Genomic DNA, 57,671 nt, shown 5'->3' with positions numbered 1-57,671 from the left:
TACGGGCGTAATGCCCAGCATGGAAGCAATATATTTATCAGGTACCCGGTTTACCAGGTCAAAACGTTCTGTCAGCAGGGCACGGTAACGCTCCTCCGGAGATAACGTTACAAAGGATTCCATCATCTTCAGGGATTCAGATAACATGCGCATCAGGAAAAAATTCCGCAAAGGCTCATATTCAGGATGTGTTTTTAAGATGTTTTCCAGTACATCATAATCCATTTCCAACAGGGTGGTGGGTTCCAGCGCGCGGTAAATGAAGCGGGAGGGCTGCCGGTTTATAATGGTGTCGTGTGAGGCAATGAACTGATGTTCCCAGCGTAGAAACAACGTAGCTTCGTCACCGTTATCCTTGATGATATATGCCCGCATGATGCCTTGTTCAATGTATGCAAGGCGTCTTTCTGTATCTCCTTCGCGGATGTATATCTCATTGGCCTCCAGCTTTACCATCCGGGTCATGGCAAATAATGCGGTAGTGTCAGCAGGCAATACCCCTGATAACTCAAATAATAGCTGTTGCAAGGTTGTTTTTGATGTACTCATATAACTTGACTGCCGGAATAACCAGTTGCTAATGTAAGTTTAATTCCCCGAAACTGCTGCCTGGTATGTTTTTACGGGTATATTTTTGGGAGATGGTAATTGCCCTGAATAATCCTGAAAAATCGATTATATTAACAGTCTGTTTTAAAATAAAATTCCATGTTAAAAAATAAAGCGGCACTCGCTTTCCTGCTATTATTGGCGGCACTCTCCGGGCATGCCCAACAAATCGTTACTACCATCCAGTTGAATCAGTCAGGGTTTTATCCTTATGCACCGAAAGTGGCGGTGGTGACGGCGCCTGTTTCGAACCCCCATTTTTATATTATTAAGGAACGGGATACTGTTTTCCGGGGTATGTTAAGTGAAGAGAAAACGTCTGCCTGGTCTGCCACCAAAACAAGGATCGCCGACTTTTCAGCGTTGACCACACCCGGAAGCTATCGCATATTCGTATCCGGTGTACGACCGGTGAATTCCACCTCTCCGGGAGATTCCCGGAGTTTTATTATTGGCAACGAAATACATCATGCTGTTGGCGTGGCCAGTCTGAAAGGATATTATTATCAACGTTCCGACATGCCACTGGAGGAGCGTTTCGCCGGCAAATGGCATCGGCCGGCCGGGCATCCGGATACGTTGGTGCTGGTGCATGCCGGCGCCGCCAGCCCATCACGCCCGGAAGGCACCGTGATAGCCACGCCGGGTGGCTGGTATGATGCCGGAGATTATAACAAATACATCGTTAATTCCGGTATCACCATGGGGACACTGCTCTCCGCGTATGAAGATTTCCCCGATTACTTTAAACAGCTGAAAACGAATATCCCGGAAAGCACGGATGCCATACCGGATATCCTGAATGAGGTGATGTACAATCTCCGCTGGATGCTGACCATGCAGGACCCTGCCGATGGCGGGGTATATAACAAATGCACCAATGCCGTCTTTGATGGCATGGTGATGCCGGGTGTTACCAAAGCCCCGCGCTATGTGGTGGCAAAAGGCACCGCCGCCACGCTGGACTTTGCAGCCGTGGCAGCACAGGCCGCACGGGTATTGAAACCATTCACCCCGCAGCTGGCTGATAGTTGCAGCAAGGCCGCGGCCAAAGCATGGGGCTGGGCCAAACAGTTCCCCGCGCTGCCATATGACCAGGATAAGCTCAATAAAATATATGCACCGGCCGTGACCACAGGTCCTTATGGGGATAGATATTTTAGCGATGAATGGTTATGGGCGGCAGCAGAGCTATATCTCACCATCCGCGATCCTCAATACTTTGAAGTGATACAACAGCACATGAGCGATAAAATAAAATTGCCCGACTGGGCAGACGTAGCCATGCTGGGGTATTATTCTTTTCTACGTAGTAAAGATTTGCCAGCCAATACCAATGCCACAGTAACGCTCATGCGTACACGTGTATTGGAGCTGGCCAAAACTTATATAGAAAAGGCCGGCAGCAGTGCTTTCCGGACGGTGATGGGGCAAACTGCCCACGACTTTATATGGGGCAGTAATTCTGTGGCGGCCAACGAAGGCGTTCTGTTGCTAAATGCGTATAGGCTTACCCGTGACAGGAAGTATATAGATGGTGCACTGACTAACCTGGATTATTTACTGGGCCGTAATGCTACCCACTATTCTTTTTTAACCGGAACGGGTACACAGTCGCCTATGCATCCGCACCATCGCCCTTCCGTAGCAGATGGAATAACAGACCCGGTACCTGGTTTGCTCGTAGCAGGACCTAATCCGGGTATGCAGGATAAAGTCCGGTACGAATTTACAGCGCCGGAAACCGCTTATATTGATCACGACCAGGCCTATGCATCCAACGAAATTGCGATCAACTGGAATGCCCCCATGGTGTACCTGGTCAATGCCATAGAAGCATTAAAGCTTCCCGCCGGATATGTCCGTAAACGTTGATGACCGGTTCATATTGTAAAAAAAATAGTTACAGCGCGGGGTGTTATCTTCCCAGTCAGTGCCGGTTGAGGTGGTGATACCCGTTGCCGGCAAAATTGTATTGCCATATTCCGGGAATTGATGCTTAAATTACAGCACTATAAACCGATGCTTAGATGAAACCTGGAAAAATAATCCCCGCCGCTATCACCATCTTCGGCGCTAAAGGGGATCTGACAAAAAGAAAACTGATTCCGGCTCTTTATAATTTGTATACAGACAAGCACCTTCCGCCTGTATTTACCATCTATTGTGTGGACTTCCTGGCAGAAGATGAAGCCGCCTTTAAACTTGACCTGCTGGCAGGTATCAACGAGTTTAGCAGGAACGGAAAGGCCGATGAAAAGGAATGGGAAGGATTTGCTGAAAACATTTATTATCTGCAGGGCGATTTCCTGAAAACCGAAACCTACACCGGCCTGAAAGGAAAGCTGGATGCTTTTGACAAAAAGCAGAAAAAGAACGGTACCCGGATCTTTTATTTCGCTGTGGCGCCCCGCTTTATCGAAATCATCGCAGATGGCTTATATAAACATACCCTCTGCAACCGCGATGACCTCGACCGCATCGTAGTAGAAAAGCCTTTCGGTACCGACCTGGATACCGCCAAAAAACTCAATCGCTTTTTAACGAAACGGTTTGCGGAAAAACAGATCTATCGCATAGATCATTACCTGGGTAAAGAAGCGGTACAGAATATCATGGCGTTCCGCTTTGCCAACTATGTATTTGAACCACTATGGAATAAAAAATATATTGATCATATACAGATCAGTGTGGCAGAAGAAGTAGGCGTAGGCAAACGCGGTGGTTATTATGACGGCGCCGGCGCTTTACGCGATATGGTGCAGAATCACTTGCTGCAATTAATGTGTATCGTAGCTATGGACTCCCCGGAATTCTATAAATCAGAACTGATCCGTGACGCCAAAGTAAAAGTGTTGAAAGCCATCCGTCCATACACGCCGGCACAGGTGCTTAAAAACGTGATCCGCGGACAGTATACCGCCGGTAACGTACATGGAACCCCACGCCTGCCTTATCGCAAAGAAGAGCATGTACAATCTGCCTCCAATACAGAAACCTTTGTAGCCGCACGTCTGTTTATAGACAACGACAGATGGAAAGGAGTACCATTCTTTTTACGTACGGGTAAATCCATGCCGGTACAGTCATCCGTCATAGTAGTACAGTTTAAAGATTCTCCTCATAAAATTTTTAAAGATGACCTCACACCAAACAGGCTTATCATCAGTATCCAACCTGAACTGGAAATAAGTTTGTTGTTTGAAAGTAAAGTTCCCGGTTTAAAAATGAAACTGAAACCGGTGGAAATGGACTTCACTTACCAGGAATCTTACACCGAAACAATTCCCGAAGCATACGAAGCATTGTTGCTGGACGTGTTGGACGGTAACCCTACTTTGTTCATGCGTGCCGACCAGGTAGAAGCTGCCTGGAAAGTAGTGATGCCGATTGTAGATACCTGGAAGAAGTATCCCGCAAAAGAACTGCATTTGTATAAAGCAGGTACCTGGGGACCTACCGCTGCCACGGCTTTACTGAAGCCATATGCAAAAGATTGGTTCCGGTTGTCTGCAAGGGAAGAAAGCATAAAGTAAACACATGAATCAGGTTGATTGACAGTGTGTTACGAGGGAATTGGAATGATTATAAAGCTCATAGTGCGGTGAAAGAGTAGTAGGAGTGTAGTAAGAGTGTAGTAAAAGAGTAATGTAACAGTAATAAGAGTACGGTGGAACAGTAATAGAAGTATAGTGGGAATGTAATAGATAGACGAGTCCTAAGTACCAGAGAAGTATACGAGAAGTAGTAATGAAGTACGAAAAAAGCCGTTTCCATATCGGAAACGGCTTTTTTCGTTTATGAACTTCCGTATTTACGGAGTATACGTTACACTGCTGCCATACAGTATATTGGATACGCCGGAGAAATAGGTATGCTTGTCTGTACTGGTGAGGTTATACCATAAGTACACGCCATAGCCATTGTTCTTTGTTTGGGTAGCCAGGGAGTTGGCAGTACTTTGACTGGTACTCTGTATATCTACTGCAGCAGGAGCTAATTGACTCTTCGCCAGCCCTGCTACATTGGGCACAGAATAAGAGCCGTAAATAGCATTCCAGCTGTAGTTAACAAAATCACCTACTTTTTTACCTCCCCATGATAAGCGGGAAGCAGCCGGGCCATAGTAGTAGAAAGAGATGATTTTGGAAGGCATTATTTTCCGCAGTTCATCTACCAGCATTACGAAAGAACTGTCGTTGGGCTGTGTGGTGCCGTTGCTGCCGTAATCGGCATACTCATCATCAAAATCAATTCCATCCAGACCATAATACGTCACCGTGTCGCTGAGCTGTTGTGMAAAAGCATGGGCAGAAGTTCTGCTGGTAAAATTGCAGAAGCCGGCGCCCTGGTGATTGCCAAGAATAGACAGCAATACTTTCATGCCTTTGTTTTGTAACGGCACTATTTGCGTCGCCTTATTAGCCAGCACATTAGACACATTGGGATTGTTGTATAACACCGCCTTATGGGTGGTGGTATTGTAATTAATGTTGGCGGCAAAGATGATCGCAATATCAAACAGTTGTTGCCCACCGGTCGTTAAGGTGTATTTGCCGGTGTTCAGTAAACTGTTACTGTTTACTTCTACATAGCAAACAGACTTGCCACCGGCTTTGGTGACAGATTCTGTGCCGACTTTTCTGCCGTCATTTTTTGCATCAGCAGGGGCGACACTTTTTTGATTTTCTTTCTTACAGGCAACTGCGAAGAGTAGGGTTACAGCAGTGGCGGTACCTGCGGCTATCAGCCGCCAGGAGTGGAATTTTGTTTTCATAACAACATTTTAGATGTTTAAATAATCCGGGTTCAGTTTTGGTTATGGGTTTCCAGGCTAACGGGTCTAACGACAGATATGTTGGAGACTATGCTCAGGCTAACGTTGAATGATATATAACCGGTGGCTGACGAAGTAGCCAGCCACCGGGGAATTTGGTATTATTTTATTTGCCGGTATCCCACCAGAGACGGGTACCGCCATTATCTCCACCGCCTCCCAGCAGTTGCACACCTTTTGCTACGGTGCCGGGATTGGTGTTGTATTCATTTTGTGGATAAGGCAATCTCCTGATTTGTACATCCGAAGAAATGGTACCACCACTATTGTTATGAATCACCTTGAATAATTTAGGATAACCTGTCCGGCGGAATTCGGTCCAGGCTTCCTGTCCTTCCGGGAACATGGCCAGCCATTTCTGCGTGGCGATGCGTTCACGTTGTATGTTCTCACTTACACCATTATTCCATTTGATAGTGATGACAGATGGATTGACAATGGTATCTCCTACCTTTTTGGGATCGACAGAAGGAGCAGGTCGGCTGCTATCATTGTTAAGATAACCTGCCGGGTCCACTTTCCACTGTGCCATAGACATATTCACACCTTGTTCATACAATTGTTGGGCTGTTCCGCCGGCATTGGCCCAGCTGTTAAGCGCGGCTTCTGCCCGCAGGAAATATACTTCCGCGGCAGTCATTAACTGTACCGGTGTTTTTAAATTAAAAGATGGTGTGGCTCCATCATTGGTATTAATAGAAGAGTAGCCAACATAATCTTTTTTATCGTTAGCGCCGGTAATGCTGCCCATGCGGATACCAATGTACCGTGGTGGGAAAGCAGGATCGGTTGATTTATCCATATACTTGCCAACACGCGGATCGTTGAAGCCGGTCAGGAAGCATTGCAGGGTGGCGCTCACACGGGTGTCTGCCCAGTTCTGGGCAACAAATACCAGTGGATTGGTGAAATCGCCGGTCACCTTTACAGTCATGTTATCTGCATTATCTGCCAGCACGCCGCCATTCGCAGGGTCCAGCGCTTTTTCACCTTCTGTTTTTGCCGTTGTTTTATCAACATTGGAGATATGCATGGCCAGACGCAAACGAAGTGAATTGGCAAACCGCAGCCATTGTGTAAAGTTGCCGCCGTATACCAGGTCGAAGCTTCCAAAATTAAATGGCAGTGTAGTACCGCTGCTGATCTGGGTGCGCAATGCTTTGCTGGCACTATCCAGTTCCAGGAAGAAACGTTTGTAAATATCCTGTTGGCTGTCGTAAGCAGCAGTACCGGACTCACCGGCATGGCTATACGGAATAGGACCATAGATATCTGTTACCCGGCTCATACCTGTCACCTGTACAATTTGCGCTACTGCCCATACCGCCGGGTAAGTTTTTTCAATACCTGTTTTCCGGAGTCGGGCAATAGGTGACATGATATTCAGATAACCTACTTTATAAGCTTCTTCATTCCAGCCACTCACCAGCCCGTAGTTCATATTGGTATTGCCACCAAAAGGATTGGGCGACATTAAATAACCGGAGAAACAGTCTGCATTCAGGTTTTGCTGCACCTGGTAAGAGTTCGGATCTCCACCACCGGAGAAATTGTAAATAGACATCTGGGCAGACTTCAGATATAAGCCCAGGTTGTTAAAATCCGCGGCCAGTTGATCTTCCGTTATACCGGTATTGTTGGTATTGTATCTTTCAAAGTTTTTTGTACATGCACTCAGGCCAGCCACCAGCAATGCTACTGCTACCCATAAACGGGATTTGTAGCCATGCATTTTATTTGGAAATTTCATCTTTTGTCAGTTTTTGCGTGAATGATTTTAGAAAGAAGCATTTAATGTAAGACCATAACTACGGGTAGCTGGCAACATAAACACATCTACCCCCCCCAGTCCGTTTGCAGTAGACATGGTTTGCTCAGGATCAAATGGCGCTTTCTTGGAGAAATAAAACAGGTTACGACCAGTCAGTGAAAACTTCAGTGTTTTCAGGAATGAGTTGGCTACCGGTACGGTATAGCCCAATGATGCTTCTCTTAATCTTACGGTAGTAGCACTGTATAAATATTCTGCTGAAACACCTTCTCTGCCACCAACAACAGAATACCAGTCCTGTGCTTTCACGGTGGTCACTGCTTTACCCGTCGGATCTACTCCATTCACCTGAACGCCGCCGTTATCACGTGCGTCACCACTAACTTTTGAAACGCCATAGTAGTCCATCATCGCCTGGGTAACTGACATCACTTTACCACCAAATTTACCATCGATCAGGAATGACAAAGTGAAATTGTTAAACACAAAATTGTTATTCCATCCTAACTGCCATTTGGTATTGGCATTGCCCAGATACACCATATCTCCGCCCTGCTTAATAGGCTTGCCGCTTGCATCAATCATCACACGACCCTGGTCATCATGCTTCAACACAGTTCCGTAAATATCACCAAAGGAACCACCTACTTTAAATTGGGAAGCATAGTTAGCACCGGAAGCACCGCTTAAAGTGAAACGGTCTGACAATGGCGACAATTCTATGATTTTATTGTCATTGGTAGCAAAGTTGATTCCTGTGTTCCATTGCAGTTTGGTATGACGTAATACATCATAACGTAATACTGCTTCCACACCCTGGTTTTGTATGTTACCTGCATTAATAAAATAGGTATCAAAGAAGGTAGCAGTCGGTGATTTAATTTGCAGGGTTTGATTGGTTGTATTCGTTTTATAGTAGGTGAGATCTATACTCAGCCTGCTGTCAAAAAAGCGCCATTCAGTACCTAATTCCAGTGATTTTGTTTTTTCCGGTTTCAGGGAACGGAAAGGCTCCGCTATACTAACAATGGGAGTACCACCGGTCCCCAATGTATTAGGTGCAGGGTTACTCTGGTAAACTAAAGGGGAATTACCCACTATCGCGTAGGAGCCACGTATTTTGGCATAGGTAATCTGCTCCGGTAACTTTACCAGTTGACTCAGCAATACATTCAAACCCGCAGAAGGATAGAAGTAAGACATCTGTGGTGTAAACGCCAGGTTGGAGGCCCAGTCGTTACGCGCAGTCAGATCCAGGAATAACCACTCTTTATAGGAGATGTTGGCGCTGGCAAAAACAGATTGCCATTGTCCGTGATTTTCCAGTTGCGTGCCGGAATTACGGCCATTGAGGGTTTTAATATTCTGAACAGTGAAAACATTTGGTATATATAAACCATCCTGTCCTGAGTTCAGGAAAACACCAGTAGTCTTTACATCGCGGATACTACCACCTACAACGCCTGTAATTTTGAAATCGTTTACTGGAATGTTGAAGTTGGCGATCAGATCACCATATTGCTGCGTGGTAGTGCTGTTGTTGTAATTATACAAACCATTCGCCGGCGCTACCGCTTTTTGTGAACTGGCATATATCTTCTGCTCGTATACATCGGCGATCCGGTCGATACTTCCTCTTGCCTGTACATTCAACCAGGAATTGATATCGTATTTCAGATTAGCATTCGCCAGTATCCTGTTGCGGGTAAGACTGTTGGTATTGCGGTTAAGGATCCACCACGGATTCTGTTGCACATCTTCGTCAAAAGGCCAGTTCTGTACATTCAGAAAGTTCCTGGAAGGATCTGGTTTTTCAAACTGGTCTTTGTATGGTCTGATATCCTGGCCGCGTGGGAAAAGATATAAACCGGTGAGAGGATTGTAGTACAAACCGGAAAGCGGTGTATTATCAATCTTCTGCGTCATATAATTTATATCTGCAGAAGCAGTCAGTTTATCATTCAGGAAATGCCCTGTTTCTTTGAAATCCAGGTTATGACGTCCCAGTTTATTACCCGCTTCAATACCTTTGGCAGATGTGTTGGCGTAAGAGAAATAAGTTTGCATTTTCTCGGAACCGGAAGACAAGCTGATGGCGTTGGTAAAGTTGGTGCCATTTTGGAAAAAGGGAGAGAGGTTATTGGGAGCACTGGTAATCTTGTTTCCCCAGCTTTGTGCAGCTCCCTGACTGGTGGCACCGTAATGGTCCTGGAATTCCGGTTTGTACGCTGCCTGCGTGATATTGAAACCGGAAGAGAAATTAATCAGGGTGCGACCTGCTTTACCACTTTTAGTAGTAACAATGATCACACCATTGGCGCCCTGGCTGCCATACAGTGCTGCGGCGGAAGCACCTTTCAACACGGAAATATTTTCAATGTCTTCCGGGTTTAGATTGGATATCGGATCGCCGCCATCGTAGGCCAGGTTACCACCATATACGCTGGTAGGCTGATTGGTAAGGGTATTGTTCATGGGCACCCCATCAATGACATACAATGCCTGGTTGCTTCCAAGGCCGGATTTATTTCCACGCAGGATTACTTTGGCAGAACCACCTACGCCGGAACCGCTGGAAGAGATGGTTAAACCCGCTACTTTACCGTTCAGGGTATTCACCAGGTTAGGATCTTTCGCTTTGGTCAGTTCCAGTCCATCCAGTTGCTGGGTAGAATAAGTAATAGATTTATCCGATCTTTTAATACCCAGGGCCGTTACCACTACAGCGCCCAGCTGACTATCCTGGATAGCCAGTGTTACCTGGATATTGGTGTCATTGCCCACTGTTATCTGTTTGCTTTCATACCCAATGAAGCTGATAATCAACACATCGCCCGGATTAACAGCCAGGGTAAAACCACCTTCCACATTGGTCATGGTACCTTTGGTGGTGCCTTTTACCTGGATAGACACGCCGATGAGTGGGGCTCCTTTGGCATCTGTTACCTTACCTTGTATAGGCTGTACCGCAACCAGCTCCACGGCTTTTACTTTGGGACTGATGACAATCGTTTTATCTACAATGTTGTAGTTAAACAATTTGGTATTCAGACAGGCATTCAGGACCTCTGTAAGGGAGGCCTGGTTCATATTCAGATTTACGGGAGCAGCCTTCTCCAGTAACTTTTCATCATAGATAAATTCATAACCTGTCTGGCGGCTAATGCTGTTAAACACATCGTAAAGCGGGAGGTGCTTTCCTTTGATGGTAACAGACTGAGAGTATGTTTTAGCGCTCAGCTGAAGAGTGAATACTAGTGTCAGTATTGCAGTTAATCGCATAATTAACAGTAATTTTCTTTGCATACGCCCTCCTTTACAGGGGACTTTGAAGGTACCAAGTAGTTCCATACTTTTGTGTTGTTGGCTTAATAATTCAATTTTCTAAATGATTCAGGGAGTTGGGTTGCCATCTATCGCCGGGAGCATTGCAGTGCTTCCGGTTTTTTTACAACCGGTAGTGGAATTATTCACGTCTTCATAACTTACAATAATTTTAAAATGATGAATTCATAAGTGGACAAATAGCTAGCTGTTACTGTGGATCGTATGGCCTTACCAGGATCCGGTTGTCGTTAATATCAAAGTGAACGCGTTTCGTTGTTGATAAAATTTTGAATAGGGAGGAGGCATTCTCTCTCCGGGAAATGATCCCTGTTAAACGTACATCTGAGAGGTCACCCTGGTAGGTAACTTCTATATTGTACCATCTGGCCATCTGGCGCATGATGGTTTGTATGCTGGTATTGCGGAAACGGAATTTGCCTTCTTTCCAGGCCAGTGTTTGTTCCAGGTCCGCTTTTTCAATGACAAAATCTTTATCGCCGGTAGACAGGCTGCCCCCGAATCCGGGTTTCAGCAAACTTTTACTGCTGCCATGTACGAGTTGTACGGCGCCATCTTCCAGGGTAGTGGTAATGGTTTGTTCGTCCGGATAGGCCATGATATTGAAGCTGGTGCCTAATACATTCACTTCCATGTCCGGAGTGCCTTTCACTTTCACCCGGAAAGGCTGCTGCGCATTGGCGGCAATCTGGAAATAACCTTCTCCCGTTATCTCTACCAGTCTTTCTTTTCCGGTAAAAGCAGTAGGGAAACGGATACTGCTGGCGGCATTCAGCCATACTTTACTGCCATCGGAGAGGGTCAGCTGGTATTGTCCTCCGCGGGGAGTGACCACTGTATTGTATACCACTTCTGCAGGAATGCCTTCTGCTTTATAGGCGAGGCCCTGCTGGGTATTCATAATGCTGGTGTTGCCCTGCTTTGCCAGTGCACCAATGTTGGCGCTGTCCAGCGGAATTGTTTTGCCATCTGCGAGTACCAGCATGGCTTTATTGCTGCCTGGTGCAAGCGGAGCGGCGGTAGTGGCGGCGGCGATAGGAGCCACCGGTGCGGACCGTTTTAAATAATGGTTACCTGCAAAAAAAATGGCGCCCAGCAGTGCTGCAGCGGCAGCATATTGCAGGATCCTGATCCTGCGGGTTGTTTTTATGGGTGCAGATTGTAAAATATGTTGGAGAATAACGGCTTCATCTTCCTTTTGCCAGCCACTATCAGGTACCTGCCCATATAAGGCAGACAGGATATCTGCTTTGATTTCCGGCTCATAGTCGTTGGTCGCTACCAGCGTTTTTAAACGCTGCAGCTCCTCCTGGCTGATCCGGCCATGCTTATATTTTTCAAGCAGTAACTGCACTTCCATCGTGGACATATACAAAGTTTAGGAAGGTTGATGTGGGTAAAGACGAGCGACAAATAAAAAAGGAGTATCCTGAGGAAAAATATTTTTTTCGATAGGTAAATTACTTGCGTAAAGTGAGGATAATCAGCAGCAGCGGGAGAATATCATTCTGCATCCGGGCTTTAACAAAAGCGCGTACAGCGTGCATGGCCAGGCTCATTTGCTTTTTAACGGTATGTACTGAAATATTCAGTTGCAGGGAGATCTCTTCATTGCTCCAGCCCTGTTTTCTGGCTAAATATACTTTTTTACGTTCCGGCGGGAGCCCGGATACAGCTTTGTCGAGAATGGCATCGTACTCCCGTTGGAGTAGGAGGTGATCCGTATCGTTTTGGGTGGCAGGCTGGTTTTTTCCAAGCAGATCATAGACTTTCAGACGTACCAGCTGTTTTTTAAAGCCATCATAAATATGATTGCGGGTAAGGATAAAGAGATAGTCTTTGAAATTCTTTACCTGGTGCATGTCTGCTCTTTTCAGCCAGATCTTCATAAATACCTCCTGCACAATTTCCCTGGCCAGACTATTATCCTTCAGGTAAAGCATGGCTACATCAAATACCTGCTGACTGTAATGCCGGAACAAAATGGTATAGGCGTCCCCATTGCCGGTGGCAACCTGTTCCAATAGCTCATGTTCATCTGGTAAGGAGAAATTTGACAATGTTGGTGGTTTATGTGCCCTTACTAAATCTATAAACAAAGTAAATTTAGGGGACCCGAAATTAATAATAAAATAATTTATATAGGCAGATGTGGCAGGTGGCGGTTTTTAAATTAAGAAAATAATTATGTAATTTCAGCACATGTCAAGCCTCTATCCGGGAATACAATGGGTTGTTCAGAGAAACCTGACCAGTAAAACAGACCTGGAAAGTTTACAACTATCCTGTGAAGCAGCGGGGGTAAGTTTTCAGGGAATTGATATCATTCCTTTTTCGTCCTCGTTGCCGGTTTTCGATAGCAGCCATCGGAGCATTTTTTATGGATCTACCACACTTTGCAGTCTGGTAGCTGCCGATAAGCAATTACAACCCGGATTGTTTTTTGACGAAGCACGTTTTTCTATCGAAAATTATTTCAACAAGTGGGGTAAGCATATGCTGAACTATGGTGCGGAAGTCACCACTTTTGCAGCACTGATGAGCAGGGAAGAGGCGCCGGATCAGTTATTTTTCATCCGCCCTGATGATGACAGCAAATCCTTTTCCGGAGAAACAAAATCTTTTGCAGCAATCAAAACCTGGTATGATCAGCTGAAGATGGTGGAAAATACCAACTTAACTCCGGACACACCTATTGTTGTGTCTGCCCCTTATAATATACAGTACGAATGGAGGTTGTGGATTGTAAATGGTAAGGTGATCACCGCTTCAAAGTACCGTACTTATTTTAAGCTGACAAAAGAAGCCGGATGTCCGCCAGAGGTCATTGCTTTTGCTGAAAGTCGTTGCCTGGAATATTCACCACATGCTGTTTTTGTGATGGATATATGTTTGTGTGGGGATGACTTTTACATTGTAGAATGCGGATGTATGAATGCAGCCGGATTTTACAAAGCAGATGTGGGTGCTATTGTAGCCGCAGTATCGGCCTGGTTTGTAAATATTTCCCAATAGTACGCGTTTAATCACTACGCATTTACACTGCGTTTCGTATGCATATCTTACACTCATAACACTAACTGCTACCTTATGAATGAATTCAAATTCTGGCATATTATCGAAGATGCCTGGGCAGCCTCGCCTGCTTTACTTGAAATGCGGAACACTGCGTTGAAAACCAACGATGCTGCATTGATAGAGGATCTGACTGGTGAGGTGTATGGTCCCGTTACCAATAATATCAGGGATTTGTTGTTGGGACTGAATAAGGAAGAACTGACCGCCTTTAATCATATCATGGAAGAAATGTTATTCCGGATAGACCGGGAAGATATTCATAGATATACTGATGGCTCTGATGATGGGTTTCTTTATTGCAGATGTTTTATTGTAGGGATGGGCAGGGCATATTATGAAATGATTGAGGAGAATCCATCCAAAGCCACGTGCGATGCAGAAGCAGAAATTGTAGGTTTTATTGGGTATATGGTATATAAGGAATTATTTGGCGAAGAATTTGAAAGATTTACTGTGCATTGTACCGAAACCTGTTCAAACGCGCGGGGGTGGGAAAATGAATAAAATAAAATATATGGACGAAGAGGAAATATATGGTATTGATAAAGATCATGCGCATCCACGGGCTATCGAATTGATTCCGGAAGATTTTTTCTGGGATGATTTAGATGGACTGGCTCCTTTTGGCTCCGATGAAGGGGAACAGGCGTTAGTGAAATTCCGGCTTTGGCGTAAAACCAACACGGATGTCCCGCTAATAGACTGTTTGAAATGGGTGATGGAAACAGTGGGGAAAATGGAAATCAACGCATACAATGAAGACCTGCTCGACAGGGATTTGATGAAGCATTTAATGGAAGATCCGGCATATGATTACCGGCATTCTATTTTTGCACTGGACGCAGCCGTCATTGCCACAGGATTTGGTCAACTGGTAGATGAAGGTGTGATGGATGCAGAAACAAAACCCATTATCAGCATTGCTTTAGAACGTCAAATTGCCTGGGCTTTGTTATCGGAAAGCTTGTCATACGCAGAACAGCATATAGGTTATCTGAATATCATGAAACGTGCGCTCGAAGACGCATAAGGGCAATAGGATTTCCCTGCACCATGCCCCGTAGTATTTATGACCGCTGCCATTGATTGTTGGTTACTTCGTAGTGTTTCATTTCTTCAATACTATTGTAAAACGGTTTTACCAGCTCAAAGAAAGGAGGGAACTCCGCCTCCTTACGAAACCCATTCATATGATCCTCCTTGGATGTCCAATGAATAGTAACAATGTAATGCTGAGGTTCTTCTATTCCATGTATTACCTCGTAAGCAAGACAATAAGGTGAAGCCTGCAACAGCTTACCTGCAGCCAGGTAGGCCGTTTCAAAATTTTGTCGCTCGTTTTCCGGGATGTTGTACCTGATAATTTCTACTGTGTAATTTTTGTTCGCACTCATCGTTGTTAAGTTTTTGCATTTTTTTGTGAGATGGGAATAATACATCTTTCCCATGAATACAAATGTAGGATCCTGCTTTTGGCCCGGAAATACCTTACCAAAAAGTAGGGTGGGAACACTAAAACTTGTTAACTTGTAGTGTCATTTCACGACCTGCTCATGATCACACTCAACAATAAAGTATATACCTGCCCCGTGGATGTTACCCTGGGTTTTATTGGAGGCAAATGGAAACTGCTCATCCTTTCCCAGCTTCACCACTTCGACAAAAAAAGTTATGCGGAAATCAGGGATAACCTCCCGGGCGTTTCCGAAAAAATGCTCAGCCAGCAATTGAAAGAACTGGAAAGAGACCTGCTCATCGAAAAAAAAGTGCTGTCAAAAAAGCCATATAGAGTAGAATACGCTTTGGCTGCTGCCGGAAAAAGTCTGGCGCCATTGTACGAGTTTACAAGTGAATGGGGAATTGCCTATTTAAAAACAAATGGCATCGATTATGTGCAGGATCAGCATTTATATAAGTAGTCGTAGTGTGTTGGAATTGCAGGTCATCGCGTGACATATGATCATCCTCTTACTGAGGGAAAAGGTATCTTTAACTTACTTATGACAAGATACATTTGTTGTCTCCTATTCATCTTCGGTTGCCAGACGCGCGTATCTCAGCGGCCGGCGCCCCGGGAATCTTTAGTAGCCATTGCCCCGGTGATCTACGAACCGGATGCAAACGACACCATATTTGTAACTGCCGGATACCTGGATACCCTGCGTAAAGAACAACCGGCATTCGGGTTATCCGTTTATCCTCCTCCCGACAGCAGTACTTTTGCTTCATCACGATTTTCCTCAGAAGCGGGACAGGACGAATTTTACCGTTTTTACGCTTATTTCCTTCGTCAGCAAAATGGAATAGCACCGTTGCAGGAAGCAAGAATCCGGCTAATTCAGATCATGCGTGCAGTGAACAGTCTTGAAGCCTTTAAGGCACTTGGAGGAACCTATTTCGGACATATGTACTGGCGGATTGAGGCCTATGCGGAATATGAGTTGCAGCAGCCGTGGAAGAACACACCATTCCATCTTTCACAGAAAAAAGCGTTCATCAGTTCATTGAAAAAGATTTCCTGGGAAGAGCCGCCATCTGATTTTCAGTTGAATGGCGTGAGCACAGCAATTCATACATTGGATAGTTTAATCACTGATTCCTTTTCTCTGGAACAGGCACAAAAATTTCATGATAAGTTTTACCGGTAGATAACCTACAATACAGTAGCGTTTGTATATGGGCATAACGCCGGTGATTAAGCATGATTCGCCATCATTATTTCCCGTTCTACACCCGGTATTTCCATCACAAACTCCGCACCGTAGGCAGTGCCGGGTGTTTGATATCCCACCTTCCACTCACCGTTGCAGATTTTTTGTGCCATCAGCAAACAACTGTACATCGTAAGCGTGTATCCATCCGGACTCTTTAATCTCACGGTGGCTTTTCTGCCGGCAGTATTGTATACCTCGCCCCATACCAGGCTGTAAGCATTGCTGCGCATTTCATCTGTAGGACCGGAAGGCCGTTGACCGATTTTCTTTTTAATAAAATTCCGGACAATAGTTGTGCGTAACAACCAGTTAAATAAACCCTGCAATTTCAGTAAACGATATACATTTAAAGGGATCCCGGTGTAAGCGGTAATATTTGGAATACCGGTACTGAAATACGCGGTGGCCACATCTCCCCATGGAATACTCATGGTGAAAAGTTTTTTAGGCCCAAAGTCTATCCACCGCCCATGATGACCAAGCGCCGTACGCACGATCCGTCCTGCTCTTCTCACTGCCCCACCTTCGCCTAATTTATACGCCATGGACATCGCCGTGCCGTGAGACACACCACCACCGGTGGTAGCAAAGGCAAGTTTCAGATCACTGGCATCAGGTAATAATGTTTTTAATAACACTGCTATGCAGTCTGTAGGCACCACATCAAAGCCAGCACCAGGCAAAACCATAATCCCCGCGTTTTTAGCCGCCTGATCATATTGCTGCAGCATTTCAAAAACAGTAATGTCCCCGTTGATATCCAGGTAATGCGCACCTGCCTGTATACAGGCTTCTACCATGGGTTGCGCCGTTAAGTGGAACGGTCCGGCAGCATGAATCACAAATTTTACTTCTTTCAATGCCTGCACTAATGCAGCAGTATCTTCCAGCGAAATTACCTTGTAGGGTAACTGCAGCCGGGATGCCAGTGCACGCAACGCCACTTCATTTCTGCCTGCAAGAACAGGCTGAAGTTGATACTGGGCAGCATATCTGGCAATCAGTTCACCAGTATAGCCATTGGCGCCATAGAGCAGGAAAGAATTTTGTTGCATGCCGGAAAGTACGAAGAAACGCGATGTAAACGCACTGATCCTAAAGAAATAACTGCTAATTTTCATGCGCAGGCAACAGGAAAAAGCTTTCCTTTCTCCTGTGGATACATTATCTTATAGAACAAAAACCTATGTTATGAAAAGACTCCTGATATTTTTCACGTTATTCCTTTCTTTCCTTGGTATAGTGAAAGCACAAAATCCGGCAGTAGGGGCCTGGAAATCTGTGTCCGGTGAAGTCACCAGTGTATTACTGATTACACCTACCTGGTTTACCGTGACCGATTACGGCACAAAGAATTTTGTTGCCAGTTATGGTGGTACCTGGAAAGATGCCGGCACAGCAGGCGGAAACCTGGTGACGGTGACTGTTTATTATAATACAGCCAATCCTTCTCAGGCAGGAAAAAGTGCAGATATACCAGTGGGAATGGAAAATGAGCACCTGGTAACCGGCACTGCCGGCGGTGGTAAACAAGAGTGGACCCGACTGGATGATGGCACCGGCGCGCTGGCTGGCAACTGGCAGATCACCGCACGGGAAAATGAGGGGAAAATGAATCCCATTCCCAACGGCCCCAGACAAACATTTAAAATCCTGACAGGCACCCGCTTCCAATGGATAGCCATCAACCTCGACTCAGGCGAATTTTTTGGCTCGGGTGGCGGTAGCTATACTTTTGAAAATGATACCTACACAGAAAAAATAGAATTCTTCTCCCGCGATAGTTCACGGGTAGGCGCCGTGCTTTCCTTTAAAGGGAAAGTAACCGGCAAGGACTGGGATCATAGCGGCCTCAGCTCCAAAGGAGCACCTATTCATGAAGTATGGAGCAGAGATGGGCAATAAAAAATAATTTATTACCACCCTATCCCGTAATCTTCTCCGTGATTACTGCTGCCGCCCCATAAGCTGCCATGTACCCGATCTATGTAAATCGCATTTACCGGCCCGCTGGTACGCTCTCCGAAGCTAAGATGATAACCCATCTGCTCCAGGGCGTTACGCGTTTTCTCCGTTGTGTTATTGTTGAGAAGGATACTTCCCGGACGGGGTTCTCTGTCTTTTATTGTAGTACCACCCAGCGATAACCACAACTGGTTGGTATTAATGTTAGCCGCTTCTGTGGCCTGTTGTACGGTCATCCCAAATTCTACTACGTTCAGGAAAAACTGTAACAGGTTCTGATCCTGTGTATCACCGCCCTGCACGCCAAAGCAAAGAAAAGGTTTTCCTTCTTTCAATGCCATAGACGGTGTGAGTGTTACCCTTGGGCGTTTACCCGGTGCAATCACATTGAAAGGGCAGAGAGCAGAATCCAGTACAAAGCTTTGAGCCCGCTGACTCATGCCTACACCGGTTTTGCCGGCAATGCAGGCGGGCAGCCAGCCACCGCTGGGTGTAATAGATACTACCCATCCATCTTTGTCGGCAGCTTCCACGCTGGTAGTGCCTCTCCAGAGCCGGTCCATATAAGCACTGTCGGTAGTGTTATCAGCGTATAAATGATTCAGATCAGCAGCTGGTAAAAACGTAGTGGCGTCATGTTTAGGTACAAAACCACCTGGCTTACGTCCGCTGGTGGTGTCTGTGAGCTGCTGGCGTTCTTGCAGGAAATGCAGGTAGGGGTTGGTTTTGCCCATATAAGGATAAGGATCACCGGGACCCACAGCAGCATCGTTTTGTGTAAGATTAATTTGTTTGGCTCTCGCCTTTGCGTAGTCTTTACTCAGCAATCCTTTAATGGCCGGATGGGTGTTAAAAGCCGGATCACCGTAATAAAAATCACGATCAGCAAAGGTGAGGTTCATCGTTTGATAAAGCGTATGGATATAGCTGGTAGAATTATATCCCATGGCTTTCAGGTCAAAATTTTCCAGGATATTGAGACTTTGCAGCAACATCGGACCCTGTGTCCATTCCTGGAGTTTATATACTTCTATGCCTTTGTAATTTACGTGCAGTGGTTCTTCTTCTACCGGCTTCCATTTTGCCAGGTCTTCCATCGTAATTAATCCACCCTGTTCCTGGCAGCCGCGTACAAATTCTTTGGCGATATCCCCTTTGTAGAAACGGTCATAGGCTGCCATGATGGCTTCTTTGCGGCTTTTGTGGTTGCGCAGTGCCGCCTGTTCTGCTTCCACCATTTTGGTGAGCGTGGCGAGCAGGTCTTTTTGCACAAAAATTTCACCGGCTTCAGGTGCCTCTCTTTTTTCACCAGGATGGGTGAGGAAAACGGCTTTACTGTAAGGCCATTCTTTAATATATTTTTTACCGCGTTCTATACTGTTGGCGGTTTGTGCTTCTATCGGATAGCCGGCAGCCATTTCTATGGCGGGTGCCAGCACCTCCTTTAAACTGAGGGTACCATATTCTGCCAGCATGTAACAAAGTCCTCCGGCGGTTCCGGGTGTTACAGCGGCGAGCGGACCGTATTCAGGTGGAAAATCATAGCCTTTGCCTTTATAAAAAGCAGGGGTGGCGCCGGTAGGTGCTACGCCCAGGGCGTTGATGGCAATAACTTTCCCGGTTTTAGGATTATAGATGAGGGCTTGTGTTTCACCGCCCCAGCTTAATACATCCCACATGGTGCAGGTAGCAGCCAGCATTGCGCAGGCGGCATCAACGGCGTTACCGTTTTTCTGGAAGATCATGGCGCCGGCGGTGGCAGCCAATGGTTTACCGGTAACGGCCATCCAGTTTTTACCATGCAAAGGAGGTTTCTGCGTTTGCTGGGCCTGTATCCCGGAGAAAATACCGGAAACCAGTGCGAGAAATAGTAAGCGTTTCATAGGACTAATTTAAAGTATTATTTTCACCGTCACCAGCAGCTGTCCGGTATGTCGCATCGTATGCTCTGCTGCATGAAATAATAGTCCGAGTACGGTACTCGGTAGTTGTTTTCTGCCTACACCCCGGAAATCAGTGAGGGTATCTTCCGGTGTAACAGATAATTGCATCAGCGCTTTGTGCGTTTGCGTATTGAAAAGATCCAGTAATTCCTGTAAGCGTTTACCTGGCTTGCCTTCCTCGCTGAGGTAGGTAAACTGTTCCTGTGTCAGCGGCTCCGCGCGGGCATAGGTCAGCAGTCGGTCCATCACACCGCTGATATGCTGCAGGTGATAGCCCGGAGAGGCTACGCCGCCTGGCCTTTCCCACAATCGCGCTTCCGGGAAATCCTGCATTAAATCATTTATTTCCAGGTTAGCCTGCAATAATGCATGGGCTACGGGCTGGAGTAATGCCGGTATATTATCTACCGGCCCGCTCATCCAGTATTCAGTGGCCATAGTGATTGTTTATACTGCTACTGCATCATATACTACTACTTTCTCCCACAGATGACTGCAGTTTTTGATAAACTCCAGGTGGATAGGATGATCCTGGTAGGTAGCCTGCCCGGCGAGGTCACTGAAAAAGATAAGCTCAGATACCGCCCAGCTGGTGTCTACTACTTCACGTTTTTCTGTACTCGCTACCACGCCTACACGCAGGTCTCGTACGGTTTCGATCTTAACCAGGGTTTTTACACCAGCTATCAGCTTATCACGGTCTTCAATAGAATCCGGGTTCTTCAGCCAGAAGAACACATGATGTACGATCGGGTATTTTTTTTCCATATTTGTAGCGGGGATTGCTGCTGCAGCGGCAGTACCTGCGGCCAGCGCTGCGGCGGTTCCTAAAAATGTACGTCTGTTTGAAGTGCTCATAATTGGCCTGTTGAGGCGTTGAAAATAATAAAGATCTGCGATTTATTATAGCTTTCATACCGTATTCAGGTACTTTCATCCCATTTTGCGCAGGTGGAAAGCTGCAATTCCTAATATTGCTGTAAATATTGCTCCCTTATGAATCAATTTCGGAAAATTGAATTCGGCATCGTCACCGGTATTTTTTTGTTGCTCTTGTTTTCAGTGTTGTATCCCAGCCTGATATACAACGTTTTTGAGCTGCAGGATACCTATGGAACGAAGTTCGTCAGGTACCACCAGGTGTTCGACTACTACATCCATTTTTTGTTGCCTGTTATGGGACAGATGGCCATGACCTATGTGTCTTTTCTGTTGGTGAATTTTGTCATCGTCCCGGAATTCCTGGAGAAGGAGCGCTGGATAGGAGGAGTGCTGCTGCTATTGCCTTTGGTGGTATTGTATTTCTTAATCGCTATCGTGTGTAACTCTTATTACAATGGTTACCTGTTTGGGGTATATGATACGGTAAGGGGGGCGCATATGCATTTTGTGAAGTCAGCCTTTATTACCACGGTTTTTTCTTCGCTCACGTATGTGGTATATTATTTTCTCAAAAAGGCATTTTATGAGATGCTGTATACCCGGTTCAATACAGATATGACTTTCCGGCAAATGATGACGGAGATCTTCTGGGCCAGCAGCTTGTTTGTGGTACTTTTCTGCCTGTCTTTCGGCGATTCCAGGGATATGGCACTGATGATACTCTTCTTTGGTCCCTCCCAGATTGCGGTTTTCTTCATTTTGCGTTACCGCGTGTTTCCCGCTTTTATGGAAACGCACCACAACAAAACGCTGCTGATAAGGGATATTGCCATTACCATTATCAGTTGTAACGTGCTGATGGCTTTAATAACAAGGGCGCTGGGCCACCGGGATGGACAGTGGTTTGCAGCAATAGGATTAATCGGTGCGTGGATATCGGTGATGTTGGTAACGCCGCTCTGCTGGTTTTTGTCCCGGTCCGGCAAAAAGCATCAGCAAACTGTGGTTACCCTCAAAAAGGCTTTGGGCCGTTCTGCTGCTGACCTGGACTTTTTACGCTCCCAGATCAATCCGCACTTTTTATTCAATGCCCTCAATACCCTGTATGGTACTGCATTGCAGGAAGAAGCTGCGCGTACCAGTGAAGGTATTCAGAAACTGGGCGATATGATGCGCTTTATGCTGCATGACAATCACCAGGAAAAGATACCACTGGATAAGGAAGTTGCCTATTTACAGAACTATATTGCTTTGCAACGGCTGCGCGTATTATCATCTCCTGATATTTTAATAGAAGTAAATATAGATGAAAGCCAGTGCCAGCATGAAATAGCGCCTATGTTGCTGATCCCCTTTGTGGAAAATGCGTTTAAACACGGGATTAGTTTAAGACACCGCTCCCGTATCGTGATTTCCCTGAGCTGTACGGCAGAACAAATTTTCTTTGATGTGTATAACAGTGTGCACCCCCGTCCGGAAAATGATCCGGAACGTGAAGGAATGGGAATAGGTTTGAACAATGTAAAAGAAAGATTAGCGTTATTATATCCACAACTACATGAATTAAGTATCCGTCAAACCGCTACGGAATTTTTTATCCACCTTACCATCGATGTTAATAAATAAGAAGATGAAGAAAGAAGAAGAAATCACCGCACCCGCGCCGGATGGCATGACCCGCTTTTTATGGTGGCTGGCCGCTGCGGATGCGGATATATTAAAGGATTGCAGAACGGAAAAAGAAAGATACCGCATCATTGGAATATCAGTACTCGTTACCTGGATGTTTGCTACCCTGGCCTGGGGGTATTTCTTTTCTACTATCGTGAATGATGACATGGTAGTAGCCGGGCTGGCCCTGTTTTTTGGCTTCGCTATTTTATCCATTGACCGTACGCTTATTGCTGCCATGTCACGCACCAATGGGAACATTAAAGTAATGCCGGTTATTTTTCGTTTAGTCCTTGCTGTTACTATAGGTTTATTTATATCACAACCCGTTGTTTTAATGTTATTTAAGAAAGACATTGATGCACAGCTGGAGCTGAGTAAACAAACCAAACTCGATGCCTACCGGGAACAACTGGTGAAGCTCAACGCCGGACAACTGGCTACTCTGCAGCAATCCATAGACCAGGGTAAGGCACAACTGGCGCAGAAAGCGGCAGAGCTGAAAGTATACAAAGACGGCTATATCAAAGAAACAGATGGTACCGGCGGCTCCGGTAGAATAGGGGAGTCGGATATTGCCCGGGTGAAGAAGTCGGCCTACCTCAAATCAGAAGAAGAACTGCAAACATTGCAGCGAAGCTGGGAGCCGCAACAGCAACAACTGCAGGCACAGATAGCGAAAATGCACAGTGTGGATAGTCTCAAAGAAACGGTTTATCTGAGCACGCTGACCAACGGATTCCTGGCGCAGATTGAAGCGCTGCATGAACTGACAGAAACACATCCACCGGTAAAACAACGTTACCGGTTGATTGTATTTATCATCACCCTCATTGAAGTAATGCCCCTGCTCAGCAAAATCCTGATGCCCAAAGGAGAATATGATGAGAAGCTGGCTGCCGCTACTGCACAGGGAGTAGCGTCCGCGCAACTGGAAACAGAAGCCGGGAAGGAACTACAGGAACACTATCAGGCTGCCGCACTGCAGGCTGATAAGGAAACAGTAGATCACCTGTTTGAAGCGACCCGGGATATCCGGAAAGAACAGGCCGAAGCCCTGGTAAAAGAGTGGCGTAACCGGGAACATAGCCAGTACCAGCATCTCTGGCAACAGGCTAAAAAATTGTTACTCGGGAAAATTATGTAAATCCCTATCTTGCTAATACGTAAAATAGCCATATGAAGCTGACTGCTATTGCTATAGATGATGAACCGGTGGCGCTGGCTGTTATTAAAAACCATGCCGCCATGGTACCCTTTCTGGAAATGAAAGGATTTTTTACCAATGCTTTTGATGCCATCGATTTTTTGAGCAAAGAAAAAGTAGACCTGCTTTTTCTCGATATCAAAATGCCGGATATTTCAGGACTGGACTTTTTGTCCAGTCTGCCCTATCCACCAATGACTGTCTTTACTACTGCCTATTCAGAACATGCGGTGAAAAGTTTTGAGCTGGATGCGATCGACTACCTGCTGAAACCCTTTTCCCTCATACGTTTTATGAAGGCCTGCAATAAAGCCAATAACCTGTTGCAGCTGAAACAACAAAATGGTACGCCGGTAAATAAGGACCAGCCGGATTACATTTTTGTGAAAAGCGGGTATGAACAATTCCGTATTGTACTAGATGATATCCTTTACCTGGAAAGCGCCGGTAATTATGTCAATTTTATTCTCACTGACCGCAAACTGATTTCCCGTTTATCTATGCAGGAAGCTGTTGACCTGTTACCCATTGCTTCTTTTACACGGGTGCACCGCTCCTATATTGTAGCCAATAATAAAATAGAGCGGGCCGACCGGAGTTCTCTTTACATCAAAAACATCCCTATTCCCATTGGTGCTGCTTATGCGCCGGCAATCGAACGTATCCTGAACCTGTAAACCCAACTTTTTTTTGCTGAATTGGACCAATTGGTCTAATTTGGTGATGCCATGGGAAAAGCAGAAAGAACGAGACAATTTATCATTGAACAAGCGGCGCCTATTTTCAATAGAAAAGGGGTGGCGGGCACTTCTATCAGTGATATTCTGAAAGCAACCAGGTTGGCTAAAGGCGGCGTGTATGGCAATTTTACCTCCAAAGAGGAAATTGTGATGGAAGTGTTTGACTACATCGCAGAAGCCGAACGGCAGCAACTGATGAAAATTACCGCCACCGCCAGCACTTCGGTTGGAAAATTTGAAGCCCTCTTCGACTACTATGCCACGTTTCCGAAAAACCAGCGGGTGGCAGGCGGCTGTCCTATGCTCAATTTCGGCGTGGAAGCAGATGATACCAATCCCGGCCTGAAAAAGAAAGTAAGTGAACTCATTTTATATTATGAGTCGCGCATTGCAAAAATGGTGCAGTACGGGAAGGATAACGGAGAATTTAAACCTGACTGGGACGAAAAACAGTTCGCCGTCCGCATGTTTACAATGCTGGAAGGAGCTATCCTGGTGAGTAGTGTGCTGGGGCATAACAAACAAATGCTGGTAATACTGGACGCTTTAAGGGAAGAAATGAAACAACATATGCTTTGATTTTTTTATTGTTAAAAATAAACCAATCGGTCTAAAATATGCAACACCAGGTTTTACCATTATCACTGCGGATGGCAGGTACCATGCTCTCCATGATGAGTCGTCCTTTTCCGGGCGTAACTGCCAGGTTATTTTACCGTTTATACTGCACGCCACCGGCGGGAAAGCTGCGTGCCACACATGAACAGCTCCGGGACGAGGCCATACGCCAGCCGCTGCAGGTCAGCAGCTATCCTTTTGACGACACCCCTTTGCAAATCACCACCTATCGCTGGGGAAATACCGGTCCCAAAGTGCTATTACTGCATGGGTGGGGAGGCAGCCCTTTTCACTTTAAACAACTCATTACGGCCTTGCTGGCCAACGGCTACCAGGTAGTCACCTACGATGCACCGGCACATGGCCATTCTGGTGGCAAACGTACCAACCTGGTACAGTGGATGCACGTACTGGAACAGGTGATGAAACAGGAAGGGGAGCTGCATGCCATTGTAGGCCATTCCTTTGGTGCATTAAACGCCGCACTCACGCTTTCCCGCAAAGACGTGAGCGTACCCAAACTGGTACTCTTAGGCGCTGCACTGAGTGCCCCCGTATTTTTCGATGAAGCGTTGCGCCTGTTCCGCATTCACCCCGTGGTGATGCCTAAACTGATGACGCTGATCCGTCAACGCCTGCGGGAAGATCTCTCCGAAATGGACCTGCACCGCTATATCAACGGCATCAAAGCCGGTAGTATATGGATTGCGTATGATACCACCGATACCCTGGCTAAATCCACAGAGATAGATGATTATCTGCAACTGTATCCGGCCATACAGTCGCTCCGGATCACTGGCGATGGTCACTTCCGGATTATGCGCCATGAGGCAGTGCTGGCAGGGATACTCACCTTCCTGGCGGCCTAGTACTAGATAAATAAAATTAAAAATCCGGCCGGTTTATCATATCTTGCACGCTTCCCGTTAATTCGCTGGTGATATGCATGGTATGACAGACAAAGAACTGGTTGTTCTGGTGCATTCGCAACCTTTAGAGGCGTTCCGGCTCATATACCAGAGGTATTGGGATCCGCTCTTTAATATCGCCTTTAAAAGACTGCAGGATGCTGAGGAAGCCCGTGATATAGTACAGGAGGTGTTTGTAACCGTGTGGGATCAGCGTACGCAGTTACAGCCACGGGAATCCTTGTTGCCCTACCTGCAGGTAATACTCCGCAACCGCATCTTTAACTTATATGCCCGCAATGAAGTAAAACTGCGATACATTGTAGAAACACAATGGCAGGCCACTTTCGCCCACAATAATGCGGCACAGCAACTAACGCTCAAGGAACTGCAATATATAGTCAATGACGCCATCGCACAGTTGCCACCACGCATGCAGGAAATATTTCTGCTAAACAGAGAAGAACAATTATCACCAGCCGAAATAGCCGAACACCTTTCCCTGTCGGTACAAACCGTGAAAAATCAACTACACCGCGCTACCGAAAAAATGCGCGAACACCTGCGCCGTAAAGTAGATCCTACACTGCTGGTGATCATCATTTCCATTCTCACTGGTAAGTAAATTTTTTGTCATAAATAAAGGAAAGTATGGGCTGCGAATTAAAATTGCCATACAGTGTATGCGTTGCCGTTATACCTGGTTCAAAAAATATTATTGCCTGAAATATCGGTCAGTGGCCTCCTGGGATGTTACCGCTTATCACTTTTATTTAAAAAAGCCCTATTACATATTTTTCTGTAAATAGTTTTCAATAGCTTTGCATCCCGTGGTTAAAAAAATGTTAAACACGCGGAAACAAAATTGCTTGTGAAGATTTTGCCTGTGTCTGTATTTATTTAAACCTGCACGATCTCTTAGATAGCACACATTGTCCTTTGTAGCCCGGCCCTTGCTGGGCTTAACTGTTGGGGTCATTCCCCTGTAGGATTCCTATGCGGCTGCTTCCCGCAAACGGACGCCCTCTTTTATACCAGCAACGTGTCCGGATAATTGTTGCCCCGTATGTAGTATTTAGTATACATCACAATAACGCTCCAACTATGCACGCAAGTTACAGGAAACTGTTATGGTTACTCCCATGTGTAGCCCTTTCGGCACAATGTCTTCTTTCTCTGGAAGCTTCGGCCCAGTCAAAGAAAAAAGGCAGCTGGCTGTTTGGTAAAAAAGCACCCGTGGCAGCAGCAGATACTGCCACTAAAAAGAAACCCGATACCAAAGGCCTGAAACCTTACAAAGAGGTGATTACCGCCGATGCCGTTTCTAAAGATGGACTGTTTAAAGTACACCGCGTAAAAAACGAGTACTTCTTCGAAATTCCCCTGAAACTGGTAGGCAGACAAATCCTCGTTGTAAATAAACTCTCCAAAGTACCGGAACAACTCAATGATGCCGGCGTTAACAAAGGAATGAACTATGCCAACATGGTCATCTCCTTTGAGAGAGATACCATGCTCAATAAAATCTTCCTGCGTAAACAAAACCCTTTCCTGGAAGTTCCTGCCAACAACGCCATCGCACAATCTGTGGCGGATAACTTTATCCCTTCTGTCATAGAATACTTTAAAATAGAAACCTATAATGCAGATACCACCGCCTTTGTGGTAAATGTGTCGAAAATATTTGATGGCTCTAATAATAGCATCAACAATGTATTTGATGCCATCGGAATGGGTAGTTCTCCTATCAAAGACCTTTCCCGCATCCGTGCCATCAAAACATTTGAAGATAACATCGTTGCCAAATCAGAACTCACGGCAAAAATTACCGGTGTGGAAGTATCTATAGAAACCACTACCAACCTGGTACTGTTAAGCGAGCATCCTATGACGCCCCGCTTCGCAGACAGGAGAGTAGGGCTCTTTACTACGCCCCGCTGGTATTTCAGCGATGAACAACATAAATTGGAAGAACGGGAACTGATTACCCGCTGGCGCCTGGAACCTAAACCGGAAGACTTACAACGCTACCGGAACGGCGAACTGGTAGAACCACTGAAGCCCATTATCTATTACATAGATGCCAGCACACCGGCAAAATGGCGCCCCTACATCAAAGCAGGGATTGAAGACTGGCAGAAAGCTTTTGAAGCCGCCGGTTTCAAAAATGCCATCATCGCCAAAGATGCACCTCTAAATGATCCGGACTTTGATGCAGACGATGCCCGCTATTCTGTGGTAACATACGCCGCTTCTGCCAAAGCCAATGCCATGGGCCCCTCAGTGATAGACCCCCGCTCCGGTGAAATCCTGGAAGCAGACATCATCTGGTGGCACAACGTCATGAGCACCCTGCATTCCTGGGTACGCATCCAAACCGGCGCCATCGATCCGCGCGCCCGCAGCAACCACTTCAGCGATTCGCTGATGGGACACGCCATCCGCTTCGTTTCCAGCCATGAGGTAGGACATACCCTCGGCCTGCAACATAACATGGGCAGCTCCTACGCTTTTGAGGTAGACTCCCTGCGCTCTCCTGCCTTTACCGCACGCATGGGCGGTACCGCGCCATCTATCATGGATTATGCCCGCTTTAACTACGTGGCACAGCCCGGCGATAACGTTACTCAAATCACACCAGCCATCGGCGTATACGATAAATTCGCTATCGGCTGGGCCTATCAGTATACCGGCAGCAAAACGCCGCACGAAGAATTACCTGCACTCAACAAACAGTTACGGGCACACGAAAATGACCGCATGTACGCTTTCGGCGAACAACAGGACATCCGCGATGCCATCGATCCACGCTCCCAGATAGAAGACCTTGGCAACGATGCAGTGAAAGCCAGCCAATATGGCCTGCAGAACCTGAAACGCATTGTACCACAGATTTTAAGCTGGACCCGTGAAGAAGGAGACAACTACGATGAAGCCGGCAAAATGCTGAACAGCGCTATCGGCCAGTGGAATCAATACGCCTATCACGTACTGGCTAATGTAGGTGGTATCTACATTACACCTACCGTATATGGTCAGAAACAAAATACCTACGAACATGTGGAAAAGAAAAAGCAACAGGCTGCCGTGCATTACCTGGTAGCAGAAGTCTTTAACACACCGGCATGGTTATTCAGAAATGATATCTATACCAAAAGCTATCCTATCAAGGAAAGCCCTATTGGTAACATAGAATATGGCGCACTGGTATATGCCAAAAGCCTGCAATCATATGTGTACTATGATCTGCTCCGCGATGAACGCTTATCCCGCATGCTCGAAAATGAAGCAGCCAACGGCAAAACAGCGTATACCGTGTCAGACCTGATGAGCGATATGCACCAGGGTATTTTCGCCAAAACTTTACGCGGACAGGCACTCGACATCTACGAACGTAACAGCCAGAAAGGCTTTGTGGATGCGCTGATTATAAGCATCGACAAATCTGTGGTTCGCACCGACGTGAAGAAATTACAAACGGAAGATCTGCCGGCAGCAATGGAAAATTTCTGCACCTTCTCCTCTCAGCCATCGCTGAAGGAAGAACGCGCCTCCCGTAATATGATGTACTTCGCCGTTAATCGTGTATCCGATGCGGTAAGTGCAAAACGTGGAGAACTGAGCCGCCTGCTGCAATTGCTCAATAGCAAAAAGAACAACGCAGACAGGGCCACCGCAGATCATTACAACGATCTTATTATTCGTATCAACCAGGCTTTAAATAATAAATAATCACCTATCGCTACATGAAAAAAGGTTCATTTTTACTAAAGACACTATGCCTGTTTCTGGCAGTCTGTCTTTCCCCATGGTGGGCGCAGGCACAAAACAGCCCGCGTATTATTAAGGGGAAAGTAGTGGATGCTGTTTCCGGAGAAGCCCTCATCGGCGTTTCCATTTATGCCAGCAACAAAACAATTGGTACTACTACCGGTACAGATAACATCATAGAAAATATCAGCATCGGTGCTATTACCAACGAGAAAGGGGAGTTTTCCCTGAACCTCCCGGATTCCCTGAAAGTGAAACAACTGACGGTGAATTATATGGGGTATGAAACACGACTGGTATCTATTACCGGCAGCAACAACTACCACATTACGTTAGCTACCTCCGGTAAAAATCTGAATGAATTTGTATTCACCGGTTATCAGAATATCCGGAAAAACAGGTCTACCGGCGCAGTGGATAAAATCAACATGGATAAAATAGAGATCGGTGGCGTGATGAGCGTAGAGCAAATGCTGCAGGGACAATTGTCCGGTGTGGCTATCACCAGCCTTTCCGGTGCTCCAGGGCAGGCTGCCAAGATTCGTATCCGTGGTACATCTTCATTACAAGGCACCCAGGACCCATTGTGGGTGATTGACGGGTTACCGGTAGAAGGAACTAATTTGCCTAAACTGGAAGATGCTAAAGCCATCGATCAGCTGTATACCTCTTCTATTGCCGGTTATAGCCCGGGGGACATTGAGAGCATCACGGTGTTGAAAGATGCAGCAGCTACCGCTATTTACGGGGCCCGCGCAGCAAATGGTGTGATCGTGATTACTACTAAATCAGGTAAGAGAAATGAACGCATATCTGTAAACTATCGCAACAATTTTACCTTCACGCAAAAGCCGGATCTGGATCGTCTTAACCTGATGAACAGTGACCAGAAAGTAAACCTGGAACTGGATCTTTTTACCTCCGATTTTACCTACCGGCCAGACAATGGTGAGGTATCCCGCATTTTGAGCAAATATGGTGTAACACCGGAAGAATTGTCTACTAAAGGATTTGATGGTATCAACGCCAATGCCCGCAATGAAATAAATGCTTTGAGAGGAATTAACACTAACTGGAAAGACCAGATATTCCGCAGTGCTTTCACACAGGAACACAGTGTAAATGCCTCTGGTGGCGGTGAAAGAGCTTCCTACTATTTCAGCGGCGGTTATTACGATGAAAAAGGCGTGACCATTGGTACTGGTGCACAACGTTATAACATCACCCTGAAAACAGATTACGACCTGACAGATAAATTAAAATTCTCTGCAGGCATCTTCGCGAATCAACGGTCACAAAATTCTTTTCTGACCAACCGTTCCGGTAACACCAACCCGGTGAATTATTCCAGGCTGGCCAATCCGTATACACAGGTGACCGATAAAGACGGAAATTATGTGTACGATAAGAATATTGTGGGAGATGATAATGTCCTTGATTTTAATGTGCTGGAAGAACGCGCCAATACCAGCAATAACGTGAAGACCCAGGCTGTTAATACCAATTTTAAGCTGGATTATGAAGTGATTCCCCGCCTGCATATCAGCTCCCAGCTGGGTATACAGACAGAGAATGCTACTACGGAACAGATAGCCCTGGAGAATACTTATTTTGTAAGACAACAGGCGGATCAGGCCGTACGCTTTGATCCGGCAACTGGTAAAAAATCAACCTTCTTACCCAAAGGAGGTATCATCAATAACGGGCAGCAAAGCATGCAGCAGTATACGCTGAAAACACTCGCTGAGTACAGTTTTACAGTGAATAAGAAGCATGAATTCAATGTGATGGGTGGTAATGAGGTGAGAAGGATAAAAGATAAAATGGTGACCAAAGTGGGTTATGGTTATGATCCGCAAACATTGACTACGTTACCGCCAAAATACATGAATGATAATGAAGTTAGCGTCCTGTACAGAGACAAGAATCTGTACGTGGAAAATGCCTTCGTATCGTTCTTTGGTACCGGTAGTTATACGTACAACAACCGCTACACGCTGGGAGGAAGTATCCGATTTGATGGTTCCGACCTGTTTGGGGTAGATCCGAAATACAAGTACCTGCCGTTATGGTCCGTAAGTGGATTATGGCGTGTGATGGAAGAACCATTTATGAAGAATGTACGTTTCCTCGATATGTTGAATGTACGCGCTTCCTATGGTTTACAGGGAAATATCGACAAAAACACTTCTCCGTTTGTAGTGGGTAAATATATCAATGTGCCTATTCTCCCCGGTGATCCATTGCAGATCATCCAGGTGCTGAATCCGCCCAATGCCAAGCTGAGATGGGAGAAAACTATTAACAAAAATATTGGGATTGATTTTGCAGTGCTGAAGAACAGAATAAATGTGACGGTAGATTATTATGATCGGCATGGTAAAGACCTGATCAATGCGCGGGCATTACCGCAGGAAACGGGCTTCATGACCATGAATGTAAACTGGGCAGAAATGCGCAACAGTGGCATAGAAGCAAGTATCAGCACCCGTAATATTACCCGTAAGGACTTCCGTTGGTCTACCGACTTCAATTTCTCCTATAACAAGAATACTATTCTGCGTGAATCACTGCCGGACAATTCCGATTACCCTTCCAGGGAAGGTAGTGCTGTCGGCACTATCTGGGGGCTCCCATATGCAGGATTGAATGAGCATGGAATGATCATGGTGAATTATAAGGGTAAAACAGAATCACTGTCGGAACTGATGCAATTGCAGGACGATTTTGCCGGTGATCCTGAGCTGGGAGGCTTATTCCCTTACAGCAATCTTACCAACGATCAGATCCGTAATTTATTCACCAATATGGGTACCAGCGAACCACTGTACACAGGTGGTTTGAATAATAACTTTACGTATAAAAGATTTGACCTGTCCATCGGGTTAATGTTTAACCTCGGACAAAAAGTAAAGGTGCAGGCTCCTTATAGTCCAAGTACCTATAACCGCGGAACCAATAGCAGTACCGCTATCCTGGATCGCTGGACCGTAGCAAATCCAAATGGTAAATACCCGGCGTTATTTGGCAACACGGCCGCCACTGATCCTGAGCTGAAGTTGTTGGGACATTGGCTGGAAGACAAGATGTACCAATACAATGCCCTCGGTTTATGGATTAGAGATGGTGGTTATGTAAGGGTGCGTAATATCACGCTGGGCTATCGCCTGCCGGAAGCAGTAGGCAACAAAATCCGGATGAAAGGACTGAAGATTACTGCGGAAGCCCGGAACCCGTTCGTGTTTGCTAAAAACTACGATGGCTACCTGGATCCGGAAACCATGGGGAATATCTATGCACAACCTATTCCTAAAACATTCACTATCGGCCTTAATGCCTCATTCTAAAATACGGAAGCAAGATGCGTAAAATAATATATGCCACCGGGCTGGTATTAACGATGGCTGCAATGTCATCCTGTAAAAAGTACCTGGATATTGTACCGGTAGGTTCGGTGATCCCCACAACAGTGGCGGACTTTAAAAAAGAGCTGGATGCAGCCTACCTGTTAGCTGAGCTGGATAAAGGATTATCTTCCTACCGCGGTGATGAAATCACCGTCAATGAAACCCGCAGCCGGGATGTGGATGTTATCAGTAACAACTTTTTGTGGGATGAAAATGGTCCCACCAAGGGTCAGACTTATAATTGGCAAAGTAAGTACCAGAAGATTTTCTACGCCAACCATATCATTGAAGCAGCACCTGCTGCCACAGGTGGTAGCCAGGCACAGAAAGATCAGCTGATCGGAGAAGCTCATCTCATGCGTGCCTATACCTATTTTAACCTGGTAAATCTGTTTGGCAATGCGTATAATGAAACTACCGCCGCTACCGATAAAGCGGTTCCATTGATTACGGAAGTAGACATGGAAAAAGTGGCCCGTCGTAATACGGTAAAGGAAGTATATACACAGATATTGGCAGATCTGGAACAAGGATTGGCGCTGGTAAATGTGGATGATTTTGAGGTGTCACAATCTTACAGGTTCAGCAAAACAGCTGCATGGGCCATGGCAGCGCGAATCTATTTATATACGCATCAGTGGGATAAAGCGCTCAATGCAGCCAAAGCCGCGCTGGAAAAAAAGAATGCACTGGTAGACTTCAACAACAGCAATGCATTGCCAACGTTGTACAATTCCATTGAAACGATACAGGCGTACGAGCAAAATTTTAATGTGATAACAATACAAACCGCCTACGTATCCGATAAACTCTTTGCTCTGTACAATACTACCGGCGACTTACGCCCGAAAATATTTTATGGAAAAGATAGCAAAGGCAAAAATACCATTGCTAAAGTTGTTAACAGTAACAGCTACCGGCAGTCTTTCCGCACAGCGGAAATGTACCTCATCGCCGCTGAAGCAGCAGCACAGCTGAATCAGCCGGATGTGGCCCGTAACTACATTAATCAGTTAACACAGCGCCGTCATACACCGGCATTCCATGCTACTGAGCAGATCCGCCTGGCCACCCTGTCCGGCAATGCACTGCTGCAGGAAATTTACGACGAAAGATTCCGTGAGCTGTCCTTTGAAGGACACCGCTGGTTTGATCTCCGCAGAACTACACAACCGGAAATCGTTCATACGCTGAAAGGGAAAACATATACCCTGAAAGCTGGCGATCCCCGCTATACGATACGTATTCCTATGGATGCCGTCGCGAACAACCCGTTATTAAACGAATAAGGTTGTTTTTGCATCCTGTTTTAAAATGCCGTGGGGGAAACCCCGCGGCATTTTACTTTCTACCGAAAAATATTTTTTTACCAGCACTGGTACGATGGAAATAACTCCCTGTACTTAATTCATCAACCACCCACTATGCTCAACTACCGGTATATCCGTTTTTTATTGCAAAAGCAACTGCAGGAGGGCCTCAGCGAGGAAGAGGAATTGTTTTTACAGCAATGGTACCAGAGCCTGGAAACCATGCCGGCAGAAATGCCGTCAACGGCAGAACAGGCCGTTTTGAAACAGCATTCCTGGCAGCAACTGTCAGCTATATACGGACAATCAGCTACTCCACCACCGGCAGCTATCATAAAACGTATCCCGCGCTGGCAGCGCTTCGCATGGCCGGCTGCCGCCGCAGTGCTATTATTTATAGGATTAAAATTCCTTTCTCCTGAACCGCCTGCACCCAAACCGGTTGCCTGGGTATCACTCCAATGCCCGCCCGGAAAACGACTCAAAATGGTGCTGCCGGATAGTTCGGTAGTATGGCTCAACAGCGGCTCCAGTCTGCAGTACAACCCCGACTTCGTACAACAACGCCAATTCAATGTCCGCAACGGAGAAGTGTTTTTTGAAGTGGCCAAAGATGCTGCACACCCTTTTATTGTTAAGACAAAAAGCCTGGCTGTAAAAGTATTGGGCACCTCTTTTAATGTAGCCGCCTATACGAAACTGACACAGGAAAAAGTAACCGTGACTTCCGGTAATGTACAGGTGCTGGATGAGCATCAATGTAATGTAATCCTGGGCGCCGGTCAGGAAATAGTATATAACAGCAACAAAGCTTCTTTCTCCACACAGCTGGTAAATGCCGCCCGCTCCAACAGCTGGCGCAACGGCGATATCTACCTCACCAACGTAAGCCTGGAAGAACTGGCGGTAAAACTGGAAAATATCTACGGCTATGAAGTGGTATTCACGAATAATAAAATGAAGCAATGTATCAACAGCCTGCATTTTAACGATAAAGAACCTGTCACTAAAGTACTGGACCTTCTAAAAATAATAGATAAGATCACCTATACCATTAATAACGGGAAAATAATTATCAGCGGCAAGCCGTGCTGATAATAGCGCCTTACCATTCATACTAAATACCAACTATTTATGAACAATGGATTTTTACCAACCAACATCTACCAACAAAAATGGGTGAAAGTAATGCTGCTCTGCGGGCTGTTATGCTCAGCTACACAGCTGCGCGCCTACGCACAGTCGTACCTGCAAAAGCAAACAACCATTGCTTTCAGCTACGAAACTATTGCTTCCTGCCTGAAGAAATTGCAGACGAAAAGCGCTATCAACATCTCTTACAATGAAAGTGATGTAAAAAAGTATTCTGTTAATACACTCGACTTCAGAGACGCGGGTATTACCCAAATCCTGGATCAACTGTTGAAAAATACCGATCTGCAATACCGTAGCATGAACGATGGCATCGTTATTTTCGTGAAAGCGGAAAATACAGCACATGCCGCCATGCGCACCATTTCTGGTACGGTCAACAGCGTCAGGGAAAAAGGCCCTGTACCCGGCGCTTCTGTGCTGGTAAAAGGTACTTCCCGTGGTACCGCCACCAATGAAAAGGGAGCGTTTACTATTAAGGTACCCGCCGACAAAAATATACTGGTGTTCTCCGCCATCGGTATGCTGTCGCGCGAATTGGTGATCACCGGCGAAACTATGGACGTGCAACTGGCAGAAGATGCCAGAACACTGGGCAGCGTAGTAGTGGTAGGTTACGGACAGGTTAATAAAAAAGACCTCACCGGTTCTGTATCATCCATCAAGACAGATGATATGAAAAAAATGAATACCACTTCTTTCGATGCAGCACTGGCCGGACGGACCGCTGGTGTGAATGCGGTGAAGTCTACCGGCGCACCAGGTGCGGTAGCCAATATCCGCATCCGCGGAGGTACTTCTGCCTATGGTAACAATGAACCCCTGTACGTGATTGATGGTGTGCCTGTGGAAGTAGGTAATGGCCAGGGCAATAAGCAATATGCCGATGATGTATACAGACAAATATCACCACTGGCTAGTATCAACCCGGAAGATATTGAAAGCATGGACATCCTGAAAGATGCATCTGCTGCGGCCATCTATGGCTCCCGCGCGGCAAACGGTGTAGTGATTATCACCACCAAACGCGGACGTTCCGGTCCCAAAGCAGATATCTCCGTTGGGTACACCGCTTCTGCCGATAATTTTGCTAAAAGGTATCATATGCTGAATGGCGCGGACTACCTGAAAACAGTACAAACTGCCTATAAAAATGGAGGTAAACCTACCCCCAAAGATTCTATATTGTATCCCGGCACCAGCACAGACTGGCAGCGACTGGTCACCCGTACAGCAATGACTAACAATGTATACCTGAACATCAACGGAGGTTCCAATAATGGTAATACGCTGTACTCTGTTTCCGGTAGCGTGACCGATCAGGCTGGTGTTATCAAAAACAGTGGCTTTAAACGCTATAACCTGAGAAGCCGCCTGGAAACGACCCTGTTTGATCGTTTACGCCTAGGTACCAACATGAACTACTCCATGATGGAAAGCACTACTGGTACCGGGTATTATACTATTATCCGTTACCGCCCTGATATTCCCGCTTATGATAGTCTGGGCAGATATGGTGCAACACCAGATAGCTCCCAGTCCAATCCGGTGGCACAATTAGCCCGTAGAAACCGTAACAGAAGCCAGAATATGATGATGTCATTTTTTGGTGAAATTGAAATCGTGAAAGGATTAAGATGGCGTTCCGATCTCTCTTATAATATTATAAAGGGAGATATGCTGAACTATACCCCTTCTTCTGATGTGTTTGAAATCAGGAACAACCGGACTGGCTCCAGGGAAGATTATTCCAACAACAGCTCTTCCCGCATTTTTGATAATACCCTCTCTTACCTGAAGAGCTTTGGCCAACACAATCTGAATACGGTAGCAGGGATGTCATTTCAGCAGAGCAAAAGTGATTTTGCCACTATCAAATCCAATAACTTTTCCGATGATGAATCACTGAACCACTTAGGCGGCGCCAGCATCCTCAATACCTGGAGCAGTGGCGGTACGATCAGCGGATTGCAATCTTATTTCCTGCGTGCCAATTATAATTTCGCAGGTAAATATTATTTCACCTTCACCGGTCGTGCAGATGAATCCACTAAATTTTCTCCGGGCAACCGCTGGGCATTCTTCCCATCTGCAGCACTGGCCTATCGTTTAACGGAAGCTGGTTTTATGAAATCAGCTTCCTGGCTGGAAGACATGAAACTGCGGGTATCCATAGGCAAAACCGGTAGTGCTAATTTCTCCGATTTCCAGTATACTACCTTGTTTACGTCCGGTAGTTTCTACAACAGGAAAAACGGGATGATCGTTAACGACGTTCCCAACCCGGATATCCGCTGGGAGTCTACCAATCAACTGGATGCTGCCGTTGACTTCTCCATGTTTAAAGCAAAATTAAGAGGTACTATCGGGTACTTTAAAAAGTATACCCGTGATATGATTCTCTATCGCAGCATTACCATGGAAACAGGTGCGGCGCAACAATATTACAACGTGGGAGACTTCTCCAACCGTGGCGTGGAAGTACAGATCGGAAGCGATGTAATCCGCCATAAAAATTTCAGCTACATCACTGATGTAAACATCACGCGTATACGTAGCCGCGTAGAAAAACTGAATGGTGGCTTCGACCTCAACGGCGTATTGGTTGAAGGGCGAAGCATGGGGTATATGGAAGGATTTAAAACAGCCGGTATCTTCCAGTCACAGGCAGAAATTGATGCTCTCAACAAAACCGCCCCGGATGGTTTTTACCAGGCATCCAAAACCGCTCCCGGCGATCTTAAATTTGTGGATGTAAACGGTGATGGCCGCATCACAGATGAGGATCGTGGCATCATCGGAAAATCAGAGCCTGATTTTTACGGTGGATGGAATAACATTGTGCGGATCGGCAAATGGGAAATCACTGCTTTCTTCAATTTCAGCATTGGTAACTCTCTGTATAATAAAGGTCGTAAAGACATGCTATTATTTGCCAGCAATACCAGTAACTATGCAAAGGAAATTTTAACGAACTCCTGGTCGGAATCCAATAAGGGCGCAAATTTACCCCGCCTGGTCTCGGGTGATCCCAATCAGAACGGACGTGACTCCGATTTCTTCATTGAGAAAGCCGGCTTCTTTAAACTGAAAAATTTACAGATCGCTTACCTCTTTAATACACCAGCACTGAACCGCGTTCGGATCAATAATATTCGTGTATTCCTGACCGGTAGCAACCTGCTTACTTTGACGCCATATAAAGGGCTGGATCCGGAAGTGAATCCTGCCGGCGCCGGCAATTTTGCGCAGGGCTATGATTCCAATATCTATCCGCTGACCCGTTCATTTACCGCAGGTATTAACGTTAATCTGTAAACGAAAAGATCATGAAACAATATATTATTGCTACGATAGTCACCTCTTTTTTATTCGCTTCCTGCAAGCTGGTAAATGTAACCGATGTATCACCGGTTAACCAGCTGGAAGATGCCAACGCGATTACTTCCGTAGAAAAGGCACAAAGCGCTTTATACGGTACTTATGGTATCTTGAACGGCACCGGTTTAGCCTTTAACTACTACATGCCGGCGGCTGCCAGTCTGATGGGACTCACCATGGACCCGGCGCAGGATGGTTTCGATTTTGCAGACAATAATGTTCCTACCAGTAACTATTGGCTGGAAAGTATGTATACCGGTGGTTACAAGATGATTAATATGAGCAATCATATTATTACCAAAACCACAGCGCTCAGCGGCAGTGATCCACGTAAAACGAGGATCATCGGAGAAGCGAAGTTCCTGCGTGCTATGAGTAATTTCTACCTGTTGCGTTTGTTCGGAGAGTTTTACGATACTACCTCTGCTTATGGATTGGTGTTGCGTGTGGATCCGGTAAAGGATGCAGAAGCCATTCCCCGCTCCGGTGTGCGTGCCACCTACGACCAGATCAATAAAGACCTGGATGAAGCAATACTCGAAACGAATGAGTTTTCAAGTACCTTTTATGCTTCTAAAATAGCCGCACGGGCACTGAAATCAAAAGTATTGCTCTATCAGCAACGATACGCGGAAGCCGCTGCTATGGCCAAACTGGTAACCACGAGCAGCCAGCGTAACCTGGAAGATACTTTTAAGACCATCTTCTCCAAAAAAATAAGAGATACAAAAGAGGTGATTTTCCAGACCCCGTACGATGCCGGCACCAACATCAATAACAAGTGCTATGCATTTAATACGTGGTTTGTTCCTTCTGCTTATTACATCGCATTTATGAAAGGCGATCTGCGGGATTCCATGGCTATCAGGGTTACAGGTACCCGCGTGAGGAACGGTAAGTTTATGGCCGGCCAGGTAGATGGTGCCCCTTCCAACTCCGATACAGAATATTTTATMCGGTTGGCAGAACTATACCTGGTACAGGCAGAAGCAATTGTGAGAAGCGGTGGTTCGTTGGATGAAGCCAGGGCTGCGCTGAACAAAGTGCGTAAACGTGCACTGATGCCGGATGTAACGATCAACGATAAAGCCGGTTTGCTGAATGCCATCCGTGAAGAGAAGATCCATGAACTCGGCGCAGAGAGCGGAGAAGAGTGGTATGATCTGGTGAGATATGCCAATAGAGGCGAACTGGATATTAAAACATTTAAACCGGCCTTTATGGGTAAGCAGCGATATATCCTGCCTATTCCATTGAAATCTATTCAGGCATCCGGTAAAGTAGTGGTACAGAATCAGGGATATTAATAAATGAATGTATGAAGAAGATATTTTTGTTAAGCGTGCTATCGGTGAGTTTATCGCTCAGTTGGTGCATTACCACACAGGCCCAGCAAAATGAAGCGGGTATCGTATTTCGTAAAGATGCTTTTGCGGATGTACTAAAAGAAAGCGCCCGCACCGGTAAGCTGGTGTTCATTGACTGTTATACCAGTTGGTGCGCTCCCTGCAAGTGGATGGAGAAGAATGTATTCGTAAATGATACGGCTGCCACCTACTACAATGCTACGTTTATCAACTACAAAATTGATATGGAAAAAGGAGAGGGACCTGCACTACGGGAACGTTACAATGTACAGGTGTTTCCTACCTATCTGTTTATCAACAGCAAAGGTGAACTGGTGCATAAAGCTACCTCCCGGATGGAGTTACCTGAGTTTATAGACGAAGGAAAGAAAGCCCTGGATCCCGCACGTTCCCTGGCTTCCATGGAAAAGGCTTTTAATAGCGGTCGCCGCAGCAAAGAGAATTTGCTGGCATATGCGTTGGCGTTACAAAAAACAGATCGCAACAAAGCAGATACGGTGAGTAAAATGCTGATCGCACAGCTAACGGATGCTGATCTGCAAACTCCCCTGGGATGGCAAACCATTCAGGCTTTTTCCTGGGATGAAAATGAAAAACTTGGTAAGTATTTCACCGCTCACGTAAAGGAATATACGAAGAAGTATGATGCAGCAGCAGTGAACAAAATGCAGGAGCGTTTACTGAGCACTACACTATATGGCCTGATCCGTAAAAAGGATAGCACCGCTTTTTATGCCCGTTTGTCTCCCTGGTTAAACACCACAGATGCCGGCTTACAAAAGAAGGCCCTGATGATGGAAGCAGAATTTTACCTTACTACTGCCAACGTGAAAAACTTTGTAAAAGTAACAGACAAAGGATTAGCTGGCGTGATGCAAACGGACGATGCAGGCCTGAGTTTCCTCGCCCGTCGTTGTCAGTACCAGGCTGCCGGTGACAAACAATTCCTGCAGCAAGCTTACAAACTGGCAAAACGCGCTGCGGTGATAGCTCCACGGGAGTATAGCAACCAGGGCACCCTCGCGAAAATATGCCAGGAGCTGGGCAATAAGCCGGAAGCGCTTGAAGCAGCAGAAGCAGCCTACCAGCTATCATTACTTGAAACCTCTAAAATCCAGAAGATCGCACAAAAAGAACTGGATGAGATAAAAGAGATGAAATAAAATACGGACCTTCGGTGACATTGCTTTAAGTATGCCCAGGTATATTACAGTGACGTCACTGCTGAATAAAACAAAGAAAAGAGATCCGTGGTTTCTGGACGATTATACTATTAATCCGTACAGTGGTTGTACATTCAACTGCTTGTACTGTTATATACGCGGTAGCAAATACGGTATTAACATGGCCGAGAAGTTGTCGGTGAAGGAAAATGCTTTAGCCATCCTTCGCCGGCAACTGGCTGCCAGGGCCCGCAAACAGCAACAGGGTTTTGTTGTATTATCTTCTGTTACGGATGCGTATCTACCCATAGAAGAGAAAGAACAACTAACCAGAGGCATCCTGGAGCTACTGCTGGAATACCGGTTTCCGGTGCATATCATCACCAAATCTCCCCTCGTACTGCGTGATCTGGACTTACTCCGGCGCATCAACGAAAATGCCATTTTACCCCCTGATATGGCCCAATATCAGCATAAGGTTTTTATTACTTTTTCTTTCAGCACCATTGATCCGGTAATCGGTAAACAGTTTGAACCAGGAGCACCTGATCCTGCAAAACGATTGCTGGCTATGCAGGCATGCGCCGATGCGGGATTTATGACGGGCGTGAGCTTAATGCCGCTGCTGCCTTTTATCACAGATGTGCCGGAACAACTGGCACGCATGTACGCTGCTTTTCAGCAACACAGCGCACGTTATGTTTTCCCCGCTTCCATCACACTATGGGGCGAAGGCGAGGCCGATAGCAAGCAACTCGTATTACAGGCTGTAGCACAATATTATCCGCAGCACCTCACCAATTATCAGCGACTGTTTGCACATAACAACAGCGTGCCGGCGGCCTACAACAGCGCATTACAGGCAGCTGCAGCGGCAGAAGCCACCCGTTATGCATTACCCGCTCAGATCCCTTTTATATAAGGCTTTCAAAATTTCACCTGTTGAAACTTGCTTTCCCCCTTGTAAAGCAATATTTTAGGAGAGCAAATTTTAAAACCCACGGATATGAGTAATGTAAACAACCGCAGACAATTCCTGCGTCAAATGGGATTATACACGATGGGAATCGGTATGTTACCCGCTGTACTGGCTGCCTGTAATAATGGAAAATCCACCCGGGAAGGGACGAAAGACAGCTCCGCAGCTCCCGGAGCAGGCGAGGCCGCTGCCAAAGAACTTTTCTTCAAAATATCGTTGGCGGAATGGTCTTTCCACAAAGCATTGTTTGCTGGTAAAATGAACCACCTCGACTTCGCTTCCCGCGCTAAAAATGAATTCGGTATCCAGGGCATTGAATATGTAAACCAGTTTTTTAAAGACAAGGCAAAGGATCAGTCATACCTTGCCGAAATGAAAAAACGCGCGGATGACCTGGGTGTACGCAGTGTGCTGATCATGTGCGATGGGGAAGGAGAAATGGGAGATCTTGAGGTGAAGAAAAGATTGCAGGCAGTAGAAAATCATTACAAATGGGTAGAAGCAGCAGCCTTCCTGGGCTGTCATTCCATCCGTGTAAATGCTGCCGGAGAAGGTGCGCCGGAAGAAGTAGCCAAAGCAGCAGCCGAATCATTAACCAAACTGGCCACATTTGGCAAGGAACATAACATCGGTGTTATCGTGGAAAACCATGGCGGGATGTCTTCCAACGGCAAATGGCTGAGTGGCATCATGAAAACGGTGAACATGCCTAACTGTGGCACATTGCCGGATCTTGGTAACTTCTGCATCAAAAGAACCAAGCCGGAAAGTAACACACCGGAAGCCTGGGCTAAAACTACCTGCCTGGAAGAATACGATCGTTACGAAGGCGTAACAGAGTTGATGCCTTTTGCCAAAGGCGTGAGCGCTAAAACCTACGACTTCGATGATGCCGGTAATGAAAAGACTATCGACTATACACGCATTTTGAAGATTGTAAAAGATGCCGGTTTCAATGGCTTTATGGGCATTGAATACGAAGGTGAAAGATTATCTGAAGAAGAAGGGATTAAGAAAACAAAAGAGCTGTTGCTGAGAGTCGGCGGAGCGATGTAAAGGGTTTTAGCTTTTAACCATTAGCTTTTAGCAAAATGCAGCGAAGAACATAGTATATATGTTTCCCTTCGCTGCATTTTGCTAAAAGCTAAAAGCTAATGGCTAAAAGCTAAAACCCCCTAAACGCTTTCTTAAGGAATGCCAACGCATGTATGTAAGCATCCTCCGTAGCAGCACTGTTAAAAATAGGATTACTTGGGTTGGCAAAACCATGATCTGCATCATAACGTTTAACCGTTAACGTTTTTCCCGCAGCCTGCATATTTTTTTCAAATTCGTCTACTACCTGGGGCGTAATACCTTTGTCTTTATTACCGAAGATACCCAGCACCGGAGCTTGTAAAGTGCGCAATTGATTCACGTCTTTTTCCGGCATGCCATAATACATCACCACACCAATATTTTGAGTGCCTGCCAGTAATCCCGACTGCAGTGCAATACCTCCACCAAAACACCAGCCAATAGCCGCTATTTTCGCTGATTTGCCGGCATAGGCGATAGCGCCCCGCATAATGGCGCCTAACCGCTCCCTGGTGGCTCCTTGCATTAATTTGGCCGCATCCTCGCGGTTAGTTGCTACCTTCTGATCATACATGTCTACCGCCAACACATTTACTTTCCCTCCCAGGTCATTGTATAATTTCTCAGATTGCTTTTTGATGTAGTCGTTCAATCCGTACCATTCCTGGTATACCAGCAGGTATTGATCGGTAGCTGTTTTGGCTTTAAACAGGAAGCCATGTGCAGGTGTGCCGTCGGTAGTGTTGAACGTGATATTGGTACCGGTAGTGCCCTGGTACGTATAGGGTAACGGATCTTTATGTGCCATGCGGAAATCTTCCCGGTTGGCGAGGGTGGCAAATTCCGTTACCGCGTCTGTATGACAACAGGGAGCTGTTTGTGCAAAAGCACTCGCGGCCATAAATACGAATGCGGTTACGAAGGACAGTTTTTTCATAACAGTTATTTTTGGTGAGTAGAAGTTACGAATTTCTTTGGTGTAGGTTTTGTAAAATCAGTGATATGGATCTTCAGTCAGGTTACCCTTATTCACTCATCCGTAATGGCCTTCCATTCAATTACCCATGGCTGGAAGCCGATATTCGTACAGACGTGGCAGTAATAGGCGGTGGTATTTCCGGCGCTTTGGCCGCCTATGCTTTAACACGCGCAGGTATATCTACCGTAGTGGTGGATGCCCGCACAATCGGGTTGGGTAGCACCGCCGCGAGCACTTCCCTGTTGCAGTATGAAATTGATACGCCTTTATATAGGCTGCAGGAAAAGGCCGGCATGGCCGCCGCCAGCAGGGCATATGAACTATGTGCGGCATCTATCGGGGAACTGGAAAGTATTTGTAAAACCCTGCGGTTTCCTCATTTTGAGAAGAAGCATAGTCTTTACCTGGCCTCTTATCGCAAAGACGTGGCGGGGCTAACGAAAGAATACCAGGCCCGTAAAGCCCTGGGGCTGAAAATGGACTGGTGGGACGAAGGCATGGTAGCAGATAAGATGGGCTTTACTGCACCGGCGGCCATCTACTCACATACGGCTGCACAAACCGATGCCTACCTGTTGTCACATGCGCTGCATCAGCATAATATCCACCACGGTGGGGCGGTATATGACCGCACTGCGGTGGTGGATATGGAATTCCGTCCACGGAGTGTGGTACTGAAAACCGCATATGGGAAACAGATTACTGCCCGTTACCTGGTGATTGCCACCGGCTACGAAGTATTGCAATATATAAAGCTCCCCCTGCTGACGCTGAATGCTACCTATGCCGTGGTTAGTGAACCTAATCATGCCGTGGAGCAATGGTACCAGGACTGCCTGATCTGGGAAACAAAATCTCCATATCTGTATATGCGCGTTACCAGCGACCACCGGGTGCTGATAGGAGGGAGAGACGAACCTTTCTATAACCCTACCAGGCGGGATAAACTGATTCACCGCAAAGCGGTGGCCCTGGAAAAAGACCTGCATAAAAAATTTCCGGAACTCCGTTTTCGGCCGGAGTTCAAGTGGTCCGGTACTTTCGGGTCTACGGAAGATGGGTTGCCATTTATCGGTACTTTTGCACCAATGCCGCATACCTACTTTGCACTGGGCTTTGGTGGCAACGGCATCACTTTCAGCCAGATCGCCGCCAACATTATTACAGATCTTATACAGGGAAAGAAAAATCCCGATGCGGATATTTTTTCTTTCAACAGAAAAATAAGAAACTAACGGTAACGTATATACTAATAATAATTAAATCCGTGCAGGTTTATAAAATCAGCTGTATATTACAATCTGCATATTGATCGTCTGTAAATTTAAAATAGAATGGCAAATTCTTTTTATTCCTATCTGGCATTTATACTGCCAGACTCTAACGCAAATATCGACACGCTGAAAAACGCTTTAACCGACTTCTATTCAGAGCCGGTGATCGAGAATCAGCCAACAGTCAGCATGAATGAGAACGAAATTACGGTACGTTTTGAGGACGACTACACTTTTCATATCGTGTTTTCAAACGATGCGCATGTAAATGTAGAAGCCAGGGAACTGGCAGAAGAGCAGGCATTAGACTGGAATGAGGCCGCCTTTGATAAAGTGGGGTTGGCGCAAAGTACCAGTCGTTTTGAGATCTGGGGGGAGGAGGATTATGACATGGACTATTTTAATGATAGCCTTTTTATTATACAGAAGATAGAAGAATTTAACAGGGTTATTATCTTTCAGAACAACTAGACAAAAACTGAAAAGACAAGCGGACTCCCAATGCTTCTGAGAGTTCCGCTTGTCTTTTCAGTGAAAATGTATAACTAACGTTAACGGATATACTAAAATGTAATCACTGCTTTATTGTTGGTGATTTTATATTTGAAATGTTGTTGTTCGCCCAGGTTACGCAATACATCTTCCAGGGTGGCATTAAAAAAGCGGGCGTCTGTGATCACAGGCGATTTGGAGGCATCTCCCTTCATTTCTATTTCTACACCAAACCATTCTTCCAATACCCGGCTCAGTGTCATTGGATTGGCATTTTGAACGTGAAGCGTATCTGACAACCAGGTTTCCAGTTCTTCCGGATGATAGGTTTCTTTTTCCATCAGGTCTATTTCATTATTGGCCAGGATCATTTGTCCGCGTTCCAGTATTTCCGGTTGGTTATCGGTAGTGGAATGATAGGATTTTCCTACGCGGATTTTCCCGGTAAGCAGGTATACGGTGGCGCCATGTTGACTGGCAAAAGAACGCATTTTGAAAGAAGTACCTAAAACGGTTGCTCTCAACTTATCACTGGTTACCGTAAAAGTATCGGTAGCGGGAGTAACATTGAAAAAAGCCTCCCCATCCAGTATGACGGCACGGTTGCCCTGCAGATAGTTCTCCGGTACTTCCAGCACAGAGGCAGAATTGAGGATCACCCGGGAGCTGTCCGGGAGAGTTAGCGGTGTCCTTTGGCCGGTGGTGCCCTTATAGGAAATATACTTAACGCCCGGTGTTTTCAGGTTCACAGTAGTGGCTTCCGGCGCTTTAGGCTGGCAGCCGGTGAATACTATTCCCCCCAGTAGAAACAGGATAAAAGTCTTTTGCCAGGTGGCAGTTTGGGAGATAGTATCAGTTTTAAATAGCATATTCCGGGAATTTTGTATGTAATAGAAAAGACCTAAAAGTAATAAAATAAACAGCGGTAAACAGGTATGCTTAAACAATTTATGAGAAGCAATAGACAATATCTGATAACGCTGTTAAAAAGATATGCTGATATTATAATGATTTTTGTTTAAAAGGTGGACGCACCCTAACTTTGCGGCCCATGGAAAAGCAGCTACCTTTATCATTTGATAATACGGCTATTGCATTTGAGGCAAAGACCGACAAAGCACTGAAAAAAGCCAACTTTCTCTTTAGTAATATAGGGAAACCCTGGTTGGTAAAATTCGGTTCAGTGATGACACCCATCGCATTTAAACTGAGATTACCCATTAAAGGGATTATCAAAAAAACTATTTTCTCACAGTTCTGTGGTGGCGAAAGTCTGGAAGAAGCGGCTACGACTGCATTGCAGTTAGGCAACTATCATGTCGGCGTTGCGTTGGATTATGGGGTGGAAGCCATGGAAGGTGAACATAGCTATGATGCTGCTGTACCAGAGTTTATCCGGGCTATCCAATACGCAGGTAGCAGACCCGACATTCCTTTTATAGCCATTAAAATAACCGGTTTTGCCAGGTTCGACCTGCTGGAAAAGGTGCATCGTAAAGAAGCCTTATCCGCCGCAGAACAGGAAGAATATATCCGTGTGCGTAATCGTATCTATGCGATTGCGGAAGCTGCCTCCAGGCATAACGTAGCAGTGCTGGTGGATGCAGAAGAATCCTGGATTCAGGATCCGGTTGATGATCTCACCGATGAGATGATGTCTTTATTCAACAGAGGAAAAGTAGTAGTATATAATACTTTCCAGATGTACTGTCACGACCGTTACAACTTCCTGCAGGTATCGCTGCAGAAAGCAGAAAGAGAAGGGTATCTGCTGGGAGCAAAGTTGGTACGTGGTGCATACATGGAAAAAGAAAATAAGCGCGCCGCAGAAAATAATTATCCTACACCAATACAACCGAGTAAAGAAGCCACAGACAGGGATTATGATGCTGCAGTGAAATACTGTCTGGATCACCTGGATAAGCTCGCAGTTTTCATTGGTACACATAATGAAAACAGCTGCATGCTGGCCGCCCGTATGCTGGATGCAAAAGGCATTATTCACAATCATCCGCATGTTAGCTTCTCCCAGTTGCTGGGTATGAGTGATAACATCACCTTTAACCTGGCACATGCCGGCTACAATGTCAGTAAATATCTGCCTTATGGCCCGGTAAAAGAGGTAATGCCTTACCTGCTTCGCAGGGCGCAGGAAAATACTTCCATCGCCGGACAAATGGGACGAGAACTGGCCCTGATCAGAAAGGAAATGAAGAGAAGGGGAATTTAAATAGCTATTAGCCATTAGCTTTTAGCTTTTAGCAAAAATGCAGCGAAGAACATAGTATATATGTTTCTCTTCGCTGCATTTTTGCTAAAAGCTAAAAGCTAATGGCTAACCGCTCTCTAAATATTGCTCTCACTCTGAGGCAACGGATATTTCTCCCACACGTCATCATCTGGTCTGTCTTTAGGCAAGGTGCCCAACAGGTTATATCTTCTTACATCAATCCAGCGATGTCCTTCCATGAACAGGGAATAGCGCCTGTTATACAGCAGTTCTGTAATCAGTGCTGCCTGCGTGGATGGGCCGGGATAAGGAGCAAGATTATGGGCGGTACGGATCCTGTTGATAGCAACAATGGCATCAGGCAGGGCATTGAGTTGAATTTTTGCTTCTGCATAGATCAGGATCAGTTCTTCATTACGGATAATACTGATAGGTGAATTAGGGGAAGCCCATATGATCACATCCCGGTTGCCGGTTAATCCACCCTGACTGGCAGAAGAAGTACGGGTAGCTGTTTTAAGATCCAGCCGGTCGTCTCCCGGAGCAAGATTAGTGGTGAAAGATGGATGCGATACCCTTATTTCTCCGTTACCATTAGGCGCAATGAACATGATATTTGCCAGGTCACCACCGTTGGTAGAAAAGCTGTGAGAGATGCCGATGTTCAGATTACCGTTCAGGTCGAAGAAAGATTCATTCAGCGCAGTTAACGCGGCTGCCCAGTTTTTACGGTAAATATGTACCCTTGCCGCAAGCGCACGGTTAAATTTGATTAAGCCGGCAGCATCTTTAAATCCGTTGAAACCAGCGGATAATGGGAAAATCACTTCAGAACCGGTGAGATCCGTTTTGCCTTCATCCAAAAATTTCAACACAGAATCCAGTACCTGGTCGGTATTGGTGATTACCGGTCCCAGGGTGCCACCACTGGCTACGGGTATACGGGCACCATTGGTATAGGTCAGGTTAATATTCAGTAATAGCTGGTAGCCAATCAGCGTTTTTGAATAACCCAGGAAGGCTTTCTTTTGTGCATCGGAAGCAATTTCTGTACGGGTATTCCTGATGGCATCCTGCAGGATAAAACACTGCCTGGCCACCTGGTAACGGGAAGCCCATGGATTGGTGAGATAAAAGGTATTGTTATCCAGCAGCTTGGTGCCACCACCTAATAAATCCGTGGTATACCGTGGTTCTGCAGTAGAGAAACGGTAAATTTCACGGCCTATAACGCCTACGCCATCCAGGTAAGCAGCAAGACTGTTGCGCATCCCGGATTCGGCGCCGGTTACCAGGTTAAACAAATCACTTCTGGACGGATCTTTTGAAATACCGTCTACAACTGGTGTATTGAGACTATTGATTTCTCCCTTCTGACATGCATTGATGAACAGTAGCGAGAAAACAACAGCGATCGTTGAGATATACTTTTTCATATAGAATGATTTTATTAGCAGAGAGAAAATGATCAGAAATCTATACCAACGTGAAAACTGGCTCTTTTAGATGCAGGAAAAGGCATCACATCTACACCAGTAGATAACCCAATACTGCCGCGGCTTTGCGAAGTAGTAATGGTGTTACTGCCGAAGTTGGAAACTTCCGGATCATAACCCACATATTTAGTCCAGGTAAAGAAGTTGTTGGCGGAAATGCCGAGACGTAAACCTCTGATTGTTTTGTTGTTTTTCAGCGGCACGTTGTAATATAAACCTATCTCACGAATACGCACATACGAAGCATCCTGTACATAAATAGATGCATCACCGGCGCCGGGACGGTAAAGCCCTGCCTTGGTGCCATTGCTCACTTCATCAAAGTCAGGGGAAGTAGCGCCAAGGTCAGTCAGCAGCTGGGTAAGATTAATGTTGTCGCCACCTTTTTTCCAGTGAATAAGGAACCGGAGGGAGAAGTTTTTGAACAGGGTCACTTCATTGAAGAAGCTCATCTGGAATTTAGGTTCTGAGTTGCCGATAAGTTTCAGTTTACCATCCACAGTACCTTTGATCTGCGTAGCCGGCTGTCCTTCTTCCAGGTAGAAAGTTCCCAGTGAGTTACCGAAAGCGCCAATGGCATATGGAGGAATGATCAGTTTGGTAACTTTACTTCGGTTAAACCAGAAGTTAATAGTACTGTTCCACCTGAATTGGGCGGTATTCACGGGAATGGTATTCAGTCCCAGTTCAATACCTTCGTTCTTTAGGTCACCACTGTTTTTCCACTCATTGGCATAACCGGTGGAGGCAGGCAATGCATGGCGCAGCAGTACGTCATAAATGTTTTTGTTATAGTAACTGGCTTCCAGGCTGATACGGCCATTCAGCACACTGATATCCAAACCCGTTTCAAATTCTGCCTGCCGTTCTGGTTTGATATCGGGATTTCCCTGCAGGTTGTCCACGAGTACACCAGGGAATCCGCCGATATTACTACCCAGCATAGCGGTAAATTTACTGCCATAGGGAGGTACGTTGCCAGACTGTCCATAAGCGGCACGGATCTTCAGGTTATCAATGCTGGAAATATTCCAGAATTTCATTTTGGTCAGGTTCCAGGAAAAGGATCCTTTAGGGAAGACATAGTACTTCTTGTAGTCACCATTGTTGGTAGACCTGTCAAAACGCACACCTGCACTTAATGTGATGGCATCCATAAGAGAAAGGTCCTCCTGTATGAAAATACCATTATCCCGGAATTTCTGCCGGAACTGGCGGGTATTGGTATTGGCACTGGCGTCCAGGTTACTTTGTCCGGATACCAGGTTAGTGGCATTGGTAACAATGTTATCCATGAAACCATTTTCCAGGGTAGCACCTACTGTACTGTTTAACGTGAGGTTAGGATTAGGTGTAAATGAATTGATGAAGAAGCCCGCAATATTGGTATTGGTGTTGTTGGTGTTGCCCTGTATAGAATGTCCCTGCAGGTTGTTTTCTTCAAATTGCAGGTTACGGGGGAACAGTGCAGCGGTTTTAAAGTTAAAATAATCGATACCACCGCGACCTATAAAGCGGGTAGTAGAACGATCACTCATCTGCAGTTTAATTTCCAGGTTACCCCCACCTACAAAGCGGTTGGTTTTTTCGTTGTTGGCCATCAGATCACGTGTTTCCAATGGGTTGGAAGAAGCAAACTGGTTGCGCGGATATTCTCCCAGTGCATTGGGATGCAGCTCCACAAAATCAGGTGTGGAAGACAATGCAACACCATAGGATACACCGTTGTTGTCGTTGTTGGTAAGCCCCCTGTCAGCAGAAGACCCTATATAATTGGTAGTAACGCCAAGGAATACACGATCATTTACTTTATGGTCTACATTCAGGCGAATGGAGTTGTTGAAATAACCGGTATTCTTCACAATACCATCTTCTTGCCTCCTGTTGCCGGAGAGATAGAAGGTGGTCTTTTCACTACCTCCGCTGAGAGAAACGCCGGTGTTCAATACCAGTCCGGTTTGCCCAAACATTTCTTTTTCATAGTCATAGATCTTGCCTGCATTTTTGGCGGTATTAAACTGTGCTTTATAAGCAGCCCGTTTTGCCTGCACAGCAGGATCCGGATTGCTGGCAGCACCGGCCAGATCGGCGGCTGCATCTTCTGTGAACGTGCGTACGCCCATCAGGTGCCTTACCTGGGTGAAACCTACTTCCTGGTTTACACTTACTTTCGTTTGACCGGTCTTCCCCTTTTTAGTGGTGATAATAATTACACCAGCTGCTGCTTTGGCGCCATACATGGCTGCCGCTGAAGCACCTTTCAGAATTTCAATATTTTCAATGTCTTCAGGGTTCAGATCCGCAATACGGCTGGAAGGGTTATCCTGGTTATTGGGATTGCCTGCGGTAGCGGCGCCGGTAACATCATTCAACCCGGCCGGGATACTGCTGTTATTGAAGAAAATACCATCTACTACATACAGGGGCTGGGAGTTTCCGAATACGGAAGTAATACCTCTCATTTTTACGGAAATACCACCACCGGGAGCTCCGGAGTTGGCGGTGATCAATGCACCCGGTACTTTGCCACTAAGGGCTGCATCAAAGGTTTGGGCAGGCGCTACTCCATTTAATTCCTTGCCGGAAATAGTGGCTACCGCATTGGCAAGGTTACTTCGCTTTACATTGGTGGCCAAACCCGTTACCACAATTTCTTCCAGACGGGCAAAATCTTCTTCTATAGAAATATTCAATATCGTTTCTCCTGGTTTCAATGCCACCGTCTGACTCTTGTAGCCGGTGTAGCTCACCAGTAAACTGGTGGTTCCAGCTGGAATGGCCAGGGTGAACTTGCCATCGGGGTCTGTGATGGTGCCTTTGTTCATGTTGGGTACCCGAACGGTGACCCCTGGAATAGGTTTGCCACTTACGGCATCCTTTATTTTTCCCGAAATACTTTGTTGCGCAAATAGTGCCAGGGTACTGCACAGGCATAGCAGTACCAGCAAGCTGGATTTTGGTAGAAGCATAGCTTGTTTGGTTTAGATAAATGGTGATGTGGTAAAAGAGGTTATTTTATCATATAGTTTGATAGTAATTTTGATGATTAAAGGACTAAAACTGTTCTTGATTTTGGTTGTATTATTTAAAACTATTTTCCTCTGTAATTACCCTACCGGAATGGCTAACACAGGTTTTTCAGTACATCTTCCGGGGGAGGGAGTTCTCATTAAGCCGATCTTGTTGTAATGTTGAATTATTATAGCAGATTACGAAATTTTACAGGTATTTCGGTTTTTTTTGTTTGATATAATTATGTTATATTTTTTCGATTGTAAACTTCGTAAATTGCGCCCTTATGGATCAGTATCTATCTTTATTACAACATATTATCAGGGAAGGCGCCGTTAAAACAGATCGTACTGGAACCGGTACTACCAGCTGCTTTGGCTACCAGATGCGCTTTAATTTACAGGAAGGATTTCCGGTGGTCACCACCAAAAAACTGCATCTTAAATCTATTATATACGAATTATTGTGGTTTCTGAAAGGCGACACCAACACCGGTTGGCTGAAAGAACATGGTGTCAGCATCTGGGATGAATGGGCTGATAAAAATGGCGATTTGGGACCTGTATACGGCAAGCAATGGCGTAGCTGGGAAACCCGTAGCGGAAAAGTAATCGACCAGATTACAGAGGCTGTAAACACCATTAAAAACAATCCGGACTCCCGCCGTATCATAGTGAACGCATGGAATGTAGGTGAACTGTCAGAAATGGCACTCAGCCCCTGTCATTGCCTGTTCCAGTTTTATGTCACCCCGGCAGATACAGCCAAAGGGGAAACCCGTGGAAAACTGAGCTGTCAGCTGTATCAACGCAGCGCCGATGTATTCCTGGGCGTACCTTTCAATATCGCTTCCTACGCACTGCTCACCATGATGATGGCACAGGTCTGCAACCTGGACGCCGGAGATTTTATACATACTTTCGGTGATGTACATCTTTATAGCAACCATATGGAACAGGCCAACCTGCAATTAAGCAGACAACCTTTCCCGCTCCCGGTGATGAAGATCAACCCGGAAGTAAAAGATATTTTTTCTTTTAAGTATGAAGATTTTGAACTGGTCAATTATCAGTTCCATCCAGCCATTAAAGCTCCGGTAGCTATATAACCTTCTTTATATGCGTATATCCATCATTGTAGCTGCCTCGGATAACAATGTTATTGGCATCAATAATATGCTGCCCTGGCGCTTACCAACGGATCTTAAATATTTTAAAGCCACTACATTGGGCAAACCCATTGTTATGGGACGCAAAACATTTGAATCCCTGGGCAAAGCCCTGCCAGGCAGACCAAATATTGTGATTACCCGGCAGCCGGATTATCGGCCGGAAGGCGCTTATGTAGTACGTTCTATTGAAGAGGGGATTGCCAAAGCAAAAACATTTGAAGGAGAGGAACTGTTTATTACCGGCGGATCCCAGATCTTCGAACAGGCATGGCCGTTAATTGAACGTATTTATCTTACCCGCGTATACGCCGTTGTTCCCGGAGATGCGTTCTTCCCGCAGATAGATGGGGGAGAGTTCGAACTGGTCAGGGATGAGCGTCATGAAGCAGATGAAAAAAATCAATACGCATTTTCGTTCCAGGTATGGGAACGGGTCTGAAAATAGTGATAACAGCATAAAAATAACCCACGGTATAGCACCGTGGGTTATTTTTTTATACTAACGTAAACGGTTATTTGAAAATAACGGTACCCATACCATTAGTGAGCTCTTTTTCCAGAGAGTTCAGGTGTTTCTGCATTTCCAGGCAATTCATGATCTGATCCATGTCCGTCGCCTTCTTCGCTTCTTCCTGGTTTTCGTAGATCAGCTTTTTGATCTTACGGAGAATAAGATAGTTGGTAGTAGAGATGGTATCTTTCAGATAAGCATTATCCCCATACACGGTATCTATTTCAAAACGGTCTTTCCAGTTCATGCTGAGGTCCGCCTCCTTATCTTCGAGGATATTGGCAATTTGTTTGGACAAAACCTGGTCCTCATGATACAGGAACCATTTCTTATCCTGCAGATTACCGGTATCATACAGCACTTTATATTCTCTTAAGATTCTTTTTACCACTTCGCTTTCTGCCAGTGCTTCAAAGTCATAGGGGAGATGGAAGACATAATCTGCCACCGTACTATTCTCTTCTTCACTAAATGGTTTATCACCGAAGCGGAGTAAGATTTTTACCAGCTCTTTCTCCTGTTTTTCGTGCCCGTTGATCAGCGATTCTACAGAAATGCCTGTCTCGGCAGCTTCCATGGCGGCAATGGCCTCTTCGCTGAGTCCATCATCATCGGGAGCGGGGTTATTACGGGCGTGGGCCTGCTCACGTTTGACAAGCCTGTCACGGATAAATTTATTGACCAGCTGAATCAGCCCCTGTTCATCAATGTGTAATAACTGGCTGCATTGCCGGATATAATCCTGCTGCCGGGTAAAATCTTCTGCCTTATCAATTTTGGAAATGGTTTCGGCAATTTCATTGACCAGCTGCGATTTTTTATTGCTGTCGGTGCCTGCTTCCTGCATGCTCAGCTGCAGCTTAAACAGTACGAAGTCCTGCTTATTATCTTTGATGAATTCGCGGAACGCTTCTGCACCTATCTTCTGCACATAGCTATCCGGATCTTCTTTGTCCGGCAGCAATACCAGTTTTACGTTCAGACCTTCTTCTATGGCCATATCCAGCCCACGAAGTGCAGCCTTTACACCAGCACTGTCCCCATCATAGAGGATAGTGAGGTTATTGGTATATTTCTTTATCAGCCGGAGCTGATCCTGCGTAAGCGAAGTACCACTGGACGCTACCACGTTTTCCACACCAGCCTGGTGCAGGGAAACCACATCCGTATATCCCTCTACCAGCAAACATTCATTGAGTTTATCAATGGCATGCCGCGCAAAGTAGGTACCGTACAGTACCCTGCTTTTTACATAGATCTCATTTTCGGGAGAGTTGATGTACTTGGGTGCCCGGTCAGATTTTACCAGGATACGTGCACCAAATCCCAGTATCTTGCCGGATTGGTTGTGAATAGGGAAAATCACACGTCCACGGTAGTTATCTGCCGGCTGATCATTACGGATGGCTACCAGCCCCGTTTTTTGCAGGTATTCCAGGTTATACCCCTTGTCCAATGCTGATTTTGCAAAGGAGTCAAAGGTATTCAGACAGTAGCCCAGCTGGAACTTTTTGATCGTTTCTTCCGTAAATCCGCGTTCTTCGAAGTAGCTAAGGCCTACATTCTGTCCTTCTTCTTTATTGAAAAGGGCGTCTGTAAAATACTCCCGGGCGTAGTTGTTGATGATAAACAAACTATCCGCCATGAGCTGATGCTGTTTCAGCTCAGGACTTACCTCTGTTTCTTCCAGCTCTACCTGGTAACGTTGTGCCAGCCACCGCAGCGCTTCTACATAGGAGTACTTTTCGTGCTCCATGATAAAGCTGATGGAATTGCCGCTGGCGCCGCAACCAAAGCACTTATAAATCTCTTTGCCGGGAGAAACGGTGAAAGACGGGGATTTTTCGTTGTGAAACGGACACAAACCCAGGTAGTTGGCGCCCCTTTTTTTAAGTTTAACGAAGGAGCCCACTATTTCCACAATGTCTATGCGGCTGAGGATCTGTTGTATGGAGTTTTGAGATATCACGCAACTGCAAACATACGGGAAATTGACGAAGGCTGGAAAAGTGCAAATAATGGCGCAGAAGATCCGGTCTTCTGCGCCATTATTGTTCACCTATCTTTCCTTATATTTGGTAGATTATCAATTAGCCAAATCAATCTTATTTATCAGATGAAAGAAGTATTTATAGTAGCTACCGCCCGCACACCTATAGGTTCATTCAATGGTGTATTGTCAGGCGTTCCGGCTATACAGCTCGGTGCTACCGTTATCAAAGCAGTATTGGAAAGAGCAGGCATTGCAGCAACAGAAGTGAATGAAGTGTATATGGGCAATGTACTCAGTGCCAATCTTGGTCAGGCCCCTGCGAACCAGGCCAGTCTGGCGGCGGGAGTTCCCAATAATGTACCCTGTACTACTGTTAACAAAGTATGTGCCTCCGGCATGAAAGCAATTATGCTGGGTGCACAAAGCATTATGTTGGGTGATAACGAAGTAGTGGTGGCCGGCGGCATGGAAAATATGAGCGCAGCTCCTTACTACCTGGATAAAGCCCGTACCGGATATAAACTGGGACATGGAAACATTATAGACGGTATTATTCGTGATGGTCTCTGGGATCCTTACAAAGATTTCCATATGGGCAACGCAGCAGAGTTGTGTGCT

The 57,671-nt window shown here is 45.8% G+C and carries 45 protein-coding genes (2 of these 45 running past the window's edge); 29 read left to right on the top strand and 16 right to left on the bottom strand.

The features are described 5' to 3' along the window. A protein-coding gene (locus AC1DCV_RS26400) for a Crp/Fnr family transcriptional regulator (RefSeq protein WP_477025984.1) crosses the window boundary here: on the bottom strand, positions 1-549 show its 5' portion. 54 nt of this gene lie to the left of the window's left edge; 549 of the gene's 603 nt are visible here — the first part of the coding sequence; it begins with the start codon at positions 547-549; its stop codon lies off the left edge, out of view. A gap of 159 nt (positions 550-708) precedes the next feature. On the opposite strand from AC1DCV_RS26400, the gene AC1DCV_RS26395 reads away from it, so the two are divergent. Further along, positions 709-2,484: a glycoside hydrolase family 9 protein gene (locus tag AC1DCV_RS26395; RefSeq protein ID WP_477025983.1), complete on the top strand. Its 1,776-nt coding sequence runs from the start codon at positions 709-711 to the stop codon at positions 2,482-2,484. A gap of 155 nt (positions 2,485-2,639) precedes the next feature. After that, positions 2,640-4,145 (top strand): glucose-6-phosphate dehydrogenase, encoded by a 1,506-nt coding sequence (zwf, locus tag AC1DCV_RS26390; RefSeq protein ID WP_477025982.1) that lies wholly within the window; start codon positions 2,640-2,642, stop codon positions 4,143-4,145. 278 nt (positions 4,146-4,423) lie between these two features. Here the strand turns inward: zwf and AC1DCV_RS26385 are convergent, their stop codons facing one another. The 5 genes from AC1DCV_RS26385 to AC1DCV_RS26365 form a co-directional block, all read right to left on the bottom strand. Then, positions 4,424-5,386, bottom strand: coding sequence for an endo-beta-N-acetylglucosaminidase H (locus tag AC1DCV_RS26385; RefSeq protein ID WP_477025981.1), 963 nt, complete (start codon positions 5,384-5,386; stop codon positions 4,424-4,426). 166 nt (positions 5,387-5,552) lie between these two features. Next, entirely contained in the window at positions 5,553-7,196 is a 1,644-nt protein-coding gene (locus tag AC1DCV_RS26380) for a SusD/RagB family nutrient-binding outer membrane lipoprotein (RefSeq protein WP_477025980.1), read from the bottom strand. A 27-nt stretch (positions 7,197-7,223) separates the two neighbouring features. After that, a complete protein-coding gene (locus AC1DCV_RS26375; RefSeq protein WP_477025979.1) occupies positions 7,224-10,499 on the bottom strand; it encodes a SusC/RagA family TonB-linked outer membrane protein in 3,276 nt (1,091 codons plus the stop codon). A 253-nt stretch (positions 10,500-10,752) separates the two neighbouring features. Further along, positions 10,753-11,931, bottom strand: a complete 1,179-nt coding sequence (locus AC1DCV_RS26370) for a FecR family protein (protein WP_477025978.1) — start codon at positions 11,929-11,931, stop codon at positions 10,753-10,755. 91 nt (positions 11,932-12,022) lie between these two features. Beyond that, on the bottom strand, positions 12,023-12,622 hold the full coding sequence (locus AC1DCV_RS26365; protein ID WP_477025977.1) for an RNA polymerase sigma factor: 600 nt from the start codon (positions 12,620-12,622) through the stop codon (positions 12,023-12,025). Between the two features lie 142 nt (positions 12,623-12,764). On the opposite strand from AC1DCV_RS26365, the gene AC1DCV_RS26360 reads away from it, so the two are divergent. From AC1DCV_RS26360 to AC1DCV_RS26350, 3 genes are all read left to right on the top strand, one after another. Then, positions 12,765-13,577 carry an ATP-grasp domain-containing protein gene (locus AC1DCV_RS26360; RefSeq protein ID WP_477025976.1) on the top strand — a complete coding sequence of 271 codons (813 nt, stop codon included), beginning with the start codon at positions 12,765-12,767 and terminating at the stop codon, positions 13,575-13,577. 75 nt (positions 13,578-13,652) lie between these two features. Next, entirely contained in the window at positions 13,653-14,144 is a 492-nt protein-coding gene (locus tag AC1DCV_RS26355) for a DUF4240 domain-containing protein (protein ID WP_477025975.1), read from the top strand. 10 nt (positions 14,145-14,154) lie between these two features. Continuing rightward, a complete protein-coding gene (locus AC1DCV_RS26350) occupies positions 14,155-14,670 on the top strand; it encodes a hypothetical protein (protein WP_477025974.1) in 516 nt (171 codons plus the stop codon). A gap of 37 nt (positions 14,671-14,707) precedes the next feature. Here AC1DCV_RS26350 and AC1DCV_RS26345 read toward each other — a convergent pair whose 3' ends face one another. Further along, the gene (locus AC1DCV_RS26345) at positions 14,708-15,034 is read right to left on the bottom strand and encodes an antibiotic biosynthesis monooxygenase family protein (protein WP_477025973.1); all 327 of its coding nucleotides are present in this window, start codon (positions 15,032-15,034) and stop codon (positions 14,708-14,710) included. Positions 15,035-15,172: 138 nt separating this feature from the next. On the opposite strand from AC1DCV_RS26345, the gene AC1DCV_RS26340 reads away from it, so the two are divergent. Then, a complete protein-coding gene (locus AC1DCV_RS26340; RefSeq protein ID WP_477025972.1) occupies positions 15,173-15,559 on the top strand; it encodes a winged helix-turn-helix transcriptional regulator in 387 nt (128 codons plus the stop codon). 81 nt (positions 15,560-15,640) lie between these two features. Continuing rightward, positions 15,641-16,288 carry a hypothetical protein gene (locus AC1DCV_RS26335; RefSeq protein WP_477025971.1) on the top strand — a complete coding sequence of 216 codons (648 nt, stop codon included), beginning with the start codon at positions 15,641-15,643 and terminating at the stop codon, positions 16,286-16,288. 47 nt (positions 16,289-16,335) lie between these two features. Here the strand turns inward: AC1DCV_RS26335 and AC1DCV_RS26330 are convergent, their stop codons facing one another. Continuing rightward, entirely contained in the window at positions 16,336-17,409 is a 1,074-nt protein-coding gene (locus AC1DCV_RS26330) for a saccharopine dehydrogenase family protein (protein WP_477025970.1), read from the bottom strand. A 136-nt stretch (positions 17,410-17,545) separates the two neighbouring features. Between AC1DCV_RS26330 and AC1DCV_RS26325 the strand changes: the two genes are divergently transcribed. Continuing rightward, positions 17,546-18,259, top strand: a complete 714-nt coding sequence (locus AC1DCV_RS26325; RefSeq protein WP_477025969.1) for a hypothetical protein — start codon at positions 17,546-17,548, stop codon at positions 18,257-18,259. Between the two features lie 11 nt (positions 18,260-18,270). On the opposite strand, the gene AC1DCV_RS26320 is transcribed toward AC1DCV_RS26325, so the two are convergent. The 3 genes from AC1DCV_RS26320 to AC1DCV_RS26310 are packed head-to-tail and all read right to left on the bottom strand — an operon-like array spanning position 18,271 to position 21,120. Further along, entirely contained in the window at positions 18,271-20,202 is a 1,932-nt protein-coding gene (locus AC1DCV_RS26320) for a gamma-glutamyltransferase family protein (RefSeq protein ID WP_477025968.1), read from the bottom strand. Positions 20,203-20,211: 9 nt separating this feature from the next. Further along, positions 20,212-20,700: a DinB family protein gene (locus tag AC1DCV_RS26315; RefSeq protein WP_477025967.1), complete on the bottom strand. Its 489-nt coding sequence runs from the start codon at positions 20,698-20,700 to the stop codon at positions 20,212-20,214. Between the two features lie 9 nt (positions 20,701-20,709). Next, complete coding sequence (locus AC1DCV_RS26310; protein WP_477025966.1) at positions 20,710-21,120, bottom strand: Dabb family protein; 411 nt, start codon at positions 21,118-21,120, stop codon at positions 20,710-20,712. 138 nt (positions 21,121-21,258) lie between these two features. On the opposite strand from AC1DCV_RS26310, the gene AC1DCV_RS26305 reads away from it, so the two are divergent. The 15 genes from AC1DCV_RS26305 (at position 21,259) to AC1DCV_RS26235 (ending at position 43,874) form a co-directional block, all read left to right on the top strand. Further along, on the top strand, positions 21,259-22,770 hold the full coding sequence (locus AC1DCV_RS26305) for a sensor histidine kinase (RefSeq protein ID WP_477025965.1): 1,512 nt from the start codon (positions 21,259-21,261) through the stop codon (positions 22,768-22,770). A 4-nt stretch (positions 22,771-22,774) separates the two neighbouring features. Further along, positions 22,775-23,962: a DUF4407 domain-containing protein gene (locus AC1DCV_RS26300; RefSeq protein WP_477025964.1), complete on the top strand. Its 1,188-nt coding sequence runs from the start codon at positions 22,775-22,777 to the stop codon at positions 23,960-23,962. 32 nt (positions 23,963-23,994) lie between these two features. Then, positions 23,995-24,699, top strand: a complete 705-nt coding sequence (locus tag AC1DCV_RS26295) for a LytR/AlgR family response regulator transcription factor (RefSeq protein ID WP_477025963.1) — start codon at positions 23,995-23,997, stop codon at positions 24,697-24,699. Positions 24,700-24,750: 51 nt separating this feature from the next. Beyond that, positions 24,751-25,341: a TetR/AcrR family transcriptional regulator gene (locus AC1DCV_RS26290; protein WP_477025962.1), complete on the top strand. Its 591-nt coding sequence runs from the start codon at positions 24,751-24,753 to the stop codon at positions 25,339-25,341. 38 nt (positions 25,342-25,379) lie between these two features. Further along, complete coding sequence (locus tag AC1DCV_RS26285; RefSeq protein ID WP_477025961.1) at positions 25,380-26,249, top strand: alpha/beta fold hydrolase; 870 nt, start codon at positions 25,380-25,382, stop codon at positions 26,247-26,249. A 73-nt stretch (positions 26,250-26,322) separates the two neighbouring features. Continuing rightward, positions 26,323-26,913 carry an RNA polymerase sigma factor gene (locus tag AC1DCV_RS26280; protein WP_441577514.1) on the top strand — a complete coding sequence of 197 codons (591 nt, stop codon included), beginning with the start codon at positions 26,323-26,325 and terminating at the stop codon, positions 26,911-26,913. A 479-nt stretch (positions 26,914-27,392) separates the two neighbouring features. After that, complete coding sequence (locus AC1DCV_RS26275; RefSeq protein ID WP_477025960.1) at positions 27,393-30,020, top strand: zinc-dependent metalloprotease; 2,628 nt, start codon at positions 27,393-27,395, stop codon at positions 30,018-30,020. Positions 30,021-30,034: 14 nt separating this feature from the next. Further along, on the top strand, positions 30,035-33,406 hold the full coding sequence (locus AC1DCV_RS26270; RefSeq protein WP_477025959.1) for a SusC/RagA family TonB-linked outer membrane protein: 3,372 nt from the start codon (positions 30,035-30,037) through the stop codon (positions 33,404-33,406). 14 nt (positions 33,407-33,420) lie between these two features. Next, positions 33,421-34,755, top strand: coding sequence for a RagB/SusD family nutrient uptake outer membrane protein (locus AC1DCV_RS26265; RefSeq protein ID WP_477025958.1), 1,335 nt, complete (start codon positions 33,421-33,423; stop codon positions 34,753-34,755). Positions 34,756-34,890: 135 nt separating this feature from the next. Then, positions 34,891-35,871 (top strand): FecR family protein, encoded by a 981-nt coding sequence (locus AC1DCV_RS26260; RefSeq protein WP_477025957.1) that lies wholly within the window; start codon positions 34,891-34,893, stop codon positions 35,869-35,871. A 39-nt stretch (positions 35,872-35,910) separates the two neighbouring features. Beyond that, a complete protein-coding gene (locus tag AC1DCV_RS26255) occupies positions 35,911-39,246 on the top strand; it encodes a TonB-dependent receptor (RefSeq protein WP_477025956.1) in 3,336 nt (1,111 codons plus the stop codon). A gap of 11 nt (positions 39,247-39,257) precedes the next feature. Then, positions 39,258-40,616, top strand: a complete 1,359-nt coding sequence (locus tag AC1DCV_RS26250) for a RagB/SusD family nutrient uptake outer membrane protein (RefSeq protein WP_477025955.1) — start codon at positions 39,258-39,260, stop codon at positions 40,614-40,616. 11 nt (positions 40,617-40,627) lie between these two features. After that, complete coding sequence (locus tag AC1DCV_RS26245; RefSeq protein ID WP_477025954.1) at positions 40,628-41,839, top strand: thioredoxin family protein; 1,212 nt, start codon at positions 40,628-40,630, stop codon at positions 41,837-41,839. A gap of 31 nt (positions 41,840-41,870) precedes the next feature. Then, positions 41,871-42,761, top strand: a complete 891-nt coding sequence (locus AC1DCV_RS26240; RefSeq protein ID WP_477025953.1) for an SPL family radical SAM protein — start codon at positions 41,871-41,873, stop codon at positions 42,759-42,761. Between the two features lie 84 nt (positions 42,762-42,845). Beyond that, positions 42,846-43,874 (top strand): sugar phosphate isomerase/epimerase family protein, encoded by a 1,029-nt coding sequence (locus tag AC1DCV_RS26235; RefSeq protein ID WP_477025952.1) that lies wholly within the window; start codon positions 42,846-42,848, stop codon positions 43,872-43,874. A 109-nt stretch (positions 43,875-43,983) separates the two neighbouring features. Here AC1DCV_RS26235 and AC1DCV_RS26230 read toward each other — a convergent pair whose 3' ends face one another. Next, positions 43,984-44,832, bottom strand: a complete 849-nt coding sequence (locus AC1DCV_RS26230) for a dienelactone hydrolase family protein (protein WP_477025951.1) — start codon at positions 44,830-44,832, stop codon at positions 43,984-43,986. A gap of 65 nt (positions 44,833-44,897) precedes the next feature. Between AC1DCV_RS26230 and AC1DCV_RS26225 the strand changes: the two genes are divergently transcribed. Together AC1DCV_RS26225 and AC1DCV_RS26220 are read left to right on the top strand one after the other, a co-directional pair. Next, positions 44,898-46,109, top strand: a complete 1,212-nt coding sequence (locus AC1DCV_RS26225) for an NAD(P)/FAD-dependent oxidoreductase (protein ID WP_477025950.1) — start codon at positions 44,898-44,900, stop codon at positions 46,107-46,109. Positions 46,110-46,208: 99 nt separating this feature from the next. Further along, positions 46,209-46,619 (top strand): hypothetical protein, encoded by a 411-nt coding sequence (locus AC1DCV_RS26220; protein WP_477025949.1) that lies wholly within the window; start codon positions 46,209-46,211, stop codon positions 46,617-46,619. A gap of 92 nt (positions 46,620-46,711) precedes the next feature. Here AC1DCV_RS26220 and AC1DCV_RS26215 read toward each other — a convergent pair whose 3' ends face one another. Next, positions 46,712-47,509 carry a FecR family protein gene (locus tag AC1DCV_RS26215; protein WP_477025948.1) on the bottom strand — a complete coding sequence of 266 codons (798 nt, stop codon included), beginning with the start codon at positions 47,507-47,509 and terminating at the stop codon, positions 46,712-46,714. Positions 47,510-47,691: 182 nt separating this feature from the next. Here AC1DCV_RS26215 and AC1DCV_RS26210 point away from each other — a divergent pair, with 182 nt between their 5' ends. Then, entirely contained in the window at positions 47,692-48,870 is a 1,179-nt protein-coding gene (locus AC1DCV_RS26210) for a proline dehydrogenase family protein (RefSeq protein WP_477025947.1), read from the top strand. A 116-nt stretch (positions 48,871-48,986) separates the two neighbouring features. Here the strand turns inward: AC1DCV_RS26210 and AC1DCV_RS26205 are convergent, their stop codons facing one another. Both AC1DCV_RS26205 and AC1DCV_RS26200 read right to left on the bottom strand, forming a co-directional pair. After that, positions 48,987-50,306, bottom strand: a complete 1,320-nt coding sequence (locus tag AC1DCV_RS26205) for a RagB/SusD family nutrient uptake outer membrane protein (protein WP_477025946.1) — start codon at positions 50,304-50,306, stop codon at positions 48,987-48,989. A 32-nt stretch (positions 50,307-50,338) separates the two neighbouring features. Then, positions 50,339-53,335, bottom strand: coding sequence for a SusC/RagA family TonB-linked outer membrane protein (locus tag AC1DCV_RS26200; protein ID WP_477025945.1), 2,997 nt, complete (start codon positions 53,333-53,335; stop codon positions 50,339-50,341). Positions 53,336-53,664: 329 nt separating this feature from the next. On the opposite strand from AC1DCV_RS26200, the gene AC1DCV_RS26195 reads away from it, so the two are divergent. Beyond that, positions 53,665-54,486, top strand: a complete 822-nt coding sequence (locus tag AC1DCV_RS26195; RefSeq protein WP_477025944.1) for a thymidylate synthase — start codon at positions 53,665-53,667, stop codon at positions 54,484-54,486. A 10-nt stretch (positions 54,487-54,496) separates the two neighbouring features. After that, positions 54,497-54,988: a dihydrofolate reductase gene (locus tag AC1DCV_RS26190; protein WP_477025943.1), complete on the top strand. Its 492-nt coding sequence runs from the start codon at positions 54,497-54,499 to the stop codon at positions 54,986-54,988. Positions 54,989-55,061: 73 nt separating this feature from the next. Here the strand turns inward: AC1DCV_RS26190 and dnaG are convergent, their stop codons facing one another. Next, on the bottom strand, positions 55,062-57,119 hold the full coding sequence (dnaG, locus tag AC1DCV_RS26185) for a DNA primase (RefSeq protein ID WP_477025942.1): 2,058 nt from the start codon (positions 57,117-57,119) through the stop codon (positions 55,062-55,064). 57 nt (positions 57,120-57,176) lie between these two features. Between dnaG and AC1DCV_RS26180 the strand changes: the two genes are divergently transcribed. Continuing rightward, on the top strand, positions 57,177-57,671 hold the beginning of the coding sequence (locus AC1DCV_RS26180) for an acetyl-CoA C-acyltransferase (RefSeq protein WP_477025941.1). The gene runs 678 nt beyond the window's last position; only the first 495 of its 1,173 coding nucleotides appear in the window; it begins with the start codon at positions 57,177-57,179; its stop codon lies off the right edge, out of view.

This window comes from Chitinophaga sp. 10T418 (assembly GCF_056394125.1).
This window is presented reverse-complemented; position numbering and strand designations above follow the sequence as displayed.

What these genes read in the sequence shown, in the direction of transcription:
- AC1DCV_RS26315 (WP_477025967.1), bottom strand. Translation starts at nt 20,700, where the DNA reads ATGGCCACTGAATACTGGATGAGCGGGCCGGTAGATAATATACCGGCA.
- AC1DCV_RS26305 (WP_477025965.1), top strand. Translation starts at nt 21,259, where the DNA reads ATGAATCAATTTCGGAAAATTGAATTCGGCATCGTCACCGGTATTTTT.
- AC1DCV_RS26345 (WP_477025973.1), bottom strand. Translation starts at nt 15,034, where the DNA reads ATGAGTGCGAACAAAAATTACACAGTAGAAATTATCAGGTACAACATC.
- AC1DCV_RS26275 (WP_477025960.1), top strand. Translation starts at nt 27,393, where the DNA reads ATGCACGCAAGTTACAGGAAACTGTTATGGTTACTCCCATGTGTAGCC.
- AC1DCV_RS26310 (WP_477025966.1), bottom strand. Translation starts at nt 21,120, where the DNA reads ATGAGCACTTCAAACAGACGTACATTTTTAGGAACCGCCGCAGCGCTG.
- AC1DCV_RS26230 (WP_477025951.1), bottom strand. Translation starts at nt 44,832, where the DNA reads ATGAAAAAACTGTCCTTCGTAACCGCATTCGTATTTATGGCCGCGAGT.
- AC1DCV_RS26280 (WP_441577514.1), top strand. Translation starts at nt 26,323, where the DNA reads ATGCATGGTATGACAGACAAAGAACTGGTTGTTCTGGTGCATTCGCAA.
- AC1DCV_RS26215 (WP_477025948.1), bottom strand. Translation starts at nt 47,509, where the DNA reads ATGCTATTTAAAACTGATACTATCTCCCAAACTGCCACCTGGCAAAAG.
- AC1DCV_RS26190 (WP_477025943.1), top strand. Translation starts at nt 54,497, where the DNA reads ATGCGTATATCCATCATTGTAGCTGCCTCGGATAACAATGTTATTGGC.
- zwf (WP_477025982.1), top strand. Translation starts at nt 2,640, where the DNA reads ATGAAACCTGGAAAAATAATCCCCGCCGCTATCACCATCTTCGGCGCT.
- AC1DCV_RS26375 (WP_477025979.1), bottom strand. Translation starts at nt 10,499, where the DNA reads ATGCGATTAACTGCAATACTGACACTAGTATTCACTCTTCAGCTGAGC.
- AC1DCV_RS26355 (WP_477025975.1), top strand. Translation starts at nt 13,653, where the DNA reads ATGAATGAATTCAAATTCTGGCATATTATCGAAGATGCCTGGGCAGCC.
- AC1DCV_RS26335 (WP_477025971.1), top strand. Translation starts at nt 15,641, where the DNA reads ATGACAAGATACATTTGTTGTCTCCTATTCATCTTCGGTTGCCAGACG.
- AC1DCV_RS26200 (WP_477025945.1), bottom strand. Translation starts at nt 53,335, where the DNA reads ATGCTTCTACCAAAATCCAGCTTGCTGGTACTGCTATGCCTGTGCAGT.
- AC1DCV_RS26295 (WP_477025963.1), top strand. Translation starts at nt 23,995, where the DNA reads ATGAAGCTGACTGCTATTGCTATAGATGATGAACCGGTGGCGCTGGCT.
- AC1DCV_RS26290 (WP_477025962.1), top strand. Translation starts at nt 24,751, where the DNA reads ATGGGAAAAGCAGAAAGAACGAGACAATTTATCATTGAACAAGCGGCG.
- AC1DCV_RS26330 (WP_477025970.1), bottom strand. Translation starts at nt 17,409, where the DNA reads ATGCAACAAAATTCTTTCCTGCTCTATGGCGCCAATGGCTATACTGGT.
- AC1DCV_RS26300 (WP_477025964.1), top strand. Translation starts at nt 22,775, where the DNA reads ATGAAGAAAGAAGAAGAAATCACCGCACCCGCGCCGGATGGCATGACC.
- AC1DCV_RS26245 (WP_477025954.1), top strand. Translation starts at nt 40,628, where the DNA reads ATGAAGAAGATATTTTTGTTAAGCGTGCTATCGGTGAGTTTATCGCTC.
- AC1DCV_RS26270 (WP_477025959.1), top strand. Translation starts at nt 30,035, where the DNA reads ATGAAAAAAGGTTCATTTTTACTAAAGACACTATGCCTGTTTCTGGCA.
- AC1DCV_RS26255 (WP_477025956.1), top strand. Translation starts at nt 35,911, where the DNA reads ATGAACAATGGATTTTTACCAACCAACATCTACCAACAAAAATGGGTG.
- AC1DCV_RS26210 (WP_477025947.1), top strand. Translation starts at nt 47,692, where the DNA reads ATGGAAAAGCAGCTACCTTTATCATTTGATAATACGGCTATTGCATTT.
- AC1DCV_RS26235 (WP_477025952.1), top strand. Translation starts at nt 42,846, where the DNA reads ATGAGTAATGTAAACAACCGCAGACAATTCCTGCGTCAAATGGGATTA.
- AC1DCV_RS26380 (WP_477025980.1), bottom strand. Translation starts at nt 7,196, where the DNA reads ATGAAATTTCCAAATAAAATGCATGGCTACAAATCCCGTTTATGGGTA.
- AC1DCV_RS26285 (WP_477025961.1), top strand. Translation starts at nt 25,380, where the DNA reads ATGCAACACCAGGTTTTACCATTATCACTGCGGATGGCAGGTACCATG.
- AC1DCV_RS26350 (WP_477025974.1), top strand. Translation starts at nt 14,155, where the DNA reads ATGGACGAAGAGGAAATATATGGTATTGATAAAGATCATGCGCATCCA.
- AC1DCV_RS26325 (WP_477025969.1), top strand. Translation starts at nt 17,546, where the DNA reads ATGAAAAGACTCCTGATATTTTTCACGTTATTCCTTTCTTTCCTTGGT.
- AC1DCV_RS26370 (WP_477025978.1), bottom strand. Translation starts at nt 11,931, where the DNA reads ATGTCCACGATGGAAGTGCAGTTACTGCTTGAAAAATATAAGCATGGC.
- AC1DCV_RS26195 (WP_477025944.1), top strand. Translation starts at nt 53,665, where the DNA reads ATGGATCAGTATCTATCTTTATTACAACATATTATCAGGGAAGGCGCC.
- AC1DCV_RS26220 (WP_477025949.1), top strand. Translation starts at nt 46,209, where the DNA reads ATGGCAAATTCTTTTTATTCCTATCTGGCATTTATACTGCCAGACTCT.
- AC1DCV_RS26225 (WP_477025950.1), top strand. Translation starts at nt 44,898, where the DNA reads ATGGATCTTCAGTCAGGTTACCCTTATTCACTCATCCGTAATGGCCTT.
- AC1DCV_RS26205 (WP_477025946.1), bottom strand. Translation starts at nt 50,306, where the DNA reads ATGAAAAAGTATATCTCAACGATCGCTGTTGTTTTCTCGCTACTGTTC.
- AC1DCV_RS26320 (WP_477025968.1), bottom strand. Translation starts at nt 20,202, where the DNA reads ATGAAACGCTTACTATTTCTCGCACTGGTTTCCGGTATTTTCTCCGGG.
- AC1DCV_RS26265 (WP_477025958.1), top strand. Translation starts at nt 33,421, where the DNA reads ATGCGTAAAATAATATATGCCACCGGGCTGGTATTAACGATGGCTGCA.
- AC1DCV_RS26240 (WP_477025953.1), top strand. Translation starts at nt 41,871, where the DNA reads ATGCCCAGGTATATTACAGTGACGTCACTGCTGAATAAAACAAAGAAA.
- AC1DCV_RS26360 (WP_477025976.1), top strand. Translation starts at nt 12,765, where the DNA reads ATGTCAAGCCTCTATCCGGGAATACAATGGGTTGTTCAGAGAAACCTG.
- AC1DCV_RS26260 (WP_477025957.1), top strand. Translation starts at nt 34,891, where the DNA reads ATGCTCAACTACCGGTATATCCGTTTTTTATTGCAAAAGCAACTGCAG.
- AC1DCV_RS26395 (WP_477025983.1), top strand. Translation starts at nt 709, where the DNA reads ATGTTAAAAAATAAAGCGGCACTCGCTTTCCTGCTATTATTGGCGGCA.